Raw genomic sequence first — 55785 nt, 5'->3', positions numbered from 1 at the left:
GCAGCGCTGAATCGTCGAGCGTGCTGTTGTCGGCGCTGCGAAATTCAGGGTGCCACTGCGTGGCCGCGATATAGCCGCCCGCATTCCGCGGATTGCGGCGTATGGCTTCGGGAATGTGGTCGGGAATGCTCCAGGCCTCGACTTCGAAGTTGGGTGCGATCTGCTTGATGCCCTGATGGTGGATGCTGTTGACGCGCGCGCGTTGCTGGCCCGGATACAGCTGGGCCAGGCGCGAGCCCGAGACCAGCGCGATGTCGTGCGCGTGGCGGTCGTATTGCTTGGCGTCGCGGTGCACCTGCGCGCCCGGCACCTGGGTCAGCAGGTCCTGGTAGAGCGTGCCGCCGAAAGCCACGTTGATCAGTTGCAGGCCGCGGCACACGCCGAAGATGGGCTTGCCCGCCTGGGAAAACGCTTCCACCAGCGCCAGATCGTACAGATCGCGCACCCGGTCGCCCAGCCATTCGGGGCGCAGCGGCTCTTCGCCGTAGCTGCCCGGCCAGACATCGGCGCCGCCATGCATCACCACGCCATCGAGCCAGTCGGCATAGTGCGCCAGCGTCACGTCGCCGCGCGCGGTTTCGCCCGTGGGGCATGGCACCATCACCACCATCGCGCCCGCGGACATGATCCAGTGGGCGATCGATTGCTCGACGTATTGCAGGGTCTTGCCGGTGAACAGGGAGCGTTCCTGGTCGGCGTGCGAGAAGCAGGCCGACAGTCCGATTTTGAGGCGTCGCGAAGCTGGCTGGGACATGGCTTGGAGGCTGGTGCGAGGCAAAAGCGCCGGGTCGCTGCGGATGGCTGGATTATGGCGCTGACATGCGCGCCGTCCAACCTCGACCATTGTGCGCGCAGCCGGTGTCTCGTTACGTGTTCATTCATTACCAGATGTCAGGACAATGACGGCCGGCCTTTTTGGGGCTAGGATGGGTACCGAACCAACCAGGCCAAAGGAGACAGGCATGCAAATCCAGGTGCACACGGACAACCTCGTAGCAGGGGGCGAATCTCTGTCGAAGTGGGTGCAGAGTGAACTCCAGACGCGCTTGACGCGTTTCAAGGAATACATCACGAGGGTCGAAGTTTTCCTGTCCGACACCGATGCGCGCAAGACCCAGGGCGGTCTCAAGCGCTGCGTACTTGAAACCCGGGTCAATGGCCGCCAACCGATCGCGGTGAACGCCGAAGCCGAGAAAATCGCCGACGCCGTCACCGCGGCGACCGAAAAACTGATGCGCGCGGTCGAAACCGACCTGGGCCGTCTCAAGGACAAGAACGGTCGCGAGACGATTCGCACCCAGGAACCGTCGGACGAAGTCTGATCCGCGCCGCGGCCTTCGAGGTCGCGACTTCACCGCAAAAAAGGGCGCCCCGGGCGCCCTTTTTTCATGCGGCGTGAGTTACGCCGGGACGAGCGCGCCGGCGCGGGTCAGCTTGTCGGCCACCAGCAGCTGCTGCATTTCGCCGCGGCCCATGATGCCCAGGCTTTCGGCGACTTCGGCGATCGGGCGGCCGCTGGCAATGGCCGCCTTGGCGATCGCGGCCGATTTCTCGTAGCCGATCAGCGGGTTCAGCGCCGTCACCAGCGTCACCGATTCGGCGATGCGCGCGGCCAGCAGGGGCGCGTTGGCGGTAATGCCTTCGACGCAGTTCACCTGCAGCGTATGGCAGGCGCGCGCCAGGTGCGTGAGGCTCTTGTGCAGCGCCCAGCCCATCAGCGGCTCGAACGCATTGAGCTGCAGCTGGCCGGCTTCAGAGGCCATGGTGATCGCCACGTCGTTGCCTATCACTTCGAAGCAGACCTGGTTCATCACTTCGGGGATCACCGGGTTGACCTTGCCCGGCATGATGGATGAGCCGGCCTGGCGTGCGGGCAGCTGGATGTCGGCAATGCCGGCCTGCGGGCCCGACGACAGCAGGCGCAGATCGTTGCTGATCTTCGACAGCTTGCTCGCGATGCGCTTGAGGATGCCCGAGACATCGACAAAGGCGCCGGTGTCGGCCGTGGCCGCGATCAGGTTCGTGGCCCGGGTCACGGGCACGCCCGACAGCTCGGCGAGCTTGGGAATGACCACGTCCACATAGCCCACGGGCGCGTTGATGCCCGTGCCTATGGCGGTGCCGCCCAGGTTGATCTCGGTCATCAGGTACGCGGATTCGCGCAGGCGCTTCTCGTCGTCGGCAATCATCGCGGCGAAGGCGGCGAATTCCTGGCCCAGCGTCATCGGCACGGCGTCTTGTAGTTGTGTGCGGCCGATCTTGAGCAGGGGGGCGAATTCGTCGGCCTTGGCCTGGAAGGCGCCACGCAGGGCGGCCAGGGCGGCGAGCAGATGCTGGATGCCGAACCAGGTCGCGAGCTTGAGCGCGGTCGGGTAGGCATCGTCGGTGCGCGCATGAATTGCACCTGTTTGGTGCATAACTTCGCGCGCCAGATCCGGCGCGGCTTCAGCCCGCGCGCAGCCGGCCTTCGAGCACAGGGGCCTGCAGCGGCGCGAGCGGCGAGGCGACGCGCGCGCCGAAGCGGTCAGACGCCTCGGGCCCGGCCTGCCAGTCGGCCAGCGCCTGGGCGATTTCTTCCTGCGTGCGGCCGACGAAGTTCCACCACACCAGCACGTCTTCGTTCATGGGCGCGCCGCCGACCAGCAGCAGCCGCGTGCCGGGCGTGCATTGCAACGCGAGCGTGCTGCGGCCCGCGGGCAGGAACAGCAGTTCATCGGGCGCGACGGCCTGGCCGTCGACCGCGACTTCGCCCGTGAGACCGAGCACCGCGTATTCGAAGTCGGCACGCAGCGCGAGCGTGGTCGTGACCGCGGCCGGCGCATCCGGCTTCAGGTGCAGATCGAGCGCGACCAGCGGGCTGTGCACCTGCACGGGCGAGACCTGGCCCAGCGCTTCGCCCGCGAGCACGCAGATCTCCAGGCCGTCCTGCGTGCAGCGCGGCACGTCGGGATAGTGCTGAAAGCGCGGCGCCATGGTGCGTTCGTCCCCGGGCAGCGCGATCCACAGCTGGGCCGCATGCATGCGCGGGCTGCCCAGGCTTTCCTCGGAGTGGGCGATGCCCCGGCCCGAGGTCATCAGATTGATCTGGCCCGGGCGTATCACTTGCTCCGACCCGAGGCTGTCGCGGTGCAGCACTTCGCCTTCGATCATCCAGGTGAAAGTCTGCAGGCCGATGTGCGGGTGCGGGCCGACCTGCATGCTCTTGTCGCCATGCTGTACCGACGGGCCCAGGTGATCGAGAAAGCACCAGGCGCCGACCTTGCGCAGCGCGCGCTGGGGCACGGCGCGGTGCACGGGAATGCCGCCGACATCGGCCAGGCGGGTCGTCAGAAGTTCGGGAGAAGCGACGTGGGACATGGCGTTTTCTTTCAGGTGGCGGCGTTTTCGGTCAGCTGCGTGGCAATGTGCACTTCTCCGGTCAGCAGCTTGTGCACGGGGCAGGCTTGCGCAATCTGCAGCAGGCGGTCGCGCTGGCTGTCGTCGAGCGGACCTTCCAGCGTGATGCGGCGTTCGATGGCGTTGCCGCTCGCGGGCTTGCCGCCGGCGTTCAGCTGCAGCGCGACATGCACCGCCTGCAGCGGCCATTGCTTGCGCTGGGCATACATCTGCAGCGTGACCGTGGTGCAGGCGCCCAGCGCCGACAGCAGCAGCTGCATCGGGCTCGGGGCGGTGTCGCCGCCGCCGAGCGCAGGAGGTTCATCGGCATGCCAGCTGTGACCCGCGGAGTCGGTCAGCGTGACGCGGTAGGGCAAGGTGGTGCTGGCGGCAAATGCGCTGTCGGCCATGGAGAAGCTTTCTTTTCAAGCAAGGCGCGGCCCTGCGAACGGTGCGTGCCTCGAGCATAGCCGCTGCGAGAGATGTCGAAGAAGCATATGGCTGACAAGCCGAGTCATGCAAAGGCATTAAATTGGTGGCTGCATCCATTCCTGGGTCCGTGCCTGCCAACGGCGCTATCGGGCCCAGCGCTCTTCACCTCTTTCAGGAGATTCACATGACCAATCCCACCACTGCACCTGGCGTCGCCTTGCCCGAGCATTTCCAGGCCCGTATCGTTGGTCTTGTTCAACATCGTGTCGGTGACGGTGCACTTGAAGAAATTCCCGTGGGCCAGATGGTCCAGGTAGACACCGCGCTGGCGAGCCTGGTGGTGTCGTGGGAGTCGGAAGGCCAGCCCGTGACGGTCACGCTGGCCAAGGATGAATTCGAGCTTTATATGTCCCAGGGTGCGATCGAGCTTCAGGGTGTGTCCCCGGCGGCCGTCGTTGCCGCAGTCAATGCCGAGGCCGAAGCTTGAGGTTATAGCCATGCCTGCAATCGATAAAAAGCCCCGCAAGGGGCTTTTTTGTTGCCTGCGGGGACCGCGTGGGTGCCGGTCGGGGGACAGGCGCAGGGGCCGTTCTCCGACATACCACGCACCATCCTGTGACTAGAGTGGAAGCTTCACCCGTTCACCAGGAGATGCACATGGCCGACACCACCCATCCACGCGAAACCCTTTGGAAACTGGTCAAGGGGATTCGCTTTGCGATGATCACCCACCGCCACGAGGACGGCAGCCTGAAGGCCTGTCCCATGACCATGGCCAACAAGGAAGGCATGGACGAGCATGTGAACTTCTACTTCCTGCTGGACAAGAAGAACGATCTCGCGCATTGCGTGACGCACGACGCCAATATCCAGATCAGTTTCGCCGATCCCGACGAGGACAGCTACGTGTCGGTCAGCAGCACGGCCCGTCTGAGCGAAGACCGCGTGCTCAAGGAAAAGCTCTGGTCCACGGCCGCCAAGGCCTGGTTCCCCGGCGGCATCGACGACCCCGATCTGGTGGTGCTGGTCGCGCCCGTGACGTCGGCCGAATACTGGGACGTGAAGGAAAACAAGCTGGTGCAGCTCTACAAGATCGCCAAGGCCGCGATCACGGGCGAAGAGCCCAAGGGCATGGGCGAACACGGCACCATACGCCTGTAAGTCTGCATGGGGGCGCTGTGCCGATGGCGGTCTCGCTGTCGGTCGCGCCTGGTCAGCCGCAGGCAAGGATTCCGCGTCTGAGAAGATAGTTTTTCTATCAAATGATCGTAGCAACCAGCGGTTTATTTATGCATACACCCATGCCTACACTGGGGCATGAACCGCATTTTCACCGCTGACGACAACTTTTCCTCTGATTTGCAGGCGTGCGCATGACGGTGCCCGCTGCAGCGTTGCCCAACACCAGCGCGCAGGCGCGGCCGGCAACATCGGCGCCTGCAGGGGCCTGCGATGCGCACATGCACATCCTCGACCCGCGCTTTGCGCCCATCGCCGCGGTGCTGCCGGGGGCGACGGTCGCTGAATATCGTCAAATACAAGCCTTGAACGGCACCACGCGCACTGTCGTTGTCCAGCCCCGGCTGTTCGGCACCGACAACCGCGTGACGCTGGACGCGATCCAGCAACTGGGCAGCGACCGCACGCGTGGCGTTGCCGTGGTCAACCCCGTCATCACCGATGCTGAGCTGCAGGCGCTGCACGCCGGCGGCATACGCGGCATACGCTTTTCGCTGCACACCGCAGTGCATGCGGCCGTGGGCTTCGAGATGGTGGAGCCGCTGGCGCAGCGCGTGCACGCCTGGGGCTGGCATCTGCAGCTGCACTGGAGCGCCGATCAACTGCTGGCCCACCAGTCGATGCTGCAGCGGCTGCCCACGCCGCTGGTCTTCGACCACCTCGGACGCCTGCCTTTGCCCATGGGCACGGCGCATCCAGCGTTCGCGCTGATTCGCGGCCTGCTCGACCAAGGGCGGGCGTGGGTCAAGCTGTCCGGCGCCTATCTCGACACACGCCAACCCCATGGCCAGGGCTACGCCGATACCGATGCCGTGGCGCGCGCCTGGGTGCGTGCCGCGCCCGAGCGCCTGGTGTGGGGCAGCGACTGGCCGCACACCACCGAGACCGAACGCAAGCCCGATGACGCCGAACTGTTCGATCTGCTGGCGCGCTGGAGCGGCGACGAAAAAGTGCGCCAGCGCGTGCTGGTCGACAACCCGGCGGCGCTGTACGGCTTCGACAGCGCCTGACCGGCCCGGATACCCATACCTAAAAAAAGGAGACATCACCATGTTCAACCCATCCCCAATTCTGCGCGGCCGCCGCGTTCTCGTCCTGGCCGCTGCATTGCTGCCGCTGGCCAGCTGGGCCGCCTGGCCCGACCGGCCGATCCGCATGGTCGTGCCGTACTCCGCGGGCGGCGGCGCCGACAACACGGCGCGCATCGTGGCCCAGCGCATGGGCGAGATCCTGGGCCAGTCGGTGGTCATCGAGAACAAGCCCGGCGCGGGCGGCGTCATCGGCGCGGACAGCGTGGCCAAGGCCTTGCCCGACGGCTATACGGTTCTGTACGACGCCTCGGCCTTCGGCGTGAACGGCGCGTTGCGCAAGCTGCCCTACGACCCGATGAAGGATTTCATTCCGGTGTCGCTTGTGGCGACGGCGCCGCAGATCCTGGTGGTCGGCAGCAGCAAGCCGTACAAGACCGTGGCCGAGCTGGTCGCCGCGGCGAAGCAGTCGCCGGGCAAGCTGACCTATGCCTCGGCCGGCGCCGGCACCGGCTCGCACCTGGCCGCGGAAATGCTCAACGACCAGGCCAAGATGGAAACGCTGCACGTGCCCTACAAGGGCGGCGCTCCCGCCCTGACCGATGTGATGGCCGGCCAGGTCGACATGTACTTCGGCAATGCCGCGTCGACGCTGCAGTACCTCAACGGCGGCAAGCTGCGCGCGCTGGCCGTCAGCTCGCGCAAGCGGGTCCAGGGCCTGGACAACGTGCCCACGCTGCGCGAGAGCGGCATGCCGGATTTCGAGGTGCTCGAATGGAACGGCGTCTTCCTGCCGAAGAACACCCCCAAGGACATCGTCGAACTGCTGGGCAAGGCCACGCGTGAAGCCGTCGCCGACGCCGGCGTGCGCGAGCGATTGATGCGTGCCGGCCTCGAGCCCGTGGGCAACAGCGCGCAGGAGTTCTCGGCTTTCATCAAGGCGGAGAGCACGCGCTGGCAAGCCGTGGTCAAGGCGCGCAATATCAAGCTCGACTGATACCGCCGGCCTTATTCGACGCGTGCGCCCGAAACGCGCACCACATTGCCCGCGTTGATCCAGTCTTTCGCCAGCAGCTGCTTGAAGCCCGCGGGCGTGTCGGTCGCGGCTTCGGCGCCGAGCTTGCGCACGCGTTCCTGCACCACCGGGTCGGCCATCACCTTGTTGACCGCGGCGTTGATCTTGCGCACTTCGGCGGCCGGCGTGCCGGCCGGAGCGAGCAGGCCGTACCAGGTGTCGAACTGGAAGCCCGCGAAGCCCGATTCCGCAACGGTGGGCAGGTCGGGCAGGAACGGCGAGCGCTTGGGGCCGGTATAGGCCAGCAACTGCACGCGCGGGTCGTCCTTGAAGGCAATCAGGCCCGTGGTCGCGGCCGTCACGCCCTGCACGCGGCCGGCGAGCAGCTCGCGCACGGCGTCGCCGGTCGACTTGTAGGGAATGTGTTGCTGCTCGACGCCGGCCTGGGCCAGGAACGAGGCCATGCCCAGGTGCGAGGCGCTGCCGTTGCCGGCCGACGCGTAGTTCCAGGGCGTGGGGCTGGCCTTGGCGGCGGCAACCCATTGCGCCAGCGTGCGCTCCTTGCCCGCGGGCGCGGCGATCACATAGCCCGACGACGCAACCAGGGCCACGGGCTCGAAGTCATTGACCGGGTGGAAGCCCAGCTTGGGGTACATGTAGCCCGTGAAATGGTGGCTTGCGGCCGCCATCACCAGCGTGTTGCCATCGGGCCTGGACCGGGCCACGCCCTGCGTGCCCAGCGTGCCGCCCGCGCCGGGCTTGTTCTCGATGACGATGGTCGCCTGCAGCGCCTGGCCCAGCTCGTTGCTGAACGCGCGCAGCACCGTGTCCTGCACCGCGCCCGCGCCGAACGGCACGACGATATGGATGGTGCGGTCGGCCGCATGGGCCAGACCCGCCAGGCTGACGCCCCAGGCAAGGGCGGTGGAAGCGAGAACGCGGCGGCGGGTCAGGGAAGGCAGGTGCATGGCGTGAGACGGTAGGCGGGTAGCGGACGGCAAAGCCGTTGGACCAGCCAGTCTAGGGATGCGCACTTATGCCGCCAACGCATTCTTTCGCATGAGCAAATGCGGAAAACATTCTTGCCCGCCCCATGAAAAAAGCGCCAGCCCCTTGCAGGACTGGCGCTTTGCCACTGATTTGCGCTCGTCAGCGCAGACCGGTCTGATTACTTGGCAGCGACTACGCGCACCATCTCGAGGCACTTGTTCGAGTAGCCCCATTCGTTGTCGTACCAGCTCACGACCTTGACGAAAGTCGAGTCCAGCGCGATGCCGGCTTCGGCGTCGAACACCGAAGTGCAGGATTCACCGCGGAAGTCGGTGGCAACCACCTTGTCTTCGGTGTAACCCAGCACGCCCTTGAGCGCGCCTTCGGACTGGGCCTTCATTTCGGCGCAGATTTCAGCGTAGGTGGCTTCGCTGTTCAGTTCCACGGTCAGATCGACCACCGACACGTCGGAAGTCGGCACGCGGAAGGACATGCCCGTGAGCTTCTTGTTCAACTCGGGAATCACCACGCCCACGGCCTTGGCGGCGCCAGTGCTCGAAGGAATGATGTTTTCCAGAATGCCGCGGCCGCCGCGCCAGTCTTTGTTCGACGGGCCGTCGACGGTCTTTTGCGTTGCCGTGGCAGCGTGCACGGTGGTCATCAGGCCGCGCTTGATGCCCCACTTGTCGTTCAGCACCTTGGCCACGGGGGCCAGGCAGTTGGTGGTGCACGAAGCGTTGGAGATGATGGCTTCGCCGGCGTAGGTCTTGCAGTTCACGCCGAACACGAACATCGGGGTGTCGTCCTTGGAAGGAGCCGACAGGATGACCTTCTTCGCGCCTGCGTCGAGGTGCTTCTGTGCGGTTTCCTTGGTCAGGAACAGGCCCGTGGCTTCGATCACGATGTCGGCGCCGACTTCGTTCCACTTCAGGGCGGCAGGATCACGCTCCTGCGTCAGGCGGATGGCCTTGCCATTGACCACCAGCGTGTTGCCTTCGACGGCCACGGTGCCCTGGAAGCGGCCATGCACGCTGTCGTACTTGAGCATGTAAGCCAGGTAATCGGGTTCGAGCAGGTCGTTGATGGCGACGATTTCAATGTCGCTGCCAAAGTTCTGCACGGCTGCGCGGAACACCATGCGGCCGATGCGGCCGAACCCGTTGATACCTACTTTGATGGTCATATTTGCCTCTTGAAGTGAAATGACGAAAACCTGTTCCTGGACGGATTACTTCTTCTTCTGCTGGCGCAGCACGGCCTGGACCGTTGCCGCGACATTTTCCTCGGTGAAGCCGAAGTGCTTGAACAGCACGTTGGCCGGCGCCGATTCGCCGTAGCTGTCGATACCGACCACGGCCGCGCAACCGTACTTCCACCAGAAGTCGGTCACGCCCATTTCCACGGCGACGCGTGGCAGATTGGCGGGCAGCACCTTGGTCTTGTACTTGACGTCTTCACGGTCGAAGGTCGTGGTGCTGGGCATGGAAACCACGCGCACGGCGATCTTCTTCGTGGCCAGCAGCTTTTGCGCGGCCAGTGCCAGTTGCACTTCGGAGCCGGTGGCGATGATCACGGCCTGGGCGGCCTGCGTCAGGCCGATGTCGGCGGGTTCGCTCAGCACGTAGGCGCCGCGGCTGATGTCGCCGGCGTCGCGCTTGCGTGCATAGGCCAGGTTCTGGCGGCTCAGCAGCAGGGCCGTGGGCTTGTTGCGCTGCGACAGCGCGGCGCTCCAGGCGACCGCGGTTTCGGTGGTGTCACCCGGACGCCAGACGTCCAGACCGGGGATCAGGCGCAGGCTCGCGGCGTGCTCGATCGACTGGTGGGTGGGGCCGTCTTCGCCCAGACCGATGGAGTCGTGGGTGAACACGTGGATCACGCGCTGCTTCATCAGCGCGGCCATGCGGATGGCGTTGCGGCTGTAATCGCTGAACGTCAGGAACGTGCCGGCGTAGGGAATGAAACCGCCATGCAGCGCAATGCCGTTCATGATCGCGGCCATGCCGAACTCGCGCACGCCGTAGTTGATGTGGCGGCCGCCGACACCGTATTCGTTCTTCACCACGGCACCGGCTTCGTCGAAGCGCAGCGCGGGCGTGCTCTTGGTGTTGGTCAGGTTGGAGCCGGTCAGGTCGGCCGAGCCGCCGAGCATTTCGGGCAGGGCCGCGGTGAATGCTTCGAGCGCCATCTGGCTGGCCTTGCGGCTGGCGACGGTTTCGCCCTTGGTGATGGTGTCGACCACGGTGTTGACCGCGACCTGGGCGAAGTTCTTCGGCAGGTCGCCGGCCATGCGGCGCGTGAATTCGGCCGCGAGTTCGGGGTAGGCCTTGGCGTAGGCGGCGAACTTCTTGTTCCAGGCGGCTTCGGTCTTGGCACCGGCAGCCTTGGCATCCCAGTCGCCGTAGACGTCGGCGGGAATTTCGAACGGCGTGTGCGACCAGCCCAGCGCAGCGCGCGTCAGGCCGATTTCTTCGCCGCCCAGGGGTTCGCCGTGGGCCTTGGCGGTGTCCTGGCGGTTGGGCGAGCCCTTGCCGATGCTGGTCTTGCAGATGATCAGCGTGGGCTTGGTCGCGCTTTGCTTGGCGTGGGCGATCGCGGCGTCGACGGCGTTGACGTCATGGCCGTCCACGGGGCCGACCACGTTCCAGCCGTAGGCTTCGAAACGCTGGGCGGTGTTGTCGATGAACCAGGGAGCGACCTGGCCGTCGATCGAAATGCCGTTATCGTCGTACAGCGCCACGAGCTTGTTGAGCTTCCAGGCACCGGCGAGCGCCGCGGCTTCGTGCGAAATGCCTTCCATCAGGCAGCCGTCACCCATGAACACATAGGTGTGGTGATTGACGATTTCGTGGCCCTTGCGGTTGAACTCCGAAGCCAGCAGCTTTTCGGCGAGCGCGAAGCCGACGGCGTTGGTCACGCCCTGGCCCAGCGGGCCGGTGGTGGTTTCCACGCCGGGGGTGATGCCCACTTCAGGATGGCCCGCGGTCTTGCTGTGCAGTTGGCGGAAGTTCTTCAGCTCGGTCATCGGCAGGTCGTAGCCGGTGAGGTGCAGCAGCGCATAGATCAGCATCGAGCCATGGCCGTTCGACAGGATGAAACGGTCGCGGTCGGCCCAGTGCGGGTTGACCGGGTTGTGCTGCAGGTGGCGGCTCCACAGGGCTACGGCCATATCGGCCATGCCCATGGGGGCGCCGGGGTGACCGGAGTTGGCTTGTTGAACGGCATCCATTGCGAGTGCGCGGATCGCATTCGCCATTTGTTGAGTGTTGGCCATCAGGGCGCTCCGAAAAAGGAGGGTGTTTGTCAGGGGAAGCCGGATATTTTAAGCGGCAGCCCGTTTTGAGCCGTATCGCGGGGCAATGCACTACAGTGCAGCCCATGGTCAAACCCTTGACCCGCCTGCATTTTCGGAGCATTCAGCGCATGTCTTTCGCCCCTTTTTCCGCGCCTTTCACGGCGGTTGTGTCCCCTGCCGCAGGCCTGCTGCAGCCGCCCGCGATGCTGCTGGCCGCGGGGCGCGGCGAACGCATGCGACCGCTGACCGACCACTGCCCCAAGCCCCTGCTCGAAGTGCAGGGCCAGCCGCTGCTGCAGTGGCATCTGCAGGCGCTGGCCGCTGCGGGCGTGCCGCGCGCGGTGATCAATACCGGCTGGCTGGGCGCGCAGATTCCCCAGCGCCTGGGCAGCGTGTTCGGCAGCGAAGACGTGCAACTGCCGTTGATCTATTCCGCTGAAGACCCGTCGGGCCGGGGCTCGGCGCTCGAGACCGCGGGCGGCATCGCGCGCGCGCTGCCGCAGCTGGGCGCGGTGTTCTGGCTCGCGGCCGGCGATGTGTTCGCGCCTGATTTCACGTTCGATGCGGCGGCGGCTGCCGCTTTCACGGCCAGCGATCAGCTGGCCCATCTGTGGCTCGTGGCCAATCCAGAGCACCATCCCAAGGGGGACTTCGGTCTGTCGGAACAGGGCCTGGCGCTCGATCTGCCCGAAGGCGATCCGCGCCCGCGCTGGACCTACAGCACGATCGCACTGCTGCGTGCCGAGCTGTTCGGCGCGCCCTGGTGCGCGATTCCCGCGGGCAACCCCGCAGGCGAGCGCGCGGCGCTAGGACCGCTGCTGCGCCGCGCGATGGCCGCGGGCCGGGTCGGCGCGTCGATTTATTGCGGGCGCTGGACCGATGTGGGCACGCCCGAGCGACTCGATCGATTGAACGCGCCGCAGGGCTGAGGCCCAGTGAGAAATTTCGGCATTTCGTAGGACACGGCCGCGTCCTTCCGCACACATCTCTGAGCGCAAGAATGCAAATAGTGGTCAAACCGTTAATTTAGGGGATACATTTGCAAGCAACTGCGCAGTACGATAGCCGGCATGATCTCTGTTTATGCCCAACGCCGCGCGCGCCTGGCAGCCCAGCTGGGCCCCCAGGACGTGGCCATCATCCCCACCGCACCGGTGCGCCCGCGCAATCGCGACACGGATTTCCTTTACCGGCATGACAGCTACTTCTATTACCTGACCGGATTCACCGAGCCCGAAGCTTGTCTGGTGCTCAAAGGTGATGGTCAGAGCACGCTGTTTTGCCAGCCCAAGGACCTCGAGCGCGAAATCTGGGACGGCTATCGCCTGGGCCCCGAGGCCGCCGTCGCCACGCTGGGCGTGGACCAGGCGTTTTCGAGCAACGAAATCAACACCCGGCTGCCGCGTCTGCTGGAAAACACGAACTGCGTGTGGTTCCCGTTCGCCACTCACACCGGACTCGCCGCGCAGGTCGAAACCTGGCTGTCCCAGGTGCGCAACCGCGTGCGCATGGGCGTGCAGTCTCCCACCCACCAGGGTGATCTGTGCGCGCTGCTCGACGAAATGCGCCTGGTCAAGGACACGCATGAGCAGGACATCATGCGCCGCGCGGCACGCATCAGCGCCGGTGCCCATGTGCGCGCCATGCAGCGCTCGGCGCGCATGCTGCGGGCCGGCGAAGAAGTGCGCGAATACCACCTCGACGCCGAACTGCTGCACGAATTCCGCCAGCATGGCTCGCAATATCCGGCGTACGGCTCCATCGTCGCTGCCGGCGCCAACGCCTGCGTGCTGCATTACCAGGCCGACAAGGCGCTGGTGCGTCCCGGCGATCTGGTGCTGATCGACGCCGGCTGCGAACTCGACGGCTACGCCAGCGACATCACGCGCACTTTCCCCGCCGACGGCAAGTTCACGGGCGCGCAGCGCGCGGTCTACGACCTGGTGCTCGCGAGCCAGGAAGCGGCCGTGGCGGTCACGCGCGCGGGCCGGCGTTTCAGCGACCCGCACGATGCGACGCTGGCCGTGCTGGCCCAGGGCCTGCTCGACCTGGGCATTCTTGACGCGAACCGCGTGGGCACGGCCCAGGACGTGATCGAGACGCGCGCCTACTTCCCGTATTACATGCACCGCACCGGCCACTGGCTGGGCATGGATGTGCATGACTGCGGCAGTTATGTCGAGCCCGGCGCCGACGATACCGGCCCGGCGCGGCGCGATGCGCTCTCGGGCGAAACGCTGCGCCAGCGCCCCAGCCGCATCCTGCGTCCGGGCATGTGCACCACCATTGAACCGGGCCTGTACCTGCGCGCCAGCGCCGAGCTGCCCGAGGCGTTCCACAATATAGGCATCCGCATCGAGGACGACGCCATCGTCACCGAGGACGGCTGCGAGCTGATCACGCGCGATGTCCCCGTGAAGGCCGATGAGATCGAAGCGCTGATGCGCGATCTGGCGTGAACCATGCCTGCACCAGCGCACGCTCCGGCATGCGCTTCCATTTTTCTTGACTGCTCCCATGTCCGACGCTTCCAGCACGCTCTCCGCACCACCGCGCCTTCAGTGGCGCATCTTCACGGTGCTCTGGCTGTTGGGAATGCCCGGCATGTCGGCCATGGTGTGGTCCATCGTGCCGCATTGGCTGCGGACCCAACCCGTGACGCCGCCGTTCGGACAACCGGGCCTGCCGCTGCTGCTGATACTGTCTTCAGTGCTCGCGCTTGCCGTGGGCATAGGCGTGCAGCTCGCGCCGCGCGTGGGGCTGGCGGCGCCGATTCTGACTACCTGGATTGCGGGCCGCTCGCCGCGCGAGGCGCTGCGGCGCGTGTGGCTGCCGGGCGTGGCCGGCGGAGTCGCGGGTGCAGCCTGGCTGGTGACGCTGGCCATCGTCTGGCCCGAGAGCGTCAAGGCAGCTGAACCGCTCTACACCATGCCGCTGGCGGCCAAGCTGCTGTACGGCAGCGTGACCAACGAATTGCTGGTGCGCTGGGGCATGCTGGCCTTGGTCTTCTGGGGCGTGTGGCGTCTGTCGGGACGCGCCGATATGCCGCCTTCGCCAGCCATGGGCTGGGCGGCGGTCGTGCTGTGTTCGCTGCTCTGGGCCGCGACGCATTGGCTGCTCGCCTGGTGGCTGCTCGGGCCCTTGCCGGGCCTGCTGCTGCTGCATGTGCTGCTGGGCAAGGTCGTCTACGGCCTGATGGGCGGCTTCCTTTGCTGGCGCTTTGGCCTCGAGGCCGCCATCCTGGCCCATCTGCTGACCTATTTGATGTCGCATGGGCTGATTGGGCCGGTGTTGTAGGGTATCTGGGGGGCTTTGCTCCCCAGCGCGACCACACGAAGTGAGGGAGCGTGGGGGCCAGGTTTTGCCGCCGGGCCGCCCCAAGGCAAAACGCGCCCCCTTGGGGGGCAGCGACCACACGAAGTGAGGGAGCGTGGGGGCCTCATTTTCGTACCCGGTATGTAACCGCTTCCGTGTGAGAATGGAATTCCGATCCCTCTCCCGTGAAAGCCTTATGACCAAGCCGTTGACCCGCGCCACGAAGATTGTTGCCACCCTGGGCCCCGCCTCGAGCGATCCCCAGCTGCTAGAGCGCATGGTGCGTGCCGGCGTCAATGTGGTGCGGCTGAATTTCAGCCACGGCACTGCCCAGGACCATATCGACCGCGCCACCATGGTGCGCGCCGCCGCCCAGCGCGCGGGTCGCGAAGTGGCCATCATGGCCGACCTGCAAGGCCCCAAGATCCGCGTCGGCAAGTTCGCCGAAGGCCGCGTGATGCTCGAGCCCGGCGCGTCCTTTGTGCTCGACGCCTCGCGCACCGAACCCGGCGATCTGCAGGGCGTGGGCCTGGACTACAAGGAACTGCCGCGCGACGTGAAGCCCGGCGACCTGCTGCTGCTCAATGACGGCCTGATCGTGCTCACCGTCAATGCGGTGCTGGGCGAAGAGGTGCACACCACCGTCAAGCTCGGCGGCGAGCTGTCCAACAACAAGGGCATCAACAAGCAGGGCGGCGGCCTGACGGCGCCGGCGCTCACGGCCAAGGACATGGAAGACATCAAGACTGCGATGGGCTTTCAGGCCGACTACGTGGCCGTGAGCTTTCCGAAGAACGCGACCGACATGGAGATGGCGCGCCAGCTGTGCAACGTGGCGGGCTCGCCATGGCGCCACAAGCCCGGCCTGATCGCCAAGATCGAGCGTGCCGAGGCGATTCCGCACCTGGAAGACATCCTGCGCGTCTCGGACGGCATCATGGTCGCGCGTGGCGATCTGGCCGTGGAAGTCGGCAATGCGGCCGTGCCCGCGCTGCAAAAGAAGATGATCCGCATGGCGCGCGAGATGGACAAGGTCGTCATCACCGCGACGCAGATGATGGAAAGCATGATCACCAACCCCGTGCCCACGCGCGCCGAAGTCAGCGACGTGGCCAACGCCGTGCTCGACGGCACCGACGCGGTGATGCTCAGCGCGGAAACCGCGGCCGGCAAGTACCCGCTGGAAACCGTGGAAGAAATGGCGCGCATCTGCACCGCCGCCGAGGCTGCCGAAGACGTCGAGCGCGATGCCGATTTCACCGGCCGCACCTTTGGCCGCATCGACCAGAGCATTGCGATGGGCGCGCTGTTCACCGCCCACCATCTGGGCGCCAAGGCCATCGTGGCGATGACCGACAGCGGCTCGACCGCGCTGTGGATGAGCCGCCGGCGCATCCATATCCCGATCTACGCGCTCACGCCCAAGGTTCAGACCCAGCGGCGCATGGCGCTGTACCGCAATGTGCGCCCTCTGCTGATGGACACCTCGGCCGACCGTGACACGGCGCTGGAGCAGGCCGAAGCCCACCTCAAGGCGCGCGGCATCGTGCAGCAAGGCGACGTCTACGCGATCACCTGCGGCCTGCCCATGGGCCAGCCCGGCGGCACCAACATGCTGCAAATCTGCCGGGCCAGCTGACCTCGGGTCGGCATCGCCTGGCCGTGAGCCAGTGGAGGTCGACATCGATGCCACTGGTGCGGGTTTTTCAGTCGGGATAAAATCCCGGGTTACACAGCGGTTACGGCCGCTTGGCCCGGGCTCCTGCCGTGGCGCGGCAGGTCCGCGTGCGGCAGGCGCTGGCTGTTTACCCACCCTGAATTGGATCCACGACATGTCCCTCGTCTCGATGCGCGAACTGCTCGACCATGCTGCACAAAACGGCTATGGCATTCCTGCTTTCAACGTCAACAACCTGGAGCAAGTCCAGGCGGTGATGGCTGCGGCCGATGAAGTCGGCGCACCCGTGATCCTGCAAGCCAGCGCCGGCGCGCGCAAGTACGCTGGTGAAGCTTTCATCAAGCACCTGATCCAGGCGGCCATCGAGCAGTACCCGCACATTCCCCTGGTCATGCACCAGGATCACGGCCAGTCGCCCGCGATCTGCCAGGGCGCGATCGACCTGGGCTTCTCGTCGGTGATGATGGACGGCTCGCTGCTGGAAGACGGCAAGACGCCGGCTTCGTTCGAGTACAACGCCGAAGTGACGCGCAAGGTCGTCGAAATGGCCCACCGCGTGGGCGTCACGGTCGAAGGCGAACTGGGCTGCCTGGGCTCGCTTGAAACCGGTGAAGCCGGCGAAGAAGACGGCATCGGCGCAGTCGGCAAGCTCGACCACAGCCAGATGCTGACCGACCCCGAAGAAGCCGCGCAGTTCGTCAAGGCGACGCAGCTCGACGCGCTGGCCATCGCCATCGGCACCAGCCACGGCGCCTACAAGTTCACGCGCAAGCCCACAGGCGACATCCTGTCGATCCAGCGCGTCAAGGACATCCACGCCCGCCTGCCCAACACCCACCTGGTGATGCACGGCTCGTCGTCGGTGCCCCAGGAACTGCTGGCCATCATTCGCCAGTACGGCGGCAACATGAAGGAAACCTATGGCGTGCCCGTGGAAGAAATTCAGGAAGCCATCAAGTACGGCGTGCGCAAGATCAACATCGACACCGATATCCGCCTGGCGATGACGGCCGCGGTGCGCAAGTTCCTGTTCGAGAACCCCGAGAAGTTCGATGCGCGCGAATGGCTCAAGCCCGCGCGCGAAGCCGCCAAGCAAATCTGCAAGCAGCGCTACGTCGAGTTCGGCTGCGAAGGCCAGGCCGGCAAGATCAAGGGCCACAACCTGCAGGTCGTCGCCGGCATGTATGCCGACGGCACGCTCAAGCAAGTCGTGAACTGAAGCGCTGGCCCAGGCCACCGCAAAGCTCCCAGGCCCCTGGCCCGGGGGCTTTTTTTTCGCCGTTTCGCCGGTGGAAAATACCTATTTGGAGCGCCAAGGCCCTTCGGCGGGCTTTGGCAGGGTGCTTTTTTGCCCTTTTTGATTGCAATCCGTTTGCGTTTTTCCCGGCCAGCGTGCAGCATGGCGTTTGCTGACAAATTACACAGGCCGGTTGACAAGCGCGTGCCAATGCGCAGGGAGGACTTGCAATGAAGAGAATGGGACGGCCTATGGTGCGCTCTGCGCTTTGGAGTGCGGCGGTAGCAGTGCTGCTTGCGGGATGCGCTTCGCATGCGCCCAGCGGGTCTTCAGCGCAATACACCGCCGGGCGCGCGCAACTCGCGCTGCCCGCCGGTGCCTGGACCGATCTGGGTGCGGCCGACGAGGCCTGGGCGCCGCTGCCGACCACGGGCGGCAAGATCGCGCTGCGCAGCCGGGCGCTGGTGCTGCGCGGTGCCAAGCAGGAGCCGCTGGCCGTGGTGCTGGTGCGCACCAATGCTTCCAACCTGTTCTGGAAACCCGTGTCCTGGGGCCTGAACTGCCCGCGCGAGCTCGATGTACTGCTGTTCGACGAAGCAGCCGGCAGCCCCGATCGCATGGACTGCCTGCGGCTGCGCCGCAATGCCCAGGCGCAGCAATGGCTCAAGCGCAGCAAGCCCGAAACCGAGGCCTGGCTCGCCGGCAAGCAGCAACTGCCGGTACTGCCCTACAGCCACCTGAGCTACCGCTTTGCGACCGAAGACGGCGGCATGGTCGAGCTGCAGATCCTCGCCGACCAGCGCCTGCTGCAGCCCGAAAAAGGCAGCCAGGGCCGCCAGTTGCGCGACTGGGCACTGGCCGTGGCCAGCGCGGCGCGCGACAGCCTGTCATCGCTCGACGGCGAGTTGCGCCTGCCGCCGTTTCCGGGATCGGTCTGAGGCGGACCATCCAGTCGGCCTAGGGTAATTACAGGCTGCGAGCTGCCGGGCCTCGGCCGACAATGCCTTCAGCGTTGGCAAAAAATACTGGAGGCACAAAGACTATGAGTGATCGTCCCTGGCTGAGCGCGTACCCCGAAGGGGTGCCTGCGGAAATTGACGCGACCCAATACACGTCGCTGGTGGCCCTGATGGAAGAGGCCTTCACCAAGTACCGCGACCGGGTGGCGTACAGCTTCATGGGAAAGGAACTGACCTATGCCCAGACCGATGTGCAAAGCCGCATCCTGGCCGCATATCTGCAGGGTCTGGGCCTGGTCAAGGGCGATCGCGTTGCGCTGATGATGCCCAATGTGCCGCAGTATCCGGTGGCCGTCGCCGCCGTGCTGCGCGCCGGCTACGTGGTGGTCAACGTGAACCCGCTGTACACCGCGCGCGAACTCGAGCACCAGCTCAAGGACTCGGGCGCCAAGGCGATCATCATCATCGAGAATTTCGCGACCACGCTGCAGGCCTGCATTGCCGCGACGGCCGTCAAGCATGTGGTGCTGTGCGCCATGGGCGACCAGCTGGGCCTGGTCAAGGGCGCGCTGGTCAATTACGTGGTGCGCAAGGTCAAGAAGATGGTGCCGGCGTTCCAGCTGCCCGGCGCCGTGCGCTTCAATGATGCGCTGGCCAAGGGCGCGCATCTGAGTTTCCAGGCGCCGCAGCTGCTGCCCGACGACATCGCGCTGCTGCAGTACACCGGCGGCACCACGGGCGTGAGCAAGGGCGCGGTGCTGCTGCACCGCAACGTGATCGCCAACGTGCTGCAGTCGGAAGCGTGGAATCAGCCGGCCATGAGCAAGGTGCCCACGGGCGAGCAGCCGACCAGCGTCTGCGCGCTGCCGCTGTACCATATCTTCGCGTTCACGGTGAACATGATGCTGTCGATGCGCACCGGCGGCAAGACGCTGCTGATTCCCAATCCGCGCGACCTCAAGGCCACGCTGCAGGAGCTGTCCAAGCACCGTTTCCACAGCTTCCCGGCCGTGAGCACGCTGTTCAACGGCCTGGCCCACCACCCTGATTTCAACACTGTCGACTGGTCGCACCTCAAGGTGTCGGTAGGCGGCGGCATGGCGGTGCAGAGCGCGGTCGCTCAGCTGTGGCTCGAGAAGACCGGCTGCCCCATCTGCGAAGGCTACGGCCTGTCGGAAACCAGCCCTTCGGTCAGCTGCAACCCGGTCACCGTGAGCCAGTTCACGGGCACCATCGGCGTTCCGCTTCCCAGTACTTACATGAAGCTGATCGACGACGCCGGCAACGATGTCACCCAGCCCGGTACGCCGGGCGAGATCGCCATCAAGGGCCCGCAGGTGATGGCCGGTTACTGGCAGCTGCCCGATGAAACCGCCAAGACCATGACCGCCGACGGTTTCTTCAAGTCGGGCGATATCGGCACCTTCGATGAAAACGGCTTCTTCAAGGTCGTGGACCGCAAGAAAGACATGGTGCTGGTCAGCGGCTTCAACGTCTATCCCAACGAAGTCGAAGACGTGGTCGCCAAATGCCCGGGCGTGCTTGAGTGCGCGGTGGTCGGCATTCCCGACGAGAAGACCGGTGAAGCCGTGAAGCTGGTCATCGTCAAGAAGGATCCGGCGCTGACCGAGCAGACGGTGCGCGACTTCTGCCGTTCCAACCTCACGGGCTACAAGCAGCCGCGCGTGATCGAATTCCGCACTGAATTGCCCAAGACGCCCGTCGGCAAGATCCTGCGCCGCGAATTGCGGAAATAGCCGCAGCCCCTGAGCGGCGGCCGCGATCCGCCGCACAATCAAGGGTTCGCCGCGCATGGCGGTTGCCTGGATTCACATGACGATTGCCATTTTGAGCGCCTTGCCCGAAGAGCAGGCCGGTTGGGTTGACACTTTGCAGGGCGTGCACGGCACGCGGCACGCGGGCCGGCAGTTCTGGCAGGGGCGCTGGCAAGGCGCGGATACCGGCCATGATCTGGTCTGTGCGCTCTCGGGCATAGGCAAGGTCGCCGCGGCCACGACGGCCGCGGCACTGATCGAGCGCTTTGGCGTCACGCGCATTGTCTTCACGGGCGTCGCGGGCGGCGTGGGTGAGGGCGTGCAGGTCGGCGACGTGGTCGTGGCCAGCGAATATCTGCAGCATGACTTCGACGCTTCGCCGCTGTTCCCGCGCTGGGAGCTGCCTGGCTATGGGCGTACACGCCTGGCCTGCGACCCGGTGATGAGCGCGGCGCTGCACGCGGCCAGCCAGGACTGCGTGGGCAGCGCCGCGCGCGCCCACCAGGGGCTGGTGGTCAGCGGCGACCAGTTCGTCGGCACGGCGCTGGCATCACAGGCGCTGCGTTCGGGCCTCGAAGCCGCGGGCCACCCCGTGCTGGCCGTCGAAATGGAAGGCGCGGCCGTGGCCCAGACTTGCCACGACTATGGCGTGCCGTTCGCCGCCATGCGCACCATCTCCGACCGCGCCGACGACAGCGCATCGGTCGACTTCGCCGACTTCGTGCGCAATGTCGCCAGCCGCTATGCGCAGCAAATCCTTACGGGGTTTCTGCAGCGGCTTTAAACCACAACCACCGTTCGGCCTGGGCTTGTCGGAGCCCGGCTTGCACGGGGCGGTTATTTCAACCAGCCGCGCTTGCGGAAGTAGAGCATGGGCCCCACCGCGCTGGCCGCCATCAGTGCCAGCGCGAACGGGTAGCCCAGCGTCCAGTCGAGTTCGGGCATGAACTTGAAGTTCATGCCGTAGGCGCTCGCGACCAGCGTGGGCGGCAGCAGCGCGACGCTGGCCACCGAGAAGATACGGATGATCTTGTTCTGGTTGATGTTGATGAAACCGACGGTGGCGTCCATCAGGAAGTTGATCTTGTCGAACAGGAAGGCCGTGTGGCTGTCCAGCGATTCGATGTCGCGCAGGATCTGGCGCGCTTCCTCGAACTGCTCGGCGTTGAGCATCTTGCTGCGCATCATGAAGCTCACGGCGCGGCGGGTGTCCATCACGTTGCGGCGGATGCGCGAGTTCAAATCTTCCTGGCGCGCAATGGCCGACAGCACTTCGCTGGCGCGCGTGTCATCGACTTCGCCGGACAGCACCTGGGTGCTGACTTTCTCGAGTGCGTCGTAGATGCGTTCGAGCGTGTCGGCCGAATATTCGGCGTCGGCATCGAACAGCTTGAGCAGCACTTCCTTCGCATCCTCGAGCAGGCCGGGCGCGCGGCGCGCACGCATGCGCAGCAGCCGGAACACCGGCACGTCCTCGTCGTGGATGGAGAACAGCACGCCGCGGCTCTTGAGTTCGGCGTTGTGCTGGTTCAGGATGAAGGCGACGCGCACCGAGCGCGGGTCTTCGTCGTCATCGATCAAGAAGTCACTGCGAATATGCAGTTCGCCGTTGTCTTCTTCGTAGAAACGTGCGGATTCCTCGATGTCTTCGTCCATCGCGTCTTCAGGAATCGACAGACCGTAATGTTGCTTGATCCAGCGCTTCTCTTCGAGCGTAGGCGATTCAAGGTCGACCCAGATAGGCTGGAACTTGGCCAGGTCTTCGAGCGAGTCGATTTCTTCCTGGACCAGGCGGCCATTGGCCAACGTAAAGATGTTGAGCATTGCTCACTCCCATGTCATTTTTCGTCGTGCGGCGGTGAAAGAGGTCATGCTTTCAACCCCCGCAGCGGCGCGCAGCAGGCGCGCACGGCAAATCGATGGGAGTTGAAAGCTACCAACTAGGGTAGGTTTCCACGGAGCGATCTCCAGTTATCTTGAAGTGGGGAATTATGGCATTGCGCTCGCTTGGCGCGGCGCAGAAAAGCCCGCGCCGCAACGGTGCGGGCCGCACATTCATCGGGCTGTAACGGTCTGTCCCAGCGTTTGTGCGCGGCACAGATCGGCCCAGGCCGCGGGCTTGGCATGCGCGGCGCGCAGCAGGTAGCTCGGGTCGTAGGTGACCACGGCCGGCACGCCGCCGACCTGATGGGGTTCGGCGCGCAGCCGGCCCAGCGCATCGCTGCGGCCGAGCACGGCGCGCGCCGCGGCCAGGCCCAGCACCAGGATGCGCGCGGGCTGCAGCTGCTGCACCATCGTCTGCAGGCCGATATCGAGGGCCGGGCAGTCGCCCGCGGCGGCCGAGGCCTGGGCGGTGTCGCGTTCCAGCGCCGCGCTCCACACGCGCGGATGCCGGTGCAGGCGCAGCGCGCGCAGCATGTTGTCGAGCAGCCTTGCGGCATCGCCTTCAAGCACCGTGCCGGTGGCCTGGGGTTCGGGCGTGGTCGCGGTCAGACTGACCGCGGTCGGGTGTTCGAGCAGGATCAGCCAGCCGCCGTCGGCGGTGTCATGGGTGCCCGGGCCATAGACCGGACGCGCCGGGTGCAGCCGCCAGCCGGTGGCCGCGGCGCTTTCGCTCGCGGGCGCGTGCTGGGGGATGGGCGCAGGCAGAGGGCGGGCCGGGGCTTGGGCTGCCATCGCGGGCGCGGGGCGGGGGCTGGCCGGTGCGGGGCGCGGGGCCGGGGGCGCGGGACGTTCTTCCACGGCCACGGCCGCGTGTGCCGGTGCGGCGTCCGCAGGCGCGGGCTGCCAGACGGTAATGCCCATCTCCTGCAGCATGGCGCGTTGGCGCAGGTCGAGGTTCAGGGCCATAGCTTGCGACTCATGATGATGGCGTGCTCGCGCTGACCGTCGGCCGCCGGGTAATAGTTCTTGCGCTCGGCGATCTGCTGGAAGCCATGCTTTTCGTAGATGCCGCGCGCGCGCGCGTTGCTCGCGCGCACTTCGAGCCACAGCCAGATGGCCTGGCGTTGGCGCGACCACAGCGCGAGCCCGTCGAGCATGATCCTGGCCCAGCCCTGGCCCTGATGGGCGGGCGCGACCGTGAGGTTGAGCAGATGGACTTCGTCGAGCACCGTCATGGCGACGAAATAGCCCAGCAGCTGGTCATGGGCGTCGAGCAGCATCTGGGCTTCGTAGCCCGCGGCCAGCGCGTCGATGAAGTTGCCGCGCGTCCAGGGATGGCTATAGGCTTGATTTTCAATCGGCAACAGGGCGTCGAGCCAGGCTGCGGTCAAAGGCGCAAAGCGTATGGCTTCCTGAGGGGCTGGCTGGCTGGCTGGGCTCATGGTGTGGCGGCAAGGCGTGCAGCGGCACGTTCAGCAGTAGTTTGCGCCACTTTATCCCGTATATACAAGGGGAGCGCGGCCGCGGCCGGCTGACTGCCCTGGGCTGCGAGCAGCGCGGGCGCGAGGCGCAGCAGCGCCGCCGAAGTCGGCAGCGCGACCAGATGCAGGGCTTGGGGCGCGAGGCGCTCGCCATAGGCGGCCTGGGCATTGCCGACCACGCTCCAGCCCGCGGGAACCTGCAAGGCTTCGGGTGCGCACACGCCGACATCGCCCGCGGCGTGCCAGATGCCGTCGCGGTAGCTGTAGGGCGCGTGGTAGACCTCGTTCATGCGCGCATCGAGCACGGCGACGACGTCGGTGCAGCCATGCTCGGCGCGCGCCGTCTCGGCCACGGCCAGCAGCGTGTCGACCGGCAGTACCGGCACGTCGGCGCCAAAGGCCAGGCCCTGGGCAATCGCGCAGGCGGTGCGCAGGCCCGTGAACGAGCCCGGGCCGCGGCCGAAGACGATGGCGTCGAGCGCCTTGAACTCGATTCCGGCCTCGCCCATCAGCCGGCGAATGGCCGGCAGCAGCTGGGCCGATGACTGGGCACCGCCGGGCCCGCGGTGCTGCCACAGGGCGTGGTCGCGCTGGACGGCAATGCAAAGGGTGTCGGTGCTGGTATCGAAGGCAAGCAGATTCATGGGGGGAGTGCCGGAAAGAACGGCAAAGCGGAAGTCGCCAGGCGCAAGCCCCTGATTATCGGTGTCGGCGCCGCTCCTTGCGCGCCGCGGCGCTAAAGCCCGGAGCCAGGGCGGCGCGCGCCAGGCCCTAAACTGGCTGGTATGTCTTTGCAGTCCGTTCTGGCGCGCCTGCGCGCCCCTCATCGCGCGCGCGCCGTCCTCGTTTCTCTGTCCATGGTGATGTGGGCCACTGCCCATGCTCAGCCCGCGCTGCCGCCCGCGGTCAGCGCCGCGCTGGCGCGCGCCCAGTTGCCGCCCGACTCCCTGTCGGTGCTGGTGGTCGAGGCCGAGGCCGGCCGAGGTGCCGTGCCGCGCCTGGCCTGGCAGCCCGAGCGGCCCATGAACCCGGCGTCGGTGATGAAGCTCGTGACCACGTTTGCCGCGCTCGACCAGCTGGGCCCGGCCTACACCTGGCGCACGCCGTTCTATTTTGGTGGTCCCGTGCAGGCTGGTGTGCTGCGCGGCCCGCTCTATATCCAGGGCCAGGGCGATCCGCGGTTGGTGATGGAACGGCTGTGGCTGGCGCTGCGCCGGCTGCAGGCCATGGGCGTGCGCGCGATCGACGGCGACATCATTCTCGACCGCTCGGCGTTTGCGCTGGCCGCGCATGATCCGGGGCTGTTCGACGGCGAGCCGTTGCGGCCGTACAACGTCGCGCCCGATGCGCTGCTGGTCAACTACAAGTCGCTGGTGATGGGCTTTCTTCCGGACGTGAAAGGGGGCCTGGCGCGCATTCAGTACGACCCGCCGCTGGCCGGAATGGCGCTGCAGCCCAGCGTGCCGCTCGCGCCCGAAGGCACGCCGTGCGGCGATTGGCATCTGCGCCTGCAGGCCAGTCTGGAGGCTCCCGGGCGCATGGATTTCGCGGGCAGCTACCCGGCCGCATGCGGTGCGCGCAACTGGGCCGTGGCGCCGGTCGACAGCGCCCAGTTCGCGGCGCGCGCGATCGAAGGCATGTGGCGCGAACTCGGCGGCCAGCTCGGCGGCGTGGTGCGCGACGGCCGCGTGCCGCAAGGGCTCGAAGCCGCGATGGTGATCGAGTCGGAAGCGCTGTCCCAGGTGGTCAGGGACATCAATAAATATAGCAACAACGTCATGGCCCAGCAGGTTTTCCTGACCATGGGTCGCCAGCGCGACGGCGTGGCCAGCTGGGACAGCGCGCAGGCCGCGCTGCGCCAGTGGTGGCAGCGCCGAGTGGGCGCCCAGGCCTTGCCCGTCATGGAAAACGGCGCCGGCCTGAGCCGCGAGGAGCGCGTCACGGCCCAGGGCCTGGCGCGCATGCTGCAGGTCGCCTGGGGCTCGCCGGTGATGCCCGAATTCCTGGCTTCGCTGCCGGTGCTGGGCGTGGACGGCACGCTGCGTCGCAACCAGGCGCGCGCCAGCGGTCAGGCCCATCTCAAGACCGGCAGTCTGCGCGACGCATCGGCGATCGCCGGCTATGTGCATGCGGCCAGCGGCCGGCGCTATGTGCTGGTTGCCATGGTCAACGACAGCCGCGCCGCAGCCGCCCGGCCGGCCTTGGACGCATTGGTGGAATGGGTGGTCGCCGACCTCGCGCCCCGATAAGGTGAGACCAGGCCGCCGCGTCGGCGGCCCGTCACACCACGATCAGGAGGCGCAGCATGAGGATGCAATCGACAGCAATCTGGATGGCGGCATGGGTCTCGGTACTTGCGGCCTGCGGTGGCGCGGACGACCCGGGCCCGGGGCGTGGCGCGCTGCTGCAGAATCCGCCGACGCGGACTTTTGCGGCCTCGGCACCCGACCTGGGCGCGCAACTGTCAGGCACGCCCACGGGGCGTGAGCTGCTGGCGCTGGCCGGTGCGCCGGTGTGCGGCGTGCGGGTGCATTCGGTCGAATACGCCACCGTGGGCGCCAAGGGCGAGGCCACCAACGCGACCGCGGCGCTGATGTTGCCCCAGGGGGCTGGCGCCGCGTGTTCGGGGGCGCGGCCCATGCTGCTCTACGGCCATGGCACCGATCCCCAGCGGGCCTACAACCAGGCCGAGATCACCGACCTGACGCGTCCCGGAGCGGCTTCCGGGCTGCAGCTTGCGGCGACTTTTGCCGCCCATGGCTACATCGTCGTCGCGCCGAACTATGCGGGCTATGACCGGTCGCGGCTGACCTACCATCCCTATCTTGTGGCCGACCAGCAGTCGAAGGACATGATCGATGCGCTTGCTGCCGCGCGCCAGGCATTGCCTTTGCTGGCGGCGCGCGACAGCGGTCAGCTGCTGCTTTCGGGCAATTCCCAGGGCGGCCATGTGGCGCTGGCGACGCAGCGCGCGCTGCAGGCCGCGGGCGAGCGCGTGACGGCCTCGGCGCCGATGTCCGGACCGTATGCGCTGGCCAGCTATGGCGAAGCCATTTTCCTGGGGCGCGTGCCCCTGGGCAGCACGCTGTTCACGCCGTTGCTGGTGACCGCCTACCAGCAGGCCTACGGCAATCTGTACCGCCAGCCAGATGAAGTCTATGCACCGCGCTACGCGCCGTTCATGGCGACGCTGCTGCCGGCCGACCTGCCATTGGCCACGCTCTGGGCCCAGGGCCGGTTGCCGGTCAGCGCGCTGTTCAGCAGCAGCGCACCCGCGCCGGGCCTGGAGGCCATCACGCCGCCGACCACGCCCGCCGCCCAGGCGCCGCTGTTTGCGCTCGGCTTTGGGGTTGATCACCTGGTGACCAATGCCCAGCGCCTGGCCTATTTGCGGGATGCAGGCGCCAGCCCGGATGGCGTGGTGCCCGCATGGACCACGGGCCTGCCCGCGGCCGCGCCCGGCCACCCTATGCGCCAGGCGCTCAAGGCGAATGACCTGCGCGACTGGGTGCCCACGCGGCCCACGCTGCTGTGCGGCGGCCAGGGCGATCCGACGGTGTTCTTCGGCCTCAATACCGGCGTGCTGCAGACGCTGTGGTCGGCGCCCTCGCCCGCGGCCATGGCGCCCGGCCTGTTGAGCGTGCTCGATGTCGATGCACCCGTGAGCGGCGCGGACGACCCGTTCGCCGGCATCAAGACGGGGTTCGCCTTGTCCAAGGCCGCGGCCACGGCCCAGGGCGGTGCGGGGGCCGCGCTGGCGCTGTACCACGGCGTGCTGGTGCCGCCGTTCTGCCACCTCGCGGCGCGCGGTTTCTTCGAGCGCGTGCTGGCGTCGGGGCAATAAAAAAACCGACCCGCAGGTCGGTTGGTCGCAAGGCGAGACGCGCGTGGATTACCAGCGCACGCGCAGCTTGTCGTAAGCGTAGGTACCGAACTGGCGGTAGGCCGCGGGAGTGAAGTACACCTTGTCGGCAAACAGGTAGACATCGGGGTTGGCGCCAGCGATCAGCGTCGAAGCCGTGCAGCGCACGGAGTTGACCTGGTCGGTGCCGATGCCGATGCCTGGGCCAGGATCTACCGAAGTGCAGACTGGCGTGGTGGCGTTCGTGAAGCCGTAGGAGCCGGGCGAGAAGGTGTACAGGTTGATGTAGTAAGCCAGATCAACGTACAGCACGGAGTTGCCCAGGTCGTTGAGGCCGATCAGCAGGCCTTCGTTGAAGGCCTTGCTCGCGGCGGCGGCGGCGGTCACCTGGCCGCGCTCGATGGCCCACAGCGACTTGCCCAGGTCATAGGTGCCGGAGAACACCACCTGCTTGGCGCCGGCGTTGGTCAGGCGACGGATCTGGTCGGCGTACTGCGTGCCGAGCGCGCGCGCCGAGGTTTCGTACTGGGCGGCAGTCTGCGTGCCGGCAATCACGGCCGACAGGCCGACGATCATGTCGCTGACGCCGGCGCTCATCAAAATCACGTCGTTCTTCTGCAGCGCACCCCCCGAAGCCAGGAACGTGTCGATCTGCGCCGCCAGCGTAGGCGTTGCCGTGTTGCCAGCGGCGTCGGGCGTGGCCGCGATGCGCGCATTGCCGAAAGCGTAGTTCAGTCCGCCCTGGCTAGAGGCCTTGATTTCCTGGCCGTATTGCGCAGCCACATAACGGGTCCAGTTGTTCACCGATCCGTTGTTGACGGTATAGCTGGCACCGCTCTGGCCGGCATCGGCGGTGGCGTCGCCAAAGGCGATGAAGCGGCTGGGCGTGATCGCCGATTCCGTGGTGCTTGAGCCGCAGGCTGCAAGCAGTACCGCCGTTGCACAGGCGGTGACCAAAGCGGTCCGACGCATCCAATTTGCTGCCATGAGATTCTCCAGAAGGGATATGGACAAGAGTTTAACGGGCGGGTTCAGGCCGCGGCTGCGCGCTGCAGGCGGTCACGCACGCCTTCCCACGCGGGCGTGGCAGGCGGTGTTTCGATCCAGAGCAGGCGCACGCCAGCGGTGTCGAATTCGCGCAGCATGGAGAACAGCTCCTGTGCTGCGGCTGAGGCATCGTCGGGCATGCGGCGCAGTTCTACCTGGGAACGCACCTGCAAAGGGCTCCGAGCATACACCCCCAGATGGGCGGCGTCGGCGCCGAGCAGGTCGAGCCCGGCCTGCAATTGCTTGGCATCCATCAGCCGCACCTTGGCATCGGGCGCGTAATGCGCGAGCAGCGTGCCCGAGGCGCGCGGCGTGTGTGCGGGCAGTTCTTCCTTCGACAGCGGCCGCAGGCCGCAGGCACGTTCGATGTCGGCACGCGAGACCGCGCCGGGCCGCAACAGCACCGGCACGCCGCGCGTGCAGTCGACGATGGTCGATTCGATGCCGACCGCGCATTCGCCGCCATCGAGCACCAGCAGGTCGTCGCCGAACTCGCTTTGCACATGGGCGGCCGTGGTCGGGCTCACGCGGCCGAAGCGGTTGGCGCTGGGCGCGGCAACACCCCACACAGGTGGTTGCAATTGAGTGCAGGCTTGCAGCACCGAATGTGCAACCGGATGTGAAGGGCAGCGCAGGCCCACGCTGTCCTGGCCGCCCGTGGCTGCGGCGACCATGCCCGCGCGGCGCGGCAGGATCAGCGTCAGCGGGCCGGGCCAGAAGGCGTCGATCAGCTGCTGGGCGAACAGCGGCACTTCCTTGGCGAAGCGCGTGATGGCCGCGGCGTCGGCCACATGCACGATCAGCGGGTGGTTGCTGGGCCGGCCCTTGGCCGCAAAGATCGCGGCCACGGCCGCTTCGTTGTCGGCGTCGGCGGCCAGGCCGTAGACGGTCTCGGTCGGCAGGCCCAGCAGCGCACCGCGCTGCAGCGCGCGCGCTGCTTCGTCGATGGCCGTGGGCAGGTTCGCTGAAAGGATCATCGCTGGACCTGGGTCAGAAAGGCGCAATGCCCAGGATGGCCGCGGCCTGCAAGGCCACGGCATGGGCGCGCTCGGGCGTGGCCGCGGTGATGTTCAGGTGACCCATCTTGCGCGCGCGCTTGGCGTCGGCCTTGCCGTAGAGGTGCAGGTGGGTGCCTGGCAGGGCCAGCACCTGGTCCCAGGCCGGCGTGCTGGCCGTGGTGCCGTCCTTGAACCACAGGTCGCCCAGCAGGTTGAGCATCACGGCGGCGCTGTGCTGGCGCGGCTGCACCAGCGGCAGGCCGGTCATGCAGCGCACCTGCAGCTCGAACTGCGAGACGTCCAGCGCGTTCTGGCTGTAATGGCCGCTGTTGTGCGGGCGTGGAGCGATCTCGTTGACCACCAGGCTGCCGTCTTCGAGCACGAAGAACTCGACGCACAGCACGCCCACATAGTCGAGGCCCTGGGCCACCGACTGGGCCGCGGCCACGGCCTGCTGGGCCTGCGCCGGGGGCACGTTGCCTTCATGGACTTCGGTCACGGCCAGGATGCCGTCGCGGTGCAGGTTGCGCTGCACCGGCAGATTGACGATCGTGCCGTCGCGTCCGCGCGCCACGATCACCGAGCATTCATGCGCCAGCGGCAGCATTTTCTCGAGCACGCAATCCACACGGCCCATGTCGTCCCAGGCAGCGGCGAGTTCGGCGGCGGTGCGCACGCGCGCCTGGCCCTTGCCGTCGTAGCCCATGCGCGTGGTCTTGAGGATGCCGGGCAGCAGGTTGGCGCCCACGGCCGCGAGTTGTTCGGGCGTGGTGATTTCCGCGTAGGGTGCGCAAGGCACGCCGCAGCGCACGAAATGCGCTTTCTCGGCCGCGCGGTCCTGGGCGATCGCCACGGCTTCACCCGCGGGCGACACCGGCCGGGTCAGCGCCAGCGTCTGCAGCGCAGCCGCGGGAACGTTCTCGAATTCGGTGGTCACGGCCGCGCTGAGCCGGGCCAGTTCGGCCAGGCCCTGCGGGTCTTCGTAACCCGAACGCACATGGTGGTGGCTGACCAGCCCGGCAGGGCTGGTGGGGTCGGCGTCGAGCACGGCCGTGAAATAGCCCATGGACTGCGCCGCGTGCACGAACATGCGTCCGAGCTGGCCGCCGCCGAGCACGCCCAGCGTCGCGCCGGGCAGGATGGTCGCATTCACCGCGCTCATGCCGCCACCGGCGGCAGGGTCATGGCGCGCGCCGCGGCCGTCTGCTCGGCGCGGAACGCTTCGAGCAGGGCGCGCAGGGCCGGGTCTTCATTGGCCAGCAGGGCGACCGCGAACAGCGCCGCATTGGCTGCGCCGGCCTGGCCGATGGCAAAGGTCGCCACGGGAATGCCCTTGGGCATCTGCACGATGGAGTGCAGCGAGTCGACACCTTGCAGATGGCGGCTCGCGACCGGAACACCCAGCACGGGCACCGTGGTCTTTGCCGCGATCATGCCCGGCAGGTGGGCTGCGCCACCCGCACCGGCAATGATGGCTTTGAGGCCGCGGCCTGCAGCCGCTTCGGCATAGGCGAACATATCATCTGGCATGCGGTGCGCCGAGACGACCTGCGCTTCATGGGCGATGCCAAATTGCTGGAGAATCTGCACTGCGTGTTGCATGGTGTCCCAGTCGCTGCTGGAGCCCATGACTACGCCGATTTGAATGGGTTTCATGTCAAGCGGGGCGACTGTGCAGCCGCCGTCCAAAGTGGAACCCGTGATTTTACTTTTCCCTTATCCACCGGCCCGTCAAAGGGCTTCGCGCCATGATCGATGTCACTATAGAAAATTTTGAAGCCGAGGTGGTTGCCGCCTCGATGGACGTGCCCGTGCTGGTGGACTTCTGGGCCCCCTGGTGCGGTCCCTGCAAGACCCTGGGCCCGTTGCTGGACCAGCTCGAGGTCGACTACGCCGGCCGTTTCAAGCTGGTCAAGATCGATTCCGACCAGGAGCAGCAGCTCGCGGGAATGTTCGGTATCCGCTCGGTGCCGACCTGCGTGCTGATGATGGGCGGCCGTCCTGTCGACGGTTTCATGGGTGCGCAGTCGGAAGGCCAGCTGCGCGCTTTCCTCGACAAGCATCTGCCTTCCGAAGCCACGCTCGCGGCCGAATCCGATGTCGATGAAGCCCAGCAATTGCTCGAGTCCGGCGACACCGGCGCGGCGCTGCAAAAGCTCGCCGACGCGCTCGCCGCCGACCCGGGCAACGACGACGCCCGCTTCGATTACCTGCGCCTGCTGATCGCCACCGGCGGTTTCGAGGAAGCCGAAGCCCTGCTGCGCGAGCCGCTCAAGCGCATTCCGCTGGCGCTGCGCTTCGATGCGCTGTCGCGCTGGCTCGATGCGCTGCAGTTCGTCGACACCAACGACCGCGGCAACTGGCCGCTCGAAGATTTCGACGCGCTGATCGCCGCCAACCGCCGCGATTTCGACGCCCGTTTCGACAAGGCCCGCGTGCTGGTCGCTGAAGGCCAGTGGACCGAAGCCATGGATGAGTTGCTCGAAATCATCATGCGCGACAAGACCTGGAACCAGGACGCGGCGCGCAAGCTCTATGTGGGCGTGCTCGAACTGCTGACCCCGGCCAAGCCCAAGGCCGACGCCAGCGTTCCGGGCAAGACCGCCGGCGGCATCGAGCTGATGGGCAAGTCGGCTCAACAGGAAGATGAGGCCACGGCCATGCTCAACAGCTATCGCCGCAAGCTGAGCATGGCATTGAACTGACCCCCCACGCTTGCTCGCTTCGCGTAGCTGCGCTGCCCCCCCAAGGGGGGCGTCCGCCGCCTTGGGGCGGCCCGGCGGCGGCGGCTAGCCCCCACGCTTGCTCGCTTCGCACAAGGCAGCTGGGCGCGAGGGGCGATTGCCGCTGGCGCAAGGCTGAAAAAAACCGGCCATACATGCCGGTTTGGGGTATCTAGCGGAGTCCGCGATGTGCGCAGGCGCCGAAACTGGCATGCCCCAGCATGGGGGCACCGAGCAAGGGCCGCCCCGCAGCGAGGGTGCCGTCCCCCTCCACCGAAGGTTGAGAGGGGGAAGCGGCGTCAGCCGCTCAGGGGGTGCTTCATTTCAAGCCGTCAAGCGATCCAGTGCTTCGCGGTATTTCGCCGCGGTCTTGGTGATCACTTCCTGGGGCAGGCGTGGTGCGGGCGCGGTCTTGTCCCAGGCCTTGCCGTTGACCTTGGCCTGTTCGAGCCAGTCGCGCACGAACTGCTTGTCGTAGCTCGGGGGGTTGGTGCCTGCTGCCAGTGCGTCTGCGTAGCCTTCGACGGGCCAGTAGCGCGAGCTGTCGGGCGTCAGCACTTCGTCCATCAGCACCAGTTCGCCGTCGTCGGTCAGGCCGAATTCGAACTTGGTGTCGGCAATGATCATGCCCTTGGTCAGTGCGATTGCGGCGGCTTCCTTGTAGATCTGGATGCTCAGATCGCGGATGCGCGTGGCCAGCGCTTCGCCGACCATCTCGACCGTGCGCTCGAACGTGATGTTCTCGTCATGGTCGCCCATTTCGGCCTTGGCCGCTGGCGTGTAGATGGGCTCGGGCAGCTTGGCGGCATTGGTCAGGCCGGCGGGCAGGGGCACGCCGCAGACCGACTGGCTCGCCTGGTATTCCTGCCAGCCGCTGCCGGCCAGGTAGCCACGGACCACGGCTTCGACCAGGATGGGCTTGAGGCGCTTGACCAGCATCGAGCGGCCGGTGACCTGGGGCAGCTCGGCGGGCGTGACCACGCTTTCGGGCGCTTCGCCGGTCAGGTGGTTGGGGCAGATGTGGCCGAGCTTGTCGAACCAGAACAAGGCCATTTGCGTCAGCAGCACGCCCTTGCCGGGAATGGGCTCGCCCATGATCACGTCGAAGGCCGACAGGCGGTCGCTGGCGACCATCAGGATGCGGTCATCGCCCACGGCGTAGTTGTCGCGGACCTTGCCGCGCGCCAGCAGGGGCAGCGAAGTCAGGGCAGAGGTATGCAGAGCGGAAAGGCTGGACTGGTTCATGGGTACGAATGGTTGCGATCAAGGCCTGGGCAGGGTGCGGGCCCTTACCTGACAGGATTTTAAGGCCCGGGGCCGGCCTTGTTCCCTTTGCACCCCGCAGGCGGTTCGCGCGGCTCGGTGAAAGCAGGCCGGCCGGGCGTAGTGCATCAACTCCAACGATTGTGCGTGGTTTTCCGGGGTTTGGGCAGAGCCGGCCCAAAACCTACTGCGGAATACCGGTATCGGTTTGCTTTTGGATGGGGCTGAGCGCATAGTGAAACCAAGCAACGAATGCGCATTCAAGCTTGCAAGCCCGGCCAGTGGCAGTGTTGCTGGCAGGGGCTTTCTTTACCTTGGGCAAGGAGGCTTTTGTATGAATTTGATTATCAGTGGTCACCATTTGGAGGTGACCCCGGCGCTGCGTAGCTATGTAATGAACAAGCTCGAGCGGATTCTCAGGCACTTCGATCAGGTAGTGGATGTCAAGGTTTTGCTGACCGTGGAGAACCAAAAGGAAAAGGACAAACGCCAGCGCGCTGAATGCACGGTGCGCGTCAAGGGAAACGACCTGTTTGCCCAGAGCGCGCACTTCGATCTCTATGCCGCCGTCGATGCGCTGGTCGACAAGCTGGACCGCAAGGTCGTGGAGCACAAGACACGCTTGCAATCGGGGCGATTCGATACCCCCAAGCGTGATGCCATGGTGCTGGCCCAGGCCTGATATGCCGTCCCTGTCGCCACGTTGGCGAAATATGGGTGCCATCTGACAGCAAAAGCCGCCGCAAGGCGGCTTTTTCACATGCCTCGGGTATTCCCGGCACCGTCGGAGCGGAGCGTGCATAATTCCTCCCTAACACCATGAACCGTCTAGCCTCCATCCTGCCTGCCGCTCAAGTCCTCGTGAGCGTTGACGCCACCAGCAAGAAACGCGCTTTTGAAGAAGCCGGGCTGTTGTTCGAAAGTCTGCATGGCCTGTCCCGTGCGTTGATCACGGACAGCCTGTTTGCGCGCGAGCGCCTGGGCTCCACCGGTCTGGGCCATGGTGTAGCCATTCCCCATGGCCGCATCAAGGGATTGAAGGCGCCGATGGCGGCGGTCTTTCAGCTTGCCAATCCGATTGGTTTCGATGCCCCCGATGAGCAGCCCGTGGGCCTGCTGATCTTTTTGCTGGTGCCCGAAGCGGCCACGCAAAAGCATCTCGAAATCCTGTCCGAAATCGCTGAGCTGCTCAGCGATACCGGTCTGCGCGAACAAATCAAGGCCTGCGACGACGCCGAGCTGCTGCACGAAATGCTGGCGCGCTGGCAGTCGACGGCAGCGCCGCTGTCCTGACCGCCTGACCGGTCCTGCCCATGCGACCGAACGCGATCAGCGCCGACCTGCTGTTTCAGGCATTTCGCACCTCCCTGCGCTGGGAGTGGGTCGCCGGCCTCGGTGCCTCCGAGCGGCGTTTCGATGAAATGGCAGTGCGCTCCGCGCGTTCGGGTGCCGACCTGGTCGGTTACCTCAATTACATCCATCCTTACCGTCTGCAGGTGCTGGGCGAGCGCGAAATCGCCTACCTGTGCAAATCCACGTCCATCGATTGCCAGCGCCGGGTCGCGCGCATCGTGACGCTGCAGCCGCCGGTGCTGGTGCTGGGCGACGGTCAGGTCGCGCCGCCCGAGCTGCTGTCGATGTGCGAGCAGGCGCAGATTCCCATGTTCTCGACCGACGAGAACTCGGCATTCGTGATCGACGTGCTGCGCGCCTACCTGTCCAAGCATTTCGCCGACCGCACCACCATGCACGGCGTGTTCATGGACATCCTGGGCATGGGCGTGCTGATCACCGGCGAGTCGGGCCTGGGCAAGAGCGAACTTGGGCTGGAACTGATTTCGCGCGGCAATGGCCTGGTGGCCGACGACGCCGTCGACCTGTATCGCATCAACCAGGCGACGATCGAAGGCAAGTGCCCCGAGCTGCTGCAGAACCTGCTGGAAGTGCGCGGCATAGGCCTGCTCGACATCCGCGCGATCTTTGGCGAAACCGCGGTGCGCCGCAAGATGCGTCTCAAGCTGATCGTGCATCTGGTGCGCAAGGAAACGCTGGAGCGCGAATATGAGCGCATGCCCTATGAGCCGCTGACCCAGGACGTGCTGGGCGTGCCCGTGCTCAAGGCCGTGATACAGGTGGTCGCCGGGCGCAACATCGCCGTGCTGGTCGAAGCCGCGGTGCGCAACACCATCCTGCAATTGCGGGGCATAGACACCTACCAGGAATTCATCGACCGCCATCGGCGCGCGATGGAACAAGGCAAAGGCTGAACTTTGCACATGGATACAAAAAAAGCGCCCGAAGGCGCTTTTTTTACGGGAGACGCGCTCAGCGGTGACCGGCTGGCGTCTTGGCGCAGGTTGTGCACTGGCCGTACAGCGACATGGCGTGGTCGTGAATGACCCAGCCCTTGGCCTTGGCAATCTGCACCTGGCGTTTTTCGATTTCGGCGTCGTAGAACTCTTCGACCTTGCCGCACACGGTGCAGATGAAGTGGTCGTGGTGCTGGCCTTCGTTGAGTTCGTAGACCGCCTTGGCGCTTTCGAAGTTGCTGCGGATCAGAATGCCCGCCTGTTCAAACTGCGTCAGCACACGGTAGACCGTGGCCAGGCCGATGTCCGAGCGCTCGTCGAGCAGCACGCGGAACACATCTTCGGCGGTCATATGGCGTTGCGCGCCTTTCTGGAAGATTTCCAGAATCTTGAGGCGGGGCAGGGTGGCCTTGAGGCCCGTGCTTTTGAGTTCGTCGATATTCGTCATGACAGGGTCTTTGGGAGTGCCTGCGAGCATATCCGGTACCGGCGCAACACAGGCAACAGAAATGGCCCTCGCACCGAGGGTGTGGAGAATGTCGAGTACTGGAAGGACCAGCCGCTACAATGATTTGATCATATCCCCTAAGCCATACCCATGCATGTCCAAGCCCGTTGCAGTGCCCGTCTGGCGCTGACTGTGGTGGTCGCTGCCGTCCTGGCTGCCTGTGGCAGCCTAGACAACGCGAGCCATCGCATCGCCAGCGCTGCCAGCGCTGTCACTCCTTACAAGGTCGAAGTGGTTCAGGGCAATTTCGTGTCCCGCGAACAGGTCGAGGCCCTGGCGCCCGGCATGAGCCGCCAGCAGGTCCGCGATATTCTCGGCACGCCGTTGCTGACCAGTGTGTTCCACGCGGATCGCTGGGAATATGTGTTCACGCTCAAGCGCAAGGACCTCGAAATCCAGACGCGCAAGCTGACGGTGTTCTTCGAAGGCGACCGCCTGGTGCGCCACGAAGGCGATGAAATGCCTTCCGAAGCCGACTTCGTCGCGACCCTGGGCTCGAAAAAGGCCGGCGGCAAGGTGCCGGTGCTCGAAGCCACGCCCGCGCAACTCGCGCGCTTCCCCGCGCCCACCGGCTCGCCCGCCGACACCGAAGTGCTTGCGCCCACGGACGCCCCCAAGCAGTACCCGCCGCTCGAAGCGCCCGGCCGCTGAGTTTTTTCGCCGCTGCAGCGCCTGCGCGCGCTGCCGGCTGCTTTCCCAGGATTACCAACATGACCGCGAATCTCTCGCCCGCCGCCGCACGCCACCGCATCGCCGTGGCCGGCGCATCCGGCCGCATGGGCCGCATGCTGATCGAAGCCATTCACAACAGCGACGACTGCGTTCTCGCGGGCGCGCTCGACGTGCCCGGCAGCCCGGCCCTGGGCATTGACGCCACGGCCTTTCTGGGCAGCGCCAGCGGCGTGGTCATCACGTCCGACCTGCGCCAGGGCCTGGCCCAGGCGCAAGTGCTGATTGATTTCACGCGCCCCGAAGGCACGCTGGCCCACCTCGAGGTCTGCAAGGACCTGGGCGTGAAGCTGGTGATAGGCACGACCGGCTTCAGCGATGAAGAGAAGAAGACGCTGGCCCAAGGCGCCCAGCAGGTCGCGGTGATGCTCGCGCCGAACATGAGCGTGGGTGTCAACGTCACGCTCAAGCTGCTCGAAATGGCGGCCAAGGCGCTGTCCACGGGCTACGACATCGAAATCGTCGAAGCCCACCACCGCCACAAGGTCGACGCGCCTTCGGGCACGGCGCTCAAGATGGGCGAAGTGATCGCCGACGCGCTGGGCCGCGACCTCGCCGAATGCGCGGTCTACGAACGCTACGGCCACACCGGCGCGCGCGACCCTTCGTCGATCGGCTTCGCGACGGTGCGCGGCGGCGACATCGTCGGCGACCACACGGTGCTGTTCGCCGGAACCGGCGAACGCATCGAAATCACGCACAAGTCGTCGAGCCGCGAAACCTACGCCCAGGGCAGCCTGCGCGCCGTGCGTTTCCTCGCCGACAAGCCCCAGGGCATGTTCGACATGTTCGACGTGCTCGGCCTGCGCTGATCCACCCCATGGATCGCTGGCTCTGGTTCACCCAAGGCGATGCGGTCACGCAGGCCACGGCCTTGCTGTTGCTGGTGTTGTCGGTCGCCAGCTGGGTGGTGATGGGTTACAAGGCCTGGCTGCTGGCGCGCAGCCGCCGCCAGGTGCCGCAATGCATGGCCGCGTTCTGGCGCGCGCCCTCGCTGGCGCAGGCGCGCGAACAGGTCGCCGCGCTGGACCGCAGCGGCCTGGTGCTGCCGCTGGTCGATGCGCTGGCCCAGCCTCCCGCTCTTTCCGGCGGCGCCAGCCTGCCGCTGGCGCAACAGGGCGCGGCCTCGGCCCAGCTCACGCGCGGCCTGCGCGCCGCGCTGCAGTCCGCCAGCGCACCGCTGCAGTGGGGCCAGGTGTTGCTGGCCTCGGTGGGCACGCTCGCCCCGTTCGTCGGCTTGCTGGGCACGGTCTGGGGCATTCACCATGCGCTGACGCTGCTGGCCGACAGCCAGCAAGTCGGCATCGCGCAGCTTGCAGGACCGGTGGGCGAAGCGCTGGTGATGACCGCGGCCGGCCTGGCCGTGGCGATTCCCGCGGTGCTGGGCTACAACCTGCAGGGCCGCAGCGCGGGCCGCATCGAAGCCGAACTCGAAGGCTTTGCCCACGATTTGCAGGCGGTCTTTGGCGACGACGCCAAGCCCGCGGCCTGATTCAGCTGCCGCGCCATGGCATTCGGCCGCTTCGACCGTCGCACCGGCTCCGCGCCTGAGCCGCTGAGCGGCATCAACGTCACGCCGCTGGTCGACGTGATGCTGGTGCTGGTCGTCATCCTGATTCTTGCCGCGCCTGTGCTCGCGGCCGCGCTGCGCGTGCAATTGCCCCAGGCCCAGGGCACGACGCCGGTGGTGCCGACCACGCCGCAGCAGTCCATTGCACTCGAAGTCGATGCGCAAGGCCGGCTGTGGATCGATGGCGAGGAACTGCCCGAAGCCGCGCTGCGCGAACGCCTGGCGGCGCTGGGAGCGTCCCAGCCCCAGGCCGAGCTGCAGTTGCGCGCCGATGCCGCCGTGCCCTACGGCCGCGTGGTCGCGGTGATGGGCTGGGCCCATGCGGCCGGGCTCGCGCGCATTGGCTTTGTCGCCGAGCCGGCAGAGACCGCCCGCGCTCCCTAGTTCTGCGCCTCGCGCGGCCCCAGGCTGCCCTGAGCCAGGCTGCCCTGCGCCAATGGACGCAGCCCCGACAGCACATCGCTGCCCGACGGCCGCTGGTACAGCCGCAGGCCGAACTCCGGCAGCACGCCTATCAGGTGGTCGAAAATGCTGCCCTGGATGTTTTCATATTCGACCCAGATCGACGTCGAGGTGTAGCAGTACAGCTCCAGCGGAACGCCTTCGGTCGTGGGCTCCAGCGTACGCGCCAGCAGGTAGGTGTCGTGCTGTATGCCCGGGTGCACGTTCAGATAGGCAAACGCATAGGCGCGAAGCAGTTCGAGGTTGGTCAGTTGCAGCGGGTGGAAGGGCGCCGACTGGGCCATGGCCGAGGCCGGCAGCGCCGCGGTCTGGGCGCGCTTTTCGGCCAGAAAGTCCTTGAGCAGCGCGATGCGCGACAGTTGTTCGAGCTGCGTGGCGTCGAGCACCCGGATGGTGTCGGCGTCTATGCGCAGCGCGCGCCGTATGCGGCGCACGCCCGATTGCGACATGCCGCGCCAGTTCTTGAAGCTGTCGCTCATCAGCTTCCAGGTGGGAATGGTGGTGATGGTCTTGTCCCAGTTCTGCACCTTGACGATGTTGAGCGCGATGTCGATCACGAAGCCGTCGGCGCCGACCTGGGGCATTTCCACCCAGTCGCCGACGCGGATCATGTCGTTCGAGCCCAGCTGCACGCCCGCGGTGAACGACAGGATGGTGTCCTTGAAGACCAGCATCAGCACGGCCGACAGCGCGCCCAGGCCCGACAGCAGCAGCAGCGGCGAGCGGTCCAGCATCGTCGCCATGATCAACACGGCCGCGACCAGCACGGCCAGCAGCTTGCACAGTTGCACATAGCTCTTGATCGAATGCGTCGAGAGCTTGCGCTTTTCCTTGCGGTCGTGGGTCTCGTTCATCGCGTCGAGCAGCGCGTTGAACGTGCGCAGCACCAACACGATGCTGACCGCGACCGCGAGGTTCAGCAGCAGTCCATGCAGCCGTGCCGGCAGATGGGGGATGTCGGCCATGCCGATCTGCACCACCAACCAGGGCACGGTCTGCGTGAGTCGGCGCATCACCTTGTCGTGCAGCAGGATCTCGGCCCAGTTCGCGGCCAGGCCCAGGCGCACGCGGCGCACGACGCGCTGCAGGAAGAATTGCGCCAGATAGCGGCTGGCAATCGCCAGCAGGGCCAGCAGGACCAGGCCCACGATGGATTGCATCCAGGGCTCCAGTTCGGAAATCAATGACCAAGGCACCAGAAGTGACTCCTCAATTAGGCGGGGGAGGGGGAAAGACGGGGTGAGACCGAAGGCCGGGCGACAAGTTCCATGCAGGGCGCGGCCCGGGGCAGAAGGATTTCACAGCATAGGCAACAGCGACCGGGGCCGGTGAGGCAGGCGTTCAAAACCCTTTTCCAGGCGCGTGCGGCATGCCCGGCGCGCATGTTTTGCGCAAGGAGATAGCCGCTCACGGCAGTGCGATGTGGCGTCCGGCCTAAAATCCCGGTTGACCTTGGCTTTCACCGGCGCCCTGCTGCCGGAACCCGCTCTCCATCATGCAAGACAAATACAACCATATCGAGCTCGAGCGCGCGGCGCATGAGCACTGGGCCGCCCGTGACGCCTACCGTGTCACCGAAGACGACAGCAAGAAGAAGTTCTATGCCTGCTCGATGCTGCCGTATCCCAGCGGCAAGCTGCACATGGGCCATGTGCGCAACTACACGATCAACGACATGCTCACGCGCCATCTGCGCATGAAGGGCTACAACGTGCTGATGCCCATGGGCTGGGACGCGTTCGGCCTGCCCGCGGAAAACGCGGCGCTGAAGAACAAGGTGCCGCCGGCCCAGTGGACCTACGACAACATCGCCTACATGAAGAAGCAGATGCAGTCGATGGGCCTGGCGATCGACTGGAGCCGCGAAGTCGCGACCTGCGACCCCGAGTACTACCGCTGGAACCAGTGGCTGTTCCTGAAGATGCTCGACAAGGGCATTGCCTACCGCAAGACCCAGGTCGTGAACTGGGACCCGGTCGACCAGACCGTGCTGGCCAACGAGCAGGTCATCGACGGCCGCGGCTGGCGCACCGGTGCGCTGGTCGAAAAGCGCGAGATCCCCGGCTACTACCTGAAGATCACCGATTACGCCCAGGAGCTGCTGGACCATGTCCAGGTCGGCAACGACAAGGCGACGCTGACCGGCTGGCCCGACAAGGTGCGGCTGATGCAGGAAAACTGGATAGGCAAGTCGAGCGGCGTGCGCTTCGCGTTCACGCATGACATCCGCGACGCCCAGGGCGCGCTGATCCAGGACGGCAAGATGTACGTGTTCACCACGCGTGCCGACACCGTCATGGGCGTGACGTTCTGCGCCGTGGCGCCAGAGCATCCGCTGGCCACGCATGCGGCCGCGTCCAACCCCGCGCTCACCGCCTTCATCGAGGAATGCAAGAAGGGCGGCACCACCGAAGCCGAACTCGCGGTCAAGGAAAAGGAAGGCATGGCCACGGGCCTGTTCGTCACCCATCCGCTGACCGGCGAGTCGGTCGAAGTCTGGGTCGGCAACTACGTGCTGATGGGCTACGGCGACGGCGCCGTGATGGGCGTGCCCGCGCATGACGAGCGCGACTTCGCGTTCGCCAAGAAATACAACCTGCCCATCCGTCAGGTCGTAGCTGTCGAGGGCGAAGCCTTCTCGACCGAAGCCTGGGCCGATTCGTACGGCGACAAGCAGAAGTCGGTCTGCGTCAACTCCGGCGTGCTCGACGGCCTGAACCATGCGCAGGCGGTCGACAAGGTCGCCGAACTGGTAGCCGCCAAGGGCCTGGGCGAGAAGAAGACCACCTGGCGCCTGCGCGACTGGGGCGTGAGCCGCCAGCGCTATTGGGGCACCCCCATCCCCATCATCCACTGCGAAGACTGCGGCGCCCAGCCGGTGCCCGAAAAAGACCTGCCCGTGGTGCTGCCGCAGGACCTGGTGCCCGATGGCTCGGGCAATCCGCTGGTCAAGAGCGAAGTCTTCCATGCAGGCGTGGTCTGCCCCTGCTGCGGCAAGCCCGCACGCCGCGAGACCGACACGATGGACACGTTCGTCGACAGCTCGTGGTACTTCATGCGCTATTGCGATGCCAAGAACAGCGAACAGATGGTCGGTGACGCCACCGACTACTGGATGCGCGGCAGCGGCATGGACCAGTACATCGGCGGCATCGAGCACGCGATTCTTCACTTGCTGTACGCGCGCTTCTGGACCAAGGTGATGCGCGACCTGGGCCTGGTGAAGTTCGACGAGCCGTTCTCGCAGCTGCTGACCCAGGGCATGGTGCTCAACCACATCTACAGCCGCCGCACGGCCAAGGGCGCGAAGGAATACTTCTGGCCCAAGGACGTCGAGCATGTGCTCGATGACGCCGGCAAGATCGTCGGTGCGCAGCTCAAGACCGCGGTCGACAGCGCCGACGGCCTGCTGCCCGTGGGCACGGCGATCGATTACGAGGGCGTGGGCACCATGTCCAAGTCCAAGAACAACGGCATCGATCCGCAGGAGCTGATCAGCAAGTACGGCGCCGACACCGCGCGCCTGTACACCATGTTCACCGCGCCGCCCGAAGCCACGCTCGAGTGGAACGATGCCGCCGTCGAAGGCAGCTACCGTTTCCTGCGCCGCGTCTACAACTACGGCTTCAAGCTGCTGGCCGGCGACTACGCCGCGGCCGACGCGGTCGGCGCGAGCGCGCGCGACCTGTCGGGCGTGACGTTCGGCAAGGACGCCCAGGCACTGCGCCTCGAAATCCATACCGTGCTCAAGCAGGTCGACTACGACTACCAGCGCATGCAGTACAACACCGTGGTCTCGGGTGCGATGAAGATGATCAACGCGCTCGAAAGCTTCAAGGGCACCGACACGCCCGACGGCCAGATCGCGGCGATCGAAGGCTTCGGCATTCTGCTGCGCTGCCTGTACCCGGCAACGCCCCACGTGACGCATGCGCTGTGGAGCAGCCTGGGCTACAGCCAGCATCTGGGCGAACTGCTCGATGCACCCTGGCCCGTGGTCGATGCCAAGGCCTTGGTGCAGGACGAGATCGAACTGATGCTGCAGGTCAATGGCAAGCTGCGCGGCTCGATCCGCGTCGCCGCGACGGCCGACAAGGCCGAAATCGAGCGCCTGGCCCTGGCCAGCGACGCTTTCCTGAAACAGGCCGCGGGTGCCGCCCCCAAGAAAGTGGTGGTGGTGCCGGGCCGCTTGGTGAACGTGGTGGTCTGACATGCGCAAACGCACGCTGCTCTCTTTGATGTCCGTGGTGCCTCTTGCGGCGTGCGGTTTCCGCCTGCGCGGCGTGCCCCAGTTCGCCTTCCGTTCGCTGTTCATCCAGGCGGCGCGCGGCTCCATGCTGGCGCGTGAGCTGGAGCGCACGCTGTCCTCGTCGACCGGGGAGCTGAAGGTGCTGCGCGATCCGCGCTCGCCCGATGACGCCGAAGTCATCTTCGAGCTGATCAGCGAGCGGCAGGAGCGCGTGGTCGTGGGCCTCAACGCCTCGGGCCAGGTGCGCGAGCTGCAACTGCGTCTGCGCGTGCGTTTCAAGCTGCGCAAGCCCAACGGCGACGATGTCATCCCCGATACCGAGCTGCTGCAGCAACGCGACATCAGCTACAACGAAACCATTGCGCTGTCCAAGGAAGCGGAAGAGCTGCTGCTGTTCCGCAACATGCAGACCGATCTGGTGCAGCAACTGCTGCGCCGTCTCGCGGCCGTCAAAACACTGTGAGCGTGCAATGCAACTTGGCCTGAACCAGCTCCAGGCCCACCTCGGCAAGGGCCTGCGCTCGCTTTACACCCTGCACGGCGACGAGCCGCTGCAGCAACAGGAAGCAGCCGACGCGATCCGCGCGGCGGCGCGTGCCGCGGGCTATTCAGAACGCAGCAGCCACACGGTGGCCGGCGCGCACTTCGACTGGAGCGCCGTGCTGGCCGCGGGTGGCTCGCTGTCGCTGTTCGCCGACAAGCAGATCCTCGAAATCCGCATTCCTTCGGGCAAGCCGGGCAAGGACGGCAGCCAGGCGCTGCAGCAGCTGGCCGAGTCCGCCCAGGGCAACGACAGCACGCTGACGCTGGTCATGCTGCCGCGCCTGGACAAGGCGACCAAGACCGGTGCCTGGTTCTCGGCGCTCGACGCGCATGGCGTCACGCTGCAGATCGAGCCCATCGAGCGCGCGGCGCTGCCGCCCTGGATCGCCCAGCGGCTCGGGGCCCAGGGCCAGCGCGTGGTCGCGGGCGAGGAGGGCCAGCGCGCGCTGCAGTTCTTTGCCGACCGCGTCGAAGGCAATCTGCTGGCCGCGCACCAGGAAATCCAGAAACTCGCGCTGCTGTACCCGGCCGGCGAGCTGCATGGGGCGCAGATCGAGCAGGCGGTGCTCAATGTCGCGCGCTACGACGTGTTCAAGCTGTCCGACGCCGTGCTGTCGGGTCAGCTCGCGCGCGTGCAGCGCATGCTCGACGGCCTACAGGCCGAAGGTGTGGCCGAAGTGCTGGTGCATTGGGCGCTGGCCGAAGACATCCGCGCGCTCAAGCGCGTCAAGGACGCGATCGCGGGCGGTCGTCCGCTGCCCATGGCGCTGCGCGAGCAGCGCATCTGGGGCGCGAAGGAGCGCTTCTTCGAGCGCATCGTGCCGCGGCTGAACGACCAGGCCGCGGCGCAGCTGCTGCAGTCGGCGCACACCGTCGACGGCATCGTCAAGGGCCTCAAGTCCCCGGACTGGCCGCAGGACGGCTGGCAGGCGCTGCGCCGGCTGGCGTTCGAGATGGTGCAGTCGTTTAAATGATGTACCCCTGATCAGGGGCACCGCGCTGTTCGCCCCGATCACCTGGAGCCAGGTAAGCGAGAACGGGCCTCAAAACACCGTTCGCCCTGAGCCTGTCGAAGGGCCGGTATTTGTTGGACAGACTCAGGCCTCAGAGCGAACGGCCATGAAGAGCGGTTATTCCGGCACCTGAGGCGTCAACTCCAGCGTTTCCTGGGCCTTGTCGGCCCAGCCCTGCAGGTGCGTCAGCAGTTCGCTCTGGCTGAATGAACAGCTTTCCTCGGTGAACAGCGCGCTCGCTTCGAGTCGGTCGAGCAGGTCCTGCAGCACCTGGCCATAGCGCGGCGGCAGGCGGGCGAGCAAATGGGACGTGGCGCGCGCCTGCGCGCCGAGTTCACTGGCCGTGATCTTGCCGGCCGACAGCTGCTGCAGCGCCTGTTGCAGCGCATGCAGTTCAAACAGTGCGGTATTGACGGTCATATCCGTTTCTCCCTGGAAGCAACGCATCCATTGTGCCGTCAAGCGGGAGGCTGCGGCACGCTCGGAAATGAGGCTTCTGCGCCACCCGGCAGTCAGCGCGCGCCAACTCGGTCAAAATCGCGGCATGAACGCGCTCAATATCGTGGAATACACACACACCCTTGGTGCCCAGGCCAAAGCGGCCTCGGCACAGATGGCCCGCGCCTCGGCGGCCACCAAAAGCCGCGCCCTGCTGGCGCTGGCGCGGCTGCTGCGTGAGAACACCGCCGCACTGCAGGACGACAACGCGCTCGACCTGGTGCCGGCCCAGGCCAACGGCCTGTCGGCCCCCATGGTCGACCGCCTGCGCCTCACGCCCAAGGTGCTTGAAACCTGCGCCCTGGGCTGCGAGCAGCTCGCAGTCATGCCCGATGTGATCGGCGAAATCGTCGGCATGAAGCAGCAGCCCAGCGGCATACGCGTGGGCCAGATGCGCGTGCCCATCGGCGTGTTCGGCATGATTTACGAAAGCCGACCCAACGTCACCATCGAAGCCGCGAGCCTGTCGATCAAGAGCGGCAACGCCTGCATTCTGCGCGGCGGCTCCGAAGCGATTGCCTCCAACCAGGCGCTGGCCCGGCTGGTGCAGCAGGCGCTGACCGAAGCCGGCCTGCCCGAGCATGCGGTGCAGTTGGTGCAAATTACCGACCGCGAGGTCGTGGGCCAGCTGATCGCCATGCCCGAATACGTAGACGTGATCATTCCACGTGGCGGCAAGGGCCTGATCGAGCGCATCAGCCGCGAAGCCAAGGTGCCGGTCATCAAGCACCTGGACGGCAACTGCCATACCTATGTCGACGACCCTTGCGATCTCGCCATGGCCGTCAAGGTCGCCGACAACGCCAAGACCAGCAAATACAGCCCCTGCAATGCGAGCGAAAGCCTGCTGGTGGCGCGCGCGGTCGCGGCGCAGTTCCTGCCCGCGATCGGCGCGGTGTTCGCCGCCAAGGGTGTCGAAATGCGCGGCTGCGCGGAATCGCTGGCCCTGCTGCAAGGCGTGGCCGGCGCACAGCTCGTTGCCGCGACCGAGCAGGACTGGAGCGAGGAATACCTGGCGCCCATCATCAGCATCAAGGTCGTGGCCGGCGTCGACGAGGCGATTGCCCATATCAACCGCTATTCAAGCGCCCACACCGAAGCCATCCTCACCACCGACCACCGCCATGCGCAGCAGTTCCTGCGCGAAGTCGATTCGGCCAGCGTGATGGTCAACACCAGCACGCGCTTTGCCGACGGCTTCGAATACGGCCTGGGCGCGGAAATCGGCATCAGCACCGACAAGTTCCATGCGCGCGGCCCCGTGGGCATCGAAGGCCTGACTTCGCTCAAGTACGTCGTGCTGGGCGACGGCGAAGTCCGCGTCTGAAGTCTGCCCGCGCCCTGCATCACCAGCGAATTTCATGAAAATCATCATTCTGGGTGCGGGGCGCGTGGGGTATAGCGTGGCCGAAAGCCTGGTGTCCGAACGCAACGACATCACCGTGATCGACACCGACAGCCGCCGGCTGCGCGAGCTCGAATCGCGCTTCGATCTGCGCGGCGTGGTCGGCAACGGCACCGATGCCGCGGTGCTGGCCGAGGCCGGCGCGCGCGACACCGATCTGCTGATCGCCTGCGCGGCGCTCGATGAAACCAATCTGGTGTGCTGCAAGGTCGCCGACATGATGTTCAACGTGCCCACGCGCATCGCGCGCGTGCGCTCCTCGGGTTTCGCGCCCGACTCGCCGCTGTTGGGCAAGGAAGGCTTTGCGGTCGACCGCATCATCTGCCCCGAAGAGTCTCTGACCCGCTACATCGGCAAGCTGATCGAATACCCCGAGTCGCTGCAGGTGCGCGCGTTCGCCGGCGGCCGCGCCTGCCTGGCTTCGGCGCGCGCGCGCGCCGGTGCGCCTGCCGTGGGTCTGCGCATAGGCGAGCTGCGCGACAGCATGCCCGATTTGGCGATGCGCCTGGTCGCGATCTACCGGCGCTTCGCCGACGAACCCGACCGCTTCGTGCGCTGCGACGGCATGACGCTGATCGAGCCCGGCGATGAAGTCTTCGTGCTTGCCGCGCGCGACCACCTGCCCGAAATTCTCAGCGCGCTGCACCGCCCGCGCGGCCAGAAGGCCAAGCCCGTTCGCCGCATCATGATTGTCGGCGGCGGCCGTGTCGGCCAGCGCCTGGCGAGCCAGCTGGCGCAGGTGCCGGGCCAGTTCCATATCAAGGTGCTCGAAGAAAGCGAACAGCGCTGCACCGAGCTGGCGGCCATGCTGCCGACCGAAGTGCTGGTGCTGCAGGGCGACTCGACCGATGAAGACCTGCTGGGCGACGAGAACGTCGAGGATGTCGACCTGTTCCTGGCGCTGACCGACGACGACGAGGACAACATCATGTCCTGTCTGCTCGCCAAGCGCATGGGCGCGACGCGCGTGCTGTCGCTGATCAACCGCCGCACCTATGCCGACCTGATGCACGGCACGCAGATCGACATCGCGCTGTCGCCGGCCCAGGCCATGCTCGGCGAATTGCTGGCCTACGCGCGCCGCGGCGACGTGCAGGCCGTGCACAGCCTGCGCCGCGGCGTGGCCGAGGCACTGGAAATCGTGGCGCGCGGCGACCGCAAGAGCTCGCGCGTCGTCGGCCGGCGGGTCGAGGAGCTGCGCCTGCCGCTCGACGTGCATATCGGCCTGATCGTGCGCGGCCTCGAAGAAGCCGAAGCCGACAAGGACGCGCGCGAGCCCCAGGTCATCATTCCGCGCAGCCATACGGTGATCGAAAGCAACGACCATGTGGTGTTCTTCCTGCCGAACAAGCGCCTGGTGCGTGATGTGGAAAAGCTGTTCCGCGTGAGCGCCACCTTCTTCTGAGCGCCCACCATGCGTGACCTGTTTCCCGTTCTGCGCGTGCTGGGCATGCTGCTGGTGATGTTTGCGCTCGCCATGCTGCTGCCGTTGGCGGTCTCCTGGCAGCAGCACGAAAGCATATGGCTCGTCTATCCCCTGTCGATCGCGGTCACGGCCGCGGCCGGCCTGGTGCTGTGGCTGGGCCTGAACCGCTTTCGCCGCGAGCTGCAGCCGCGCCATGGCGTGATCCTGGTGAGCCTGGTCTGGCTGGTGCTGCCGCTGTGTGCCTGTCTGCCGCTGATGCTGGCGCTGCACCAGCTGGGCGTGCCGGTCTCGTTCACCCACGCCTACTTCGAGGCCGTGTCCGGTCTCACGACCTCGGGCGCGACGGTGCTTGTCGGCCTCGACGACCTGCCGATGTCGATCAACATCTGGCGCACTTTCCTGCAGTGGCTGGGCGGCATGGGGATTCTGATTCTGGCGGTGGCGGTGCTGCCGCTGCTGGGCGTGGGCGGCAGCCAGCTGTTTCGCGCCGAAGCCGCGGGCCCGATCAAGGACACCAAGCTGACGCCGCGCATGACCGAGACCGCCAAGGGCCTGTGGGGCGTCTATGCGGTGTTTTCCATTGCCTGCGGCCTGGCTTTCTGGGCCGGCGGCATGACGCCCATGGATGCCTTGATGCACATGTTCACCACCGTGAGCCTGGGCGGACTGTCTTCGCATGACGCGAGCTTTGCCTATTTCGACTCGCCGCTGCTCGAGGCCGTGGCGCTGTTCTTCATGTTGCTGGCGAGCTGCAATTTCGCGCTCTACTTTGTCGCCATGCGCAAGGGCCAGCTGCAGGGCTTCTGGCGCGACCCCGAAATGCGCGCCACCATCGGCGTGCTCGTGGGCGGCGGTCTGTTCGCCGCGCTGCTGCTGTGGGTCAAGGGCGTATACGAGCCGCTTGATGCGCTGCGCTACGGCGTCTTCAATGTGATTTCGGTCGCGACCACCACGGGTTTTGCCACGGTCGACTACCTCGGCTGGCCGGTTTTCCTGCCCGTGATGATGTTGTTGCTATCAGGCGTCGCAACCAGTGCGGGCTCGACCGGCGGCGGCATCAAAATGGTGCGCATGTTGATTCTGCTCAAGCAGGCGCGGCGCGAACTGACCCACCTGGTTCACCCTCGCGCGGTACAACCTGTGCGATTGGGATCGGCAGTAGTGGACAATCGCATGATTTTCTCCGTACTGGCCTTCATGCTGGTGTACGGCGCCACGGTGATCACTCTGAGCATGCTGCTGCTGCTCACCGACCTTGATCCCGTGACCGCGTTCACCGCCATTTTGGCCAGTGTGCACTGCATGGGTCCGGGCTTGGGAACTGTGGGTCCCGCCTCCAACTATGCGGGACTCACGGATTTTCAGATCTGGGTCTGCACGCTGGCCATGCTTTTGGGGCGGCTGGAGATTCTGAGCTTCATGGCATTGCTGACACCCTCCTTTTGGCGGCGCTGACGCAACGCCGTCGGGACTACCATCGGTGGTGGGTAAATAGCCGACGTCGTTGCCAAATCCCTACAATCCAATACACCACCGTCTCTTGAGGGTACCAATGGTTCCGCATCTCATCACGGCTCTGACCGGCCCCATCAACGAGCTTGAACAGCGTATTCTCGAATCCATGCCCGCGATCGAGCGCTGGTTTCGCCTGGAATGGATGGAGCACACGCCTCCGTTCTACTCTTCTGTCGATATCCGCAACGCCGGGTTCAAGCTTGCCCCTGTCGACACCAATCTTTTTCCCGGTGGCTGGAACAATCTGACCGAGGAAATGCTGCCTCTGGCAGTGCAGGCCGCAATGGCGGCGATTGAAAAAATCTGCCCCGAAGCGCGCAACCTGCTGATCATTCCGGAAAACCACACGCGCAATACGTTCTATTTGAACAACGTCGTGCAGCTCCAGCGCATCTTCAAGATGGCCGGGCTCAACGTGCGCGTGGGCTCCATCAGCCGCGAAATCAAGAAGACCACCGTGATCAATCTGCCCAGCGGCGAATCGGTCACGCTGGAGCCCGTGATCCGCAGCAAGCGCCGCCTGGGGCTGAAAGATTTCGATCCCTGCACCATCCTGCTCAACAACGACCTGTCTGCCGGCCCGCCGGGCATTCTGGAAGAGTTGTATGAGCAGTACCTGCTGCCGCCGCTGCACGCGGGCTGGAGCGTGCGCCGCAAGAGCCGCCACTTCCAGAGCTACGAGGAAGTCTCCAAGCGCTTCGGCAAGCTGCTGGGCATCGACCATTGGCTGATCAATCCGATGTTCACCCACTGCGAAGGCCTGGACTTCAACGACGGCACCGGCATGGACGGGCTCAGCGCCCAGGTCGACATGCTGCTGACCAAGATCCGTCGCAAGTACAAGGAATACGGCATCAAGGAAAAGCCGTTCGTCGTGGTCAAGGCCGACCATGGCACCTACGGCATGGGCGTGATGACCGTGCGCGACGCCAAGGACCTCGAAGTGCTCACGCGCAAGTCGCGCAACAAGATGGGCGTCATCAAGGACGGCCAGGCGGTGCACGACGTGATCATCCAGGAAGGCGTGCTGACGCAGGAGCGCATGAACAATGCGGTCGCCGAGCCCGTGGTCTACATGATGGATCGCTATGTGGTCGGCGGCTTCTACCGCATGCACCCCGAGCGCGGCGTGGACGAAAACCTCAACGCCCCGGGCGCGAGCTTCGTGCCGCTGGCTTTCGAGCACAGCACCCAGCTGCCGCAACTCGGTGCCCGCCCGGGCGCGAGCGCGCCCAACCGCTTCTACATGTATGGCGTGATCGGCCGTCTGGCGATGCTCGCGGCGAGCTACGAGCTCGAAGCCACCAACCCCGACGCTGAAATCTACGATTGATGCGTGACGTCGTCGGCGGGCAACGAGCCTGCCGACGACCCCAACGGCCCTCACACCATGACAGGGAGACCCGGCGCCGCAGTGGCTCCGGGTGCGTTCAGTGAACAATCCAAAATCCTCGCTGGCAGCACTCACCTTGGGTGCGATTGGAGTGGTGTACGGCGATATCGGCACCAGCGTGCTGTACGCCGTCAAGGAAGTCTTTGGCTCCGGCCATGTGCCTTTCACCCATGCCAACGTCTACGGCGTGCTGTCCATCCTGTTCTGGACGCTCACGCTGATCGTCTCGCTCAAGTACGTGACCCTGGTGCTGCGCGCCGACAACAACGGCGAAGGCGGGCTGGTGGCGATGCTCGCGCTGGCCTCCCAGGCGGTCAAGGACCAGCCGCGGCTGCGCGCCGTGCTGCTGCCCATAGGCATCTTCGGTACGTCGCTGTTCTATGGCGACGGCGTCATCACGCCCGCGATCTCCGTGCTCTCGGCGGTCGAAGGCCTCGAAGTGGTGTCGCCGCACTTTCGCAAGTTCGTGCTGCCGCTCGCGCTGCTGGTGCTGCTGGCACTGTTCGCGGTGCAAAAGCGCGGCACGGCGGGCATAGGCAAGTTTTTCGGGCCGATCACGCTGCTGTGGTTCGGCTGTCTCGCGGTGCTGGGCATAAGGCAAATCCTTGGCCACCCTGAAATTCTCGCGGCCCTGAGTCCGCACCATGCGCTGGGCTTCATCTGGCGCCAGCCCGGCGTGGCCTTCATCATCCTGGGCGCGGTGGTGCTGTGCGTCACGGGCGCCGAAGCGCTCTACGCCGACCTGGGGCATTTCGGCAAGAAGCCGATTCGCCTGGCCTGGTTCGGCGTGGCCATGCCCGCGCTGACGCTCAATTACTTCGGCCAGGGCGCGCTGCTGCTGGCCCAGCCCGACGCGGTGCAGAACCCGTTCTTCCGCATGGCGCCGGCCTGGGCGCTGCTGCCGCTGGTGCTGCTTGCGACCATGGCCGCGGTGATCGCCTCGCAGGCCTTGATCACCGGCGCGTTCAGCGTCACGCGCCAGGTCATCCAGCTGGGCTATCTGCCGCGGCTCGAAATCCGCCACACCAGCGCCAAGGAAGCCGGCCAGATCTATATCCCGCTGGTCAACTGGAGCCTGTTCGCGGCCATCGTGATGGCGGTGATGCTGTTCCGTTCCAGCGGCAACCTCGCGGCGGCCTACGGCATCGCGGTCACGCTGGACATGCTGATCACCACCTTGCTGACCTTCTTCGTGATCCGCTACCGCTGGCATTACCCCTGGCTGCTGTGCTGGGCGGCCACGGGCTGCTTCTTCGTCATCGACCTGGCGTTCTTCAGCTCCAACCTGCTCAAGCTGTTCCAGGGCGGCTGGTTCCCGCTGGCCATAGGCAGCGTCGTGTTCCTGCTGATGATGACCTGGCGGCGCGGGCGCCAGTTGCTGCACGACCGCCTGCAAAGCGAGTCGATAGAACTGTCGGGCTTCATGAGCGCCTTGGCAGAGCACCCGCCGCAGCGCGTCGCGGGCACGGCGATCTTTCTTTCGGGCGAGCCGGGCACCGTGCCCTCGGCATTGCTGCACAACCTCAAGCACAACAAGGTGCTGCACGCGCAGAACCTGTTCGTCACGGTGCGCAACCATGAAGTCCCATGGGTGGGCATGGAAAAACGCGTGCAGGCCGAGTCGCTGGGCGGCCACTGCTGGCAGGTGACCGTGCATTACGGCTTCAAGAACGAGCCCGACCTGCCCAAGGCGCTGGCGCATTTGTCGGGGCTGGGCTATCCGCTGGACCCCATGGGCACGAGCTACTTCGTCTCGCGCGACGCCGTCATCCCCGGCATGCGCCAGGGCATGGCGCCGTGGCGCGAGAAGCTGTTCGCGCAGATGCACCGCAACGCAAGCCGCGTGTCCGACTTCCTGCGTCTGCCCAGCAATTCGGTCGTCGAGCTCGGCTCCAAGATCGAGCTGTAAAGGCGCTGGCGCGCATGCTCTGACAGAATCAGGCATGCATTTCTTTCGTGATTCGAGCCTGTCCACGGTCGCGGCGGGCTTTGTCGCCATGTTGGTGGCTTTCACCAGTTCCATGGCGCTGGTGTTCCAGGCCGCCCAGGCTTTCGGCGCCACGCCCGCGCAGATCTCGTCCTGGGTCTGGGCCCTGGGGCTGGGCATGGGCCTGTGCACGCTGCTGCCATCTATTTGGCTGCGCAAGCCCGTGATGATCGCCTGGTCCACGCCCGGGGCCGCCGTGCTGGCCACGGCCGGACTCGCTGGCGATGGCTTCACCATGGCGCAGGCCGTAGGCGCCTTCATGCTCGCGGCGCTGCTGACCATCGTCGTCGGCGCGAGCGGCGCACTGGAGCGCCTGATGCAGCGCATACCTGTTGCCATTACTTCAGCGCTGCTGGCCGGCGTGCTGGCGCGCTTTGGCATGCAGGCGTTTTCCGCGGCGCAGACCGCACTGCCGCTGGTATTGGCCATGCTGCTGACCTATCTGGTGACGCGTCGCCTTGCTCCGCGCTATTGCGTGGTCTGGACGCTGGTCGCGGGCGTGGCGCTGGCATCGGCTGCCGGCGACATGTCCTGGTCGTCGGTCCAATGGGCGCTGGCCAGGCCCGTATTCACTGCGCCCGAATGGTCCTGGTCGGCAGCGACCAGCCTGGCACTGCCGCTGTTCGTGGTGACCATGGCCTCGCAGAACCTGCCCGGCGTGGCCGTGATCCGGGCGTCGGGCTACGACCTGCCCATTTCGCGCCTGATCACCATGACTGGTGTGGTGACTTTGCTGCTCGCGCCGTTCGGCGCTTTCGCGCTCAACTTCAGCGCCATCACGGCTGCCATCTGCATGGGGCCGCAAGCCCATGCGGATCCGGCGCGGCGCTATGCGGCGGCCGCTGCCTGCGGCCTGTTCTATCTATTGATAGGATTTTTCGGCGCCGTGGTGACGGGGCTGCTGACGGCATTCCCGCGCGAGTTGGTCGCGGCCATCGCCGGCCTGGCGCTGCTGGGCGCGATCGGCACGGGTCTTTCATCGGCCTTCGCCGAAGAAAACCACAGGGAGGCGGCGCTGATCACTTTCCTGGTCACGCTCAGCGGCGTGGTGATCTTCGGCATAGGCTCGGCGCTGTGGGGGCTGCTCGCCGGCAGCTTCGCCTTATTTGTGCAACAGTATGGTCGCCGCCGTGCCTGAGCGCGCGTTGTTCCTGCCCCGCCGTAATGTCTGATTCTTCGGCGAATGGCCTGCCCCCTGGGCTGCAACTGTTGTGACTACCATGAACTTTCTTTTCATCGCCGACCCCCTCGCGTCTTTCAAGATCTACAAGGACACCACCTTTGCCATGATGCGCGAAGCCCAGCGCCGCGGTCATGCGATCTCCGCCTGCGAAGTGCAAAGCATTTCCTGGCAGCGCGGCAGCAAGGTCTCGGCGCTGGTGCGTGACATCGTGCTGACGGGCGATGCCGACGAATGGTTTACCGAGCAGGGCACGCGCCGCGTGGACCTGGCGGAGTTCGACGCGGTGCTGATGCGCAAGGACCCGCCGTTCGACAGCGAGTTCTTCTACGCGACCCACCTGCTCGAGCAGGCCGAACGCGAAGGCGCCAAGGTGCTCAACAAGCCCAGCGCCTTGCGCGAGCATCCCGAAAAGCTGGCGATCATGGAATTCCCCGAAGTCATCGGCCCTACGCTGGTCACGCGCAACGCGCAGGAAATCCGCGCCTTCCATGCCGAGCACCAGGACATCATCCTCAAGCCGCTCGACGGCATGGGGGGCATGGGCATCTTCCGCGTCGGCGCCGACGGCCGCAATCTGGGCAGCATCATCGAAACCCTCAACCGCGATGGCGCGCAAAGCGTGATGGTGCAGAAATTCCTGCCCGAGATCGTCGACGGCGACAAACGGGTGCTGGTGATCGGCGGCAAGCCCGTGCCGTATTCGCTGGCGCGCATTCCCCAGGGTAATGAAGTGCGCGGCAATCTCGCTGCCGGCGGCAAGGGCGTGGCCCAGCCGCTGAGCGCCAAGGACCTTGAAATCGCGCAGGCACTGGGCCCCATCCTCATGCGGCGCGGCCTGCTGCTTGTGGGCCTGGACATCATTGGCGAGTGCGTGACCGAAATCAATGTCACCAGCCCGACCTGCTTCCAGGAGATCTATGACCAGACTGGCTGTGATGTTGCTGCGCTGTTCCTCGACGCCCTCGAGCAGGAATTGAGCGACAATTGATCCCCGCACAAGAGATGCACCGCCGTGCGGTGCATCTGCCGACCGCAGGTCGGCAGATGGCGACAAAAAGCCATTTTCAGAAATCGGGCCTTGTTTCGAAAAACGGTTGAAAAACCGGGCTACAATGCAAGGCTGCGCTGCTGAAACAGTCTAATCACTGAGAAAGCAGCGAGAAACTTAAAGTTGACAGGGTCTTTAAAACTGTTGTAGAATTCAAGGCTCAGCTGATCACAGCGAGTCCAGCAAGAAAGTCAAACTTCTTGCAGATCTTTAAAAATATACAGCCGATAAGCGTGGGCGTTTGAAAGCAACTGCCAAGTTCTTTTGGAACTAGTGCATAGCACTACAAACGCTCATGAAGAGAAGAAGTGAAGTTCACTTTGATTCTTTAATTTATGAGTAGCTCGAAAGAGC

General features: G+C 65.8%; 51 protein-coding genes and 1 pseudogene (1 of these 52 only partly in view). 33 read left to right on the top strand and 19 right to left on the bottom strand.

Annotated features, from left to right (window positions below):
• On the bottom strand, positions 1-754 hold the 5' portion of the coding sequence (locus tag KHY18_RS07625) for a gamma-glutamyl-gamma-aminobutyrate hydrolase family protein (RefSeq protein ID WP_213297276.1). The gene continues 122 nt to the left of window position 1, outside the view; 754 of the gene's 876 nt are visible here — the first part of the coding sequence; the start codon lies at positions 752-754; the stop codon falls past the left edge of the window.
• Between the two features lie 208 nt (positions 755-962).
• On the opposite strand from KHY18_RS07625, the gene KHY18_RS07620 reads away from it, so the two are divergent.
• Positions 963-1322, top strand: a complete 360-nt coding sequence (locus KHY18_RS07620; protein ID WP_213297273.1) for an HPF/RaiA family ribosome-associated protein — start codon at positions 963-965, stop codon at positions 1320-1322.
• Between the two features lie 78 nt (positions 1323-1400).
• On the opposite strand, the pseudogene KHY18_RS07615 reads toward KHY18_RS07620, so the two are convergent.
• The 3 genes and pseudogenes from KHY18_RS07615 to KHY18_RS07605 all read right to left on the bottom strand — a co-directional run.
• A pseudogene (locus KHY18_RS07615) lies at positions 1401-2387 on the bottom strand (lyase family protein); the annotation flags it as partial.
• 58 nt (positions 2388-2445) lie between these two features.
• Entirely contained in the window at positions 2446-3357 is a 912-nt protein-coding gene (locus KHY18_RS07610; protein ID WP_213297267.1) for a pirin family protein, read from the bottom strand.
• Between the two features lie 11 nt (positions 3358-3368).
• Positions 3369-3785: an OsmC family protein gene (locus KHY18_RS07605; protein WP_213297264.1), complete on the bottom strand. Its 417-nt coding sequence runs from the start codon at positions 3783-3785 to the stop codon at positions 3369-3371.
• 206 nt (positions 3786-3991) lie between these two features.
• Between KHY18_RS07605 and KHY18_RS07600 the strand changes: the two genes are divergently transcribed.
• From KHY18_RS07600 to KHY18_RS07585, 4 genes are all read left to right on the top strand, one after another.
• Positions 3992-4294: a hypothetical protein gene (locus KHY18_RS07600; protein WP_213297262.1), complete on the top strand. Its 303-nt coding sequence runs from the start codon at positions 3992-3994 to the stop codon at positions 4292-4294.
• A 170-nt stretch (positions 4295-4464) separates the two neighbouring features.
• Positions 4465-4968, top strand: a complete 504-nt coding sequence (locus tag KHY18_RS07595) for a pyridoxamine 5'-phosphate oxidase family protein (protein WP_213297260.1) — start codon at positions 4465-4467, stop codon at positions 4966-4968.
• A gap of 212 nt (positions 4969-5180) precedes the next feature.
• On the top strand, positions 5181-6056 hold the full coding sequence (locus KHY18_RS07590; RefSeq protein WP_213297257.1) for an amidohydrolase family protein: 876 nt from the start codon (positions 5181-5183) through the stop codon (positions 6054-6056).
• Positions 6057-6096: 40 nt separating this feature from the next.
• Positions 6097-7071: a tripartite tricarboxylate transporter substrate binding protein gene (locus KHY18_RS07585; RefSeq protein ID WP_213297254.1), complete on the top strand. Its 975-nt coding sequence runs from the start codon at positions 6097-6099 to the stop codon at positions 7069-7071.
• 11 nt (positions 7072-7082) lie between these two features.
• Here the strand turns inward: KHY18_RS07585 and KHY18_RS07580 are convergent, their stop codons facing one another.
• The 3 genes from KHY18_RS07580 to tkt form a co-directional block, all read right to left on the bottom strand.
• Positions 7083-8057 carry a Bug family tripartite tricarboxylate transporter substrate binding protein gene (locus tag KHY18_RS07580; RefSeq protein ID WP_213297252.1) on the bottom strand — a complete coding sequence of 325 codons (975 nt, stop codon included), beginning with the start codon at positions 8055-8057 and terminating at the stop codon, positions 7083-7085.
• A gap of 200 nt (positions 8058-8257) precedes the next feature.
• Positions 8258-9262 (bottom strand): type I glyceraldehyde-3-phosphate dehydrogenase, encoded by a 1005-nt coding sequence (gap, locus tag KHY18_RS07575; protein ID WP_213297250.1) that lies wholly within the window; start codon positions 9260-9262, stop codon positions 8258-8260.
• 45 nt (positions 9263-9307) lie between these two features.
• Complete coding sequence (gene tkt / locus KHY18_RS07570; protein ID WP_213297247.1) at positions 9308-11350, bottom strand: transketolase; 2043 nt, start codon at positions 11348-11350, stop codon at positions 9308-9310.
• Between the two features lie 149 nt (positions 11351-11499).
• On the opposite strand from tkt, the gene KHY18_RS07565 reads away from it, so the two are divergent.
• The 8 genes from KHY18_RS07565 (at position 11500) to KHY18_RS07530 (ending at position 21119) form a co-directional block, all read left to right on the top strand.
• Complete coding sequence (locus KHY18_RS07565; RefSeq protein ID WP_213297233.1) at positions 11500-12300, top strand: nucleotidyltransferase family protein; 801 nt, start codon at positions 11500-11502, stop codon at positions 12298-12300.
• 141 nt (positions 12301-12441) lie between these two features.
• Positions 12442-13830, top strand: a complete 1389-nt coding sequence (locus KHY18_RS07560) for an aminopeptidase P N-terminal domain-containing protein (RefSeq protein ID WP_213297229.1) — start codon at positions 12442-12444, stop codon at positions 13828-13830.
• A gap of 58 nt (positions 13831-13888) precedes the next feature.
• The gene (locus KHY18_RS07555; RefSeq protein WP_213297227.1) at positions 13889-14668 is read left to right on the top strand and encodes an abortive infection protein; all 780 of its coding nucleotides are present in this window, start codon (positions 13889-13891) and stop codon (positions 14666-14668) included.
• Between the two features lie 214 nt (positions 14669-14882).
• The gene (gene pyk / locus KHY18_RS07550) at positions 14883-16325 is read left to right on the top strand and encodes a pyruvate kinase (protein ID WP_213297225.1); all 1443 of its coding nucleotides are present in this window, start codon (positions 14883-14885) and stop codon (positions 16323-16325) included.
• A gap of 193 nt (positions 16326-16518) precedes the next feature.
• Positions 16519-17583, top strand: coding sequence for a class II fructose-bisphosphate aldolase (fba, locus tag KHY18_RS07545; RefSeq protein ID WP_213297223.1), 1065 nt, complete (start codon positions 16519-16521; stop codon positions 17581-17583).
• 305 nt (positions 17584-17888) lie between these two features.
• Positions 17889-18539, top strand: a complete 651-nt coding sequence (locus KHY18_RS07540) for a hypothetical protein (RefSeq protein ID WP_213297221.1) — start codon at positions 17889-17891, stop codon at positions 18537-18539.
• A 104-nt stretch (positions 18540-18643) separates the two neighbouring features.
• On the top strand, positions 18644-20317 hold the full coding sequence (locus KHY18_RS07535) for a long-chain-fatty-acid--CoA ligase (RefSeq protein ID WP_213297219.1): 1674 nt from the start codon (positions 18644-18646) through the stop codon (positions 20315-20317).
• A gap of 76 nt (positions 20318-20393) precedes the next feature.
• On the top strand, positions 20394-21119 hold the full coding sequence (locus KHY18_RS07530; protein WP_213297217.1) for a 5'-methylthioadenosine/adenosylhomocysteine nucleosidase: 726 nt from the start codon (positions 20394-20396) through the stop codon (positions 21117-21119).
• Between the two features lie 53 nt (positions 21120-21172).
• Here the strand turns inward: KHY18_RS07530 and corA are convergent, their stop codons facing one another.
• From corA to tsaB, 4 genes are all read right to left on the bottom strand, one after another.
• The gene (gene corA, locus KHY18_RS07525; protein WP_213297205.1) at positions 21173-22159 is read right to left on the bottom strand and encodes a magnesium/cobalt transporter CorA; all 987 of its coding nucleotides are present in this window, start codon (positions 22157-22159) and stop codon (positions 21173-21175) included.
• 231 nt (positions 22160-22390) lie between these two features.
• Positions 22391-23185 (bottom strand): uracil-DNA glycosylase family protein, encoded by a 795-nt coding sequence (locus KHY18_RS07520; protein ID WP_213297203.1) that lies wholly within the window; start codon positions 23183-23185, stop codon positions 22391-22393.
• Positions 23176-23661 carry a ribosomal protein S18-alanine N-acetyltransferase gene (gene rimI, locus KHY18_RS07515; RefSeq protein WP_213297195.1) on the bottom strand — a complete coding sequence of 162 codons (486 nt, stop codon included), beginning with the start codon at positions 23659-23661 and terminating at the stop codon, positions 23176-23178. The genes KHY18_RS07520 and rimI overlap by 10 nt, the downstream gene beginning before the upstream one ends.
• Entirely contained in the window at positions 23658-24344 is a 687-nt protein-coding gene (tsaB, locus tag KHY18_RS07510; protein WP_213297193.1) for a tRNA (adenosine(37)-N6)-threonylcarbamoyltransferase complex dimerization subunit type 1 TsaB, read from the bottom strand. The genes rimI and tsaB overlap by 4 nt, the downstream gene beginning before the upstream one ends.
• Positions 24345-24563: 219 nt before the next feature.
• Between tsaB and dacB the strand changes: the two genes are divergently transcribed.
• Positions 24564-25949, top strand: a complete 1386-nt coding sequence (gene dacB / locus KHY18_RS07505; RefSeq protein ID WP_249728976.1) for a D-alanyl-D-alanine carboxypeptidase/D-alanyl-D-alanine endopeptidase — start codon at positions 24564-24566, stop codon at positions 25947-25949.
• Between the two features lie 62 nt (positions 25950-26011).
• The gene (locus KHY18_RS07500; protein WP_213297174.1) at positions 26012-27544 is read left to right on the top strand and encodes an alpha/beta hydrolase family protein; all 1533 of its coding nucleotides are present in this window, start codon (positions 26012-26014) and stop codon (positions 27542-27544) included.
• Between the two features lie 48 nt (positions 27545-27592).
• Here the strand turns inward: KHY18_RS07500 and KHY18_RS07495 are convergent, their stop codons facing one another.
• The 4 genes from KHY18_RS07495 to purE are packed head-to-tail and all read right to left on the bottom strand — an operon-like array spanning position 27593 to position 31263.
• Positions 27593-28549, bottom strand: a complete 957-nt coding sequence (locus tag KHY18_RS07495) for an SGNH/GDSL hydrolase family protein (RefSeq protein ID WP_213297172.1) — start codon at positions 28547-28549, stop codon at positions 27593-27595.
• Between the two features lie 44 nt (positions 28550-28593).
• The gene (locus KHY18_RS07490; protein ID WP_213297163.1) at positions 28594-29586 is read right to left on the bottom strand and encodes an L-threonylcarbamoyladenylate synthase; all 993 of its coding nucleotides are present in this window, start codon (positions 29584-29586) and stop codon (positions 28594-28596) included.
• A gap of 13 nt (positions 29587-29599) precedes the next feature.
• A complete protein-coding gene (locus KHY18_RS07485; RefSeq protein WP_213297136.1) occupies positions 29600-30769 on the bottom strand; it encodes a 5-(carboxyamino)imidazole ribonucleotide synthase in 1170 nt (389 codons plus the stop codon).
• The gene (gene purE, locus KHY18_RS07480; RefSeq protein WP_213297133.1) at positions 30766-31263 is read right to left on the bottom strand and encodes a 5-(carboxyamino)imidazole ribonucleotide mutase; all 498 of its coding nucleotides are present in this window, start codon (positions 31261-31263) and stop codon (positions 30766-30768) included. The genes KHY18_RS07485 and purE overlap by 4 nt, the downstream gene beginning before the upstream one ends.
• A 92-nt stretch (positions 31264-31355) precedes the next feature.
• Between purE and KHY18_RS07475 the strand changes: the two genes are divergently transcribed.
• Positions 31356-32312 carry a tetratricopeptide repeat protein gene (locus KHY18_RS07475; protein WP_213297130.1) on the top strand — a complete coding sequence of 319 codons (957 nt, stop codon included), beginning with the start codon at positions 31356-31358 and terminating at the stop codon, positions 32310-32312.
• A gap of 342 nt (positions 32313-32654) precedes the next feature.
• On the opposite strand, the gene KHY18_RS07470 is transcribed toward KHY18_RS07475, so the two are convergent.
• The gene (locus KHY18_RS07470) at positions 32655-33575 is read right to left on the bottom strand and encodes a phosphoribosylaminoimidazolesuccinocarboxamide synthase (protein ID WP_213297127.1); all 921 of its coding nucleotides are present in this window, start codon (positions 33573-33575) and stop codon (positions 32655-32657) included.
• A gap of 352 nt (positions 33576-33927) precedes the next feature.
• Here KHY18_RS07470 and hpf point away from each other — a divergent pair, with 352 nt between their 5' ends.
• The 3 genes from hpf to hprK all read left to right on the top strand — a co-directional run bounded on the left by hpf (position 33928) and on the right by hprK (position 35860).
• Positions 33928-34275 carry a ribosome hibernation-promoting factor, HPF/YfiA family gene (gene hpf / locus KHY18_RS07465; RefSeq protein ID WP_213297111.1) on the top strand — a complete coding sequence of 116 codons (348 nt, stop codon included), beginning with the start codon at positions 33928-33930 and terminating at the stop codon, positions 34273-34275.
• A 137-nt stretch (positions 34276-34412) separates the two neighbouring features.
• Positions 34413-34886 carry a PTS sugar transporter subunit IIA gene (locus tag KHY18_RS07460; RefSeq protein WP_213297095.1) on the top strand — a complete coding sequence of 158 codons (474 nt, stop codon included), beginning with the start codon at positions 34413-34415 and terminating at the stop codon, positions 34884-34886.
• 20 nt (positions 34887-34906) lie between these two features.
• Entirely contained in the window at positions 34907-35860 is a 954-nt protein-coding gene (gene hprK, locus KHY18_RS07455) for an HPr(Ser) kinase/phosphatase (RefSeq protein ID WP_213297092.1), read from the top strand.
• A gap of 58 nt (positions 35861-35918) precedes the next feature.
• Here the strand turns inward: hprK and fur are convergent, their stop codons facing one another.
• Entirely contained in the window at positions 35919-36350 is a 432-nt protein-coding gene (gene fur / locus KHY18_RS07450; RefSeq protein WP_213297089.1) for a ferric iron uptake transcriptional regulator, read from the bottom strand.
• Positions 36351-36500: 150 nt separating this feature from the next.
• On the opposite strand from fur, the gene KHY18_RS07445 reads away from it, so the two are divergent.
• The 4 genes from KHY18_RS07445 to KHY18_RS07430 are packed head-to-tail and all read left to right on the top strand — an operon-like array spanning position 36501 to position 39093.
• Entirely contained in the window at positions 36501-37061 is a 561-nt protein-coding gene (locus KHY18_RS07445; RefSeq protein WP_213297073.1) for an outer membrane protein assembly factor BamE, read from the top strand.
• A gap of 59 nt (positions 37062-37120) precedes the next feature.
• Positions 37121-37951, top strand: a complete 831-nt coding sequence (gene dapB, locus KHY18_RS07440; protein WP_213297070.1) for a 4-hydroxy-tetrahydrodipicolinate reductase — start codon at positions 37121-37123, stop codon at positions 37949-37951.
• An 8-nt stretch (positions 37952-37959) separates the two neighbouring features.
• Positions 37960-38631 carry a MotA/TolQ/ExbB proton channel family protein gene (locus KHY18_RS07435; RefSeq protein ID WP_213297067.1) on the top strand — a complete coding sequence of 224 codons (672 nt, stop codon included), beginning with the start codon at positions 37960-37962 and terminating at the stop codon, positions 38629-38631.
• Between the two features lie 15 nt (positions 38632-38646).
• The gene (locus tag KHY18_RS07430) at positions 38647-39093 is read left to right on the top strand and encodes an ExbD/TolR family protein (protein ID WP_213297053.1); all 447 of its coding nucleotides are present in this window, start codon (positions 38647-38649) and stop codon (positions 39091-39093) included.
• On the opposite strand, the gene KHY18_RS07425 is transcribed toward KHY18_RS07430, so the two are convergent.
• Positions 39090-40331, bottom strand: coding sequence for a mechanosensitive ion channel family protein (locus KHY18_RS07425; protein WP_213297050.1), 1242 nt, complete (start codon positions 40329-40331; stop codon positions 39090-39092). The two genes, KHY18_RS07430 and KHY18_RS07425, sit on opposite strands and share 4 nt — an antisense overlap.
• Positions 40332-40666: 335 nt before the next feature.
• Between KHY18_RS07425 and leuS the strand changes: the two genes are divergently transcribed.
• The 3 genes from leuS to holA are packed head-to-tail and all read left to right on the top strand — an operon-like array spanning position 40667 to position 44937.
• Positions 40667-43381 carry a leucine--tRNA ligase gene (gene leuS, locus KHY18_RS07420; protein WP_213297047.1) on the top strand — a complete coding sequence of 905 codons (2715 nt, stop codon included), beginning with the start codon at positions 40667-40669 and terminating at the stop codon, positions 43379-43381.
• A gap of 1 nt (position 43382) precedes the next feature.
• Positions 43383-43883: an LPS-assembly lipoprotein LptE gene (locus tag KHY18_RS07415; protein WP_213297044.1), complete on the top strand. Its 501-nt coding sequence runs from the start codon at positions 43383-43385 to the stop codon at positions 43881-43883.
• A gap of 7 nt (positions 43884-43890) precedes the next feature.
• On the top strand, positions 43891-44937 hold the full coding sequence (gene holA / locus KHY18_RS07410; protein WP_213297041.1) for a DNA polymerase III subunit delta: 1047 nt from the start codon (positions 43891-43893) through the stop codon (positions 44935-44937).
• 156 nt (positions 44938-45093) lie between these two features.
• Here the strand turns inward: holA and KHY18_RS07405 are convergent, their stop codons facing one another.
• Complete coding sequence (locus KHY18_RS07405) at positions 45094-45396, bottom strand: hypothetical protein (protein ID WP_213297038.1); 303 nt, start codon at positions 45394-45396, stop codon at positions 45094-45096.
• A 124-nt stretch (positions 45397-45520) separates the two neighbouring features.
• On the opposite strand from KHY18_RS07405, the gene KHY18_RS07400 reads away from it, so the two are divergent.
• From KHY18_RS07400 to gshB, 7 genes are all read left to right on the top strand, one after another.
• A complete protein-coding gene (locus tag KHY18_RS07400) occupies positions 45521-46801 on the top strand; it encodes a glutamate-5-semialdehyde dehydrogenase (protein WP_213297036.1) in 1281 nt (426 codons plus the stop codon).
• 34 nt (positions 46802-46835) lie between these two features.
• Positions 46836-48284 carry a Trk system potassium transporter TrkA gene (trkA, locus tag KHY18_RS07395; protein ID WP_213297022.1) on the top strand — a complete coding sequence of 483 codons (1449 nt, stop codon included), beginning with the start codon at positions 46836-46838 and terminating at the stop codon, positions 48282-48284.
• A gap of 9 nt (positions 48285-48293) precedes the next feature.
• The gene (locus tag KHY18_RS07390) at positions 48294-49760 is read left to right on the top strand and encodes a TrkH family potassium uptake protein (protein ID WP_213297019.1); all 1467 of its coding nucleotides are present in this window, start codon (positions 48294-48296) and stop codon (positions 49758-49760) included.
• A gap of 97 nt (positions 49761-49857) precedes the next feature.
• Positions 49858-51153: a glutamate--cysteine ligase gene (gshA, locus tag KHY18_RS07385; protein ID WP_213297016.1), complete on the top strand. Its 1296-nt coding sequence runs from the start codon at positions 49858-49860 to the stop codon at positions 51151-51153.
• 100 nt (positions 51154-51253) lie between these two features.
• On the top strand, positions 51254-53122 hold the full coding sequence (locus KHY18_RS07380) for a potassium transporter Kup (RefSeq protein ID WP_213297003.1): 1869 nt from the start codon (positions 51254-51256) through the stop codon (positions 53120-53122).
• 34 nt (positions 53123-53156) lie between these two features.
• Positions 53157-54338 (top strand): benzoate/H(+) symporter BenE family transporter, encoded by a 1182-nt coding sequence (locus KHY18_RS07375; RefSeq protein ID WP_213297000.1) that lies wholly within the window; start codon positions 53157-53159, stop codon positions 54336-54338.
• An 82-nt stretch (positions 54339-54420) separates the two neighbouring features.
• The gene (gshB, locus tag KHY18_RS07370) at positions 54421-55371 is read left to right on the top strand and encodes a glutathione synthase (RefSeq protein ID WP_213296984.1); all 951 of its coding nucleotides are present in this window, start codon (positions 54421-54423) and stop codon (positions 55369-55371) included.
• Positions 55372-55785 lie beyond the last annotated feature (414 nt).

Source organism: Acidovorax sp. CCYZU-2555 (assembly GCF_018413525.1).
Classification (GTDB): domain Bacteria; phylum Pseudomonadota; class Gammaproteobacteria; order Burkholderiales; family Burkholderiaceae_C; genus Comamonas.
Note: the sequence above shows the minus strand (reverse complement) of the source record. Positions and strands in the feature narration are given on the sequence as shown.

Excerpts from the sequence above, each read along its gene's own strand:
- KHY18_RS07620 (WP_213297273.1), top strand. The coding sequence starts at position 963 with ATGCAAATCCAGGTGCACACGGACAACCTCGTAGCAGGGGGCGAATCT.
- KHY18_RS07610 (WP_213297267.1), bottom strand. The coding sequence starts at position 3,357 with ATGTCCCACGTCGCTTCTCCCGAACTTCTGACGACCCGCCTGGCCGAT.
- KHY18_RS07605 (WP_213297264.1), bottom strand. The coding sequence starts at position 3,785 with ATGGCCGACAGCGCATTTGCCGCCAGCACCACCTTGCCCTACCGCGTC.
- KHY18_RS07600 (WP_213297262.1), top strand. The coding sequence starts at position 3,992 with ATGACCAATCCCACCACTGCACCTGGCGTCGCCTTGCCCGAGCATTTC.
- KHY18_RS07595 (WP_213297260.1), top strand. The coding sequence starts at position 4,465 with ATGGCCGACACCACCCATCCACGCGAAACCCTTTGGAAACTGGTCAAG.
- KHY18_RS07590 (WP_213297257.1), top strand. The coding sequence starts at position 5,181 with ATGACGGTGCCCGCTGCAGCGTTGCCCAACACCAGCGCGCAGGCGCGG.
- KHY18_RS07585 (WP_213297254.1), top strand. The coding sequence starts at position 6,097 with ATGTTCAACCCATCCCCAATTCTGCGCGGCCGCCGCGTTCTCGTCCTG.
- KHY18_RS07580 (WP_213297252.1), bottom strand. The coding sequence starts at position 8,057 with ATGCACCTGCCTTCCCTGACCCGCCGCCGCGTTCTCGCTTCCACCGCC.
- gap (WP_213297250.1), bottom strand. The coding sequence starts at position 9,262 with ATGACCATCAAAGTAGGTATCAACGGGTTCGGCCGCATCGGCCGCATG.
- tkt (WP_213297247.1), bottom strand. The coding sequence starts at position 11,350 with ATGGCCAACACTCAACAAATGGCGAATGCGATCCGCGCACTCGCAATG.
- KHY18_RS07565 (WP_213297233.1), top strand. The coding sequence starts at position 11,500 with ATGTCTTTCGCCCCTTTTTCCGCGCCTTTCACGGCGGTTGTGTCCCCT.
- KHY18_RS07560 (WP_213297229.1), top strand. The coding sequence starts at position 12,442 with ATGATCTCTGTTTATGCCCAACGCCGCGCGCGCCTGGCAGCCCAGCTG.
- KHY18_RS07555 (WP_213297227.1), top strand. The coding sequence starts at position 13,889 with ATGTCCGACGCTTCCAGCACGCTCTCCGCACCACCGCGCCTTCAGTGG.
- pyk (WP_213297225.1), top strand. The coding sequence starts at position 14,883 with ATGACCAAGCCGTTGACCCGCGCCACGAAGATTGTTGCCACCCTGGGC.
- fba (WP_213297223.1), top strand. The coding sequence starts at position 16,519 with ATGTCCCTCGTCTCGATGCGCGAACTGCTCGACCATGCTGCACAAAAC.
- KHY18_RS07535 (WP_213297219.1), top strand. The coding sequence starts at position 18,644 with ATGAGTGATCGTCCCTGGCTGAGCGCGTACCCCGAAGGGGTGCCTGCG.
- KHY18_RS07530 (WP_213297217.1), top strand. The coding sequence starts at position 20,394 with ATGACGATTGCCATTTTGAGCGCCTTGCCCGAAGAGCAGGCCGGTTGG.
- corA (WP_213297205.1), bottom strand. The coding sequence starts at position 22,159 with ATGCTCAACATCTTTACGTTGGCCAATGGCCGCCTGGTCCAGGAAGAA.
- KHY18_RS07520 (WP_213297203.1), bottom strand. The coding sequence starts at position 23,185 with ATGGCCCTGAACCTCGACCTGCGCCAACGCGCCATGCTGCAGGAGATG.
- rimI (WP_213297195.1), bottom strand. The coding sequence starts at position 23,661 with ATGAGCCCAGCCAGCCAGCCAGCCCCTCAGGAAGCCATACGCTTTGCG.
- tsaB (WP_213297193.1), bottom strand. The coding sequence starts at position 24,344 with ATGAATCTGCTTGCCTTCGATACCAGCACCGACACCCTTTGCATTGCC.
- dacB (WP_249728976.1), top strand. The coding sequence starts at position 24,564 with ATGTGGGCCACTGCCCATGCTCAGCCCGCGCTGCCGCCCGCGGTCAGC.
- KHY18_RS07500 (WP_213297174.1), top strand. The coding sequence starts at position 26,012 with ATGCAATCGACAGCAATCTGGATGGCGGCATGGGTCTCGGTACTTGCG.
- KHY18_RS07495 (WP_213297172.1), bottom strand. The coding sequence starts at position 28,549 with ATGGCAGCAAATTGGATGCGTCGGACCGCTTTGGTCACCGCCTGTGCA.
- KHY18_RS07490 (WP_213297163.1), bottom strand. The coding sequence starts at position 29,586 with ATGATCCTTTCAGCGAACCTGCCCACGGCCATCGACGAAGCAGCGCGC.
- KHY18_RS07485 (WP_213297136.1), bottom strand. The coding sequence starts at position 30,769 with ATGAGCGCGGTGAATGCGACCATCCTGCCCGGCGCGACGCTGGGCGTG.
- purE (WP_213297133.1), bottom strand. The coding sequence starts at position 31,263 with ATGAAACCCATTCAAATCGGCGTAGTCATGGGCTCCAGCAGCGACTGG.
- KHY18_RS07475 (WP_213297130.1), top strand. The coding sequence starts at position 31,356 with ATGATCGATGTCACTATAGAAAATTTTGAAGCCGAGGTGGTTGCCGCC.
- KHY18_RS07470 (WP_213297127.1), bottom strand. The coding sequence starts at position 33,575 with ATGAACCAGTCCAGCCTTTCCGCTCTGCATACCTCTGCCCTGACTTCG.
- hpf (WP_213297111.1), top strand. The coding sequence starts at position 33,928 with ATGAATTTGATTATCAGTGGTCACCATTTGGAGGTGACCCCGGCGCTG.
- KHY18_RS07460 (WP_213297095.1), top strand. The coding sequence starts at position 34,413 with ATGAACCGTCTAGCCTCCATCCTGCCTGCCGCTCAAGTCCTCGTGAGC.
- hprK (WP_213297092.1), top strand. The coding sequence starts at position 34,907 with ATGCGACCGAACGCGATCAGCGCCGACCTGCTGTTTCAGGCATTTCGC.
- fur (WP_213297089.1), bottom strand. The coding sequence starts at position 36,350 with ATGACGAATATCGACGAACTCAAAAGCACGGGCCTCAAGGCCACCCTG.
- KHY18_RS07445 (WP_213297073.1), top strand. The coding sequence starts at position 36,501 with ATGCATGTCCAAGCCCGTTGCAGTGCCCGTCTGGCGCTGACTGTGGTG.
- dapB (WP_213297070.1), top strand. The coding sequence starts at position 37,121 with ATGACCGCGAATCTCTCGCCCGCCGCCGCACGCCACCGCATCGCCGTG.
- KHY18_RS07435 (WP_213297067.1), top strand. The coding sequence starts at position 37,960 with ATGGATCGCTGGCTCTGGTTCACCCAAGGCGATGCGGTCACGCAGGCC.
- KHY18_RS07430 (WP_213297053.1), top strand. The coding sequence starts at position 38,647 with ATGGCATTCGGCCGCTTCGACCGTCGCACCGGCTCCGCGCCTGAGCCG.
- KHY18_RS07425 (WP_213297050.1), bottom strand. The coding sequence starts at position 40,331 with ATGCAATCCATCGTGGGCCTGGTCCTGCTGGCCCTGCTGGCGATTGCC.
- leuS (WP_213297047.1), top strand. The coding sequence starts at position 40,667 with ATGCAAGACAAATACAACCATATCGAGCTCGAGCGCGCGGCGCATGAG.
- KHY18_RS07415 (WP_213297044.1), top strand. The coding sequence starts at position 43,383 with ATGCGCAAACGCACGCTGCTCTCTTTGATGTCCGTGGTGCCTCTTGCG.
- holA (WP_213297041.1), top strand. The coding sequence starts at position 43,891 with ATGCAACTTGGCCTGAACCAGCTCCAGGCCCACCTCGGCAAGGGCCTG.
- KHY18_RS07405 (WP_213297038.1), bottom strand. The coding sequence starts at position 45,396 with ATGACCGTCAATACCGCACTGTTTGAACTGCATGCGCTGCAACAGGCG.
- KHY18_RS07400 (WP_213297036.1), top strand. The coding sequence starts at position 45,521 with ATGAACGCGCTCAATATCGTGGAATACACACACACCCTTGGTGCCCAG.
- trkA (WP_213297022.1), top strand. The coding sequence starts at position 46,836 with ATGAAAATCATCATTCTGGGTGCGGGGCGCGTGGGGTATAGCGTGGCC.
- KHY18_RS07390 (WP_213297019.1), top strand. The coding sequence starts at position 48,294 with ATGCGTGACCTGTTTCCCGTTCTGCGCGTGCTGGGCATGCTGCTGGTG.
- gshA (WP_213297016.1), top strand. The coding sequence starts at position 49,858 with ATGGTTCCGCATCTCATCACGGCTCTGACCGGCCCCATCAACGAGCTT.
- KHY18_RS07375 (WP_213297000.1), top strand. The coding sequence starts at position 53,157 with ATGCATTTCTTTCGTGATTCGAGCCTGTCCACGGTCGCGGCGGGCTTT.
- gshB (WP_213296984.1), top strand. The coding sequence starts at position 54,421 with ATGAACTTTCTTTTCATCGCCGACCCCCTCGCGTCTTTCAAGATCTAC.